This is a genomic window from Peribacillus sp. FSL K6-5616, assembly GCF_038008245.1.
Lineage (GTDB): Bacteria > Bacillota > Bacilli > Bacillales > DSM-1321 > Peribacillus > Peribacillus frigoritolerans.
Genome location: NZ_JBBOYT010000004.1, coordinates 1 through 40625, shown reverse-complemented (window position 1 = coordinate 40625; position 40625 = coordinate 1). Strand labels below are relative to the sequence as shown.

At 42.6% G+C, this 40625-nt stretch carries 40 protein-coding genes and 1 riboswitch; of the genes, 6 read left to right on the top strand and 34 right to left on the bottom strand.

Going from position 1 to position 40625, the window contains the following annotated elements; genetic code table 11:
* Positions 1-170: 170 nt before the first annotated feature.
* From MHB45_RS28105 to MHB45_RS28095, 3 genes are read right to left on the bottom strand one after another with little or no spacing between them, the layout of a single operon-like run.
* Positions 171-398 (bottom strand): group-specific protein, encoded by a 228-nt coding sequence (locus MHB45_RS28105; protein ID WP_161922017.1) that lies wholly within the window; start codon positions 396-398, stop codon positions 171-173.
* A gap of 45 nt (positions 399-443) precedes the next feature.
* Complete coding sequence (locus MHB45_RS28100; RefSeq protein ID WP_072272326.1) at positions 444-1721, bottom strand: ammonium transporter; 1278 nt, start codon at positions 1719-1721, stop codon at positions 444-446.
* Positions 1718-2122, bottom strand: a complete 405-nt coding sequence (locus MHB45_RS28095; protein WP_048680552.1) for a hypothetical protein — start codon at positions 2120-2122, stop codon at positions 1718-1720. The genes MHB45_RS28100 and MHB45_RS28095 overlap by 4 nt, the downstream gene beginning before the upstream one ends.
* Positions 2123-2395: 273 nt before the next feature.
* Between MHB45_RS28095 and MHB45_RS28090 the strand changes: the two genes are divergently transcribed.
* The 4 genes from MHB45_RS28090 (at position 2396) to MHB45_RS28075 (ending at position 5442) form a co-directional block, all read left to right on the top strand.
* Positions 2396-2599: a DUF1657 domain-containing protein gene (locus MHB45_RS28090; protein WP_048680555.1), complete on the top strand. Its 204-nt coding sequence runs from the start codon at positions 2396-2398 to the stop codon at positions 2597-2599.
* Between the two features lie 536 nt (positions 2600-3135).
* Positions 3136-4149, top strand: a complete 1014-nt coding sequence (gene spoVAD / locus MHB45_RS28085; RefSeq protein ID WP_048680558.1) for a stage V sporulation protein AD — start codon at positions 3136-3138, stop codon at positions 4147-4149.
* A 194-nt stretch (positions 4150-4343) separates the two neighbouring features.
* The gene (locus MHB45_RS28080; protein ID WP_048680561.1) at positions 4344-4550 is read left to right on the top strand and encodes a DUF1657 domain-containing protein; all 207 of its coding nucleotides are present in this window, start codon (positions 4344-4346) and stop codon (positions 4548-4550) included.
* A 31-nt stretch (positions 4551-4581) separates the two neighbouring features.
* Positions 4582-5442, top strand: coding sequence for a DUF421 domain-containing protein (locus MHB45_RS28075; protein WP_048680564.1), 861 nt, complete (start codon positions 4582-4584; stop codon positions 5440-5442).
* Positions 5443-5450: 8 nt separating this feature from the next.
* On the opposite strand, the gene MHB45_RS28070 is transcribed toward MHB45_RS28075, so the two are convergent.
* Positions 5451-5999: a YitT family protein gene (locus tag MHB45_RS28070; RefSeq protein WP_309247786.1), complete on the bottom strand. Its 549-nt coding sequence runs from the start codon at positions 5997-5999 to the stop codon at positions 5451-5453.
* Between the two features lie 448 nt (positions 6000-6447).
* Positions 6448-7818 (bottom strand): 23S rRNA (uracil(1939)-C(5))-methyltransferase RlmD, encoded by a 1371-nt coding sequence (gene rlmD, locus MHB45_RS28065; RefSeq protein WP_048680641.1) that lies wholly within the window; start codon positions 7816-7818, stop codon positions 6448-6450.
* Positions 7819-8007: 189 nt separating this feature from the next.
* Here rlmD and MHB45_RS28060 point away from each other — a divergent pair, with 189 nt between their 5' ends.
* Positions 8008-8226, top strand: a complete 219-nt coding sequence (locus MHB45_RS28060) for a hypothetical protein (protein ID WP_034306063.1) — start codon at positions 8008-8010, stop codon at positions 8224-8226.
* 44 nt (positions 8227-8270) lie between these two features.
* On the opposite strand, the gene MHB45_RS28055 is transcribed toward MHB45_RS28060, so the two are convergent.
* From MHB45_RS28055 to MHB45_RS27980, 16 genes are all read right to left on the bottom strand, one after another.
* Entirely contained in the window at positions 8271-8846 is a 576-nt protein-coding gene (locus tag MHB45_RS28055) for a GNAT family N-acetyltransferase (RefSeq protein ID WP_048680570.1), read from the bottom strand.
* A gap of 61 nt (positions 8847-8907) precedes the next feature.
* Positions 8908-9822: a diacylglycerol kinase gene (locus tag MHB45_RS28050; RefSeq protein WP_034306067.1), complete on the bottom strand. Its 915-nt coding sequence runs from the start codon at positions 9820-9822 to the stop codon at positions 8908-8910.
* A gap of 180 nt (positions 9823-10002) precedes the next feature.
* Positions 10003-10929, bottom strand: a complete 927-nt coding sequence (locus MHB45_RS28045; RefSeq protein WP_161922018.1) for a LiaF transmembrane domain-containing protein — start codon at positions 10927-10929, stop codon at positions 10003-10005.
* A complete protein-coding gene (locus MHB45_RS28040; protein WP_048680576.1) occupies positions 10926-11996 on the bottom strand; it encodes a multi-TM2 domain-containing protein in 1071 nt (356 codons plus the stop codon). The genes MHB45_RS28045 and MHB45_RS28040 overlap by 4 nt, the downstream gene beginning before the upstream one ends.
* Positions 11989-12456 carry a hypothetical protein gene (locus MHB45_RS28035; protein WP_072272323.1) on the bottom strand — a complete coding sequence of 156 codons (468 nt, stop codon included), beginning with the start codon at positions 12454-12456 and terminating at the stop codon, positions 11989-11991. The genes MHB45_RS28040 and MHB45_RS28035 overlap by 8 nt, the downstream gene beginning before the upstream one ends.
* Complete coding sequence (locus tag MHB45_RS28030) at positions 12453-12995, bottom strand: RNA polymerase sigma factor (RefSeq protein WP_237766580.1); 543 nt, start codon at positions 12993-12995, stop codon at positions 12453-12455. Before MHB45_RS28030 ends, MHB45_RS28035 begins: the two co-directional genes overlap by 4 nt.
* Positions 12996-13158: 163 nt before the next feature.
* The gene (gene gatB / locus MHB45_RS28025; protein ID WP_048680586.1) at positions 13159-14586 is read right to left on the bottom strand and encodes an Asp-tRNA(Asn)/Glu-tRNA(Gln) amidotransferase subunit GatB; all 1428 of its coding nucleotides are present in this window, start codon (positions 14584-14586) and stop codon (positions 13159-13161) included.
* A gap of 12 nt (positions 14587-14598) precedes the next feature.
* Entirely contained in the window at positions 14599-16059 is a 1461-nt protein-coding gene (gene gatA, locus MHB45_RS28020; RefSeq protein ID WP_340908208.1) for an Asp-tRNA(Asn)/Glu-tRNA(Gln) amidotransferase subunit GatA, read from the bottom strand.
* 12 nt (positions 16060-16071) lie between these two features.
* Positions 16072-16362, bottom strand: coding sequence for an Asp-tRNA(Asn)/Glu-tRNA(Gln) amidotransferase subunit GatC (gene gatC / locus MHB45_RS28015; protein WP_034306082.1), 291 nt, complete (start codon positions 16360-16362; stop codon positions 16072-16074).
* A 372-nt stretch (positions 16363-16734) separates the two neighbouring features.
* Positions 16735-17904, bottom strand: coding sequence for a CamS family sex pheromone protein (locus tag MHB45_RS28010; RefSeq protein ID WP_048680589.1), 1170 nt, complete (start codon positions 17902-17904; stop codon positions 16735-16737).
* A gap of 11 nt (positions 17905-17915) precedes the next feature.
* Positions 17916-19922, bottom strand: coding sequence for an NAD-dependent DNA ligase LigA (ligA, locus tag MHB45_RS28005; protein ID WP_048680592.1), 2007 nt, complete (start codon positions 19920-19922; stop codon positions 17916-17918).
* Between the two features lie 104 nt (positions 19923-20026).
* Positions 20027-22273 carry a DNA helicase PcrA gene (gene pcrA / locus MHB45_RS28000; protein ID WP_048680596.1) on the bottom strand — a complete coding sequence of 749 codons (2247 nt, stop codon included), beginning with the start codon at positions 22271-22273 and terminating at the stop codon, positions 20027-20029.
* A gap of 61 nt (positions 22274-22334) precedes the next feature.
* Entirely contained in the window at positions 22335-23018 is a 684-nt protein-coding gene (locus tag MHB45_RS27995; protein WP_034306092.1) for a heptaprenylglyceryl phosphate synthase, read from the bottom strand.
* 220 nt (positions 23019-23238) lie between these two features.
* Positions 23239-23553 carry a YerC/YecD family TrpR-related protein gene (locus MHB45_RS27990; protein ID WP_034306094.1) on the bottom strand — a complete coding sequence of 105 codons (315 nt, stop codon included), beginning with the start codon at positions 23551-23553 and terminating at the stop codon, positions 23239-23241.
* A gap of 26 nt (positions 23554-23579) precedes the next feature.
* Positions 23580-24617, bottom strand: coding sequence for a DUF3048 domain-containing protein (locus tag MHB45_RS27985; RefSeq protein ID WP_048680599.1), 1038 nt, complete (start codon positions 24615-24617; stop codon positions 23580-23582).
* Between the two features lie 43 nt (positions 24618-24660).
* Complete coding sequence (locus MHB45_RS27980; protein WP_048680603.1) at positions 24661-26406, bottom strand: adenine deaminase C-terminal domain-containing protein; 1746 nt, start codon at positions 26404-26406, stop codon at positions 24661-24663.
* A 144-nt stretch (positions 26407-26550) separates the two neighbouring features.
* Between MHB45_RS27980 and MHB45_RS27975 the strand changes: the two genes are divergently transcribed.
* A complete protein-coding gene (locus MHB45_RS27975; RefSeq protein ID WP_048680606.1) occupies positions 26551-26817 on the top strand; it encodes a YgaP-like transmembrane domain in 267 nt (88 codons plus the stop codon).
* Positions 26818-26862: 45 nt separating this feature from the next.
* On the opposite strand, the gene purD is transcribed toward MHB45_RS27975, so the two are convergent.
* The 13 genes from purD to MHB45_RS27910 all read right to left on the bottom strand — a co-directional run bounded on the left by purD (position 26863) and on the right by MHB45_RS27910 (position 40186).
* On the bottom strand, positions 26863-28137 hold the full coding sequence (gene purD / locus MHB45_RS27970) for a phosphoribosylamine--glycine ligase (protein WP_063595366.1): 1275 nt from the start codon (positions 28135-28137) through the stop codon (positions 26863-26865).
* Positions 28138-28156: 19 nt separating this feature from the next.
* Positions 28157-29692, bottom strand: a complete 1536-nt coding sequence (purH, locus tag MHB45_RS27965; RefSeq protein WP_072272319.1) for a bifunctional phosphoribosylaminoimidazolecarboxamide formyltransferase/IMP cyclohydrolase — start codon at positions 29690-29692, stop codon at positions 28157-28159.
* Between the two features lie 18 nt (positions 29693-29710).
* A complete protein-coding gene (gene purN, locus MHB45_RS27960; RefSeq protein ID WP_048680615.1) occupies positions 29711-30286 on the bottom strand; it encodes a phosphoribosylglycinamide formyltransferase in 576 nt (191 codons plus the stop codon).
* Positions 30286-31311 carry a phosphoribosylformylglycinamidine cyclo-ligase gene (purM, locus tag MHB45_RS27955; RefSeq protein ID WP_048680618.1) on the bottom strand — a complete coding sequence of 342 codons (1026 nt, stop codon included), beginning with the start codon at positions 31309-31311 and terminating at the stop codon, positions 30286-30288. The genes purN and purM overlap by 1 nt, the downstream gene beginning before the upstream one ends.
* A gap of 42 nt (positions 31312-31353) precedes the next feature.
* Positions 31354-32769, bottom strand: a complete 1416-nt coding sequence (gene purF, locus MHB45_RS27950) for an amidophosphoribosyltransferase (protein WP_048680621.1) — start codon at positions 32767-32769, stop codon at positions 31354-31356.
* Entirely contained in the window at positions 32754-34973 is a 2220-nt protein-coding gene (gene purL / locus MHB45_RS27945; protein WP_048680624.1) for a phosphoribosylformylglycinamidine synthase subunit PurL, read from the bottom strand. The genes purF and purL overlap by 16 nt, the downstream gene beginning before the upstream one ends.
* The gene (purQ, locus tag MHB45_RS27940; protein WP_048680628.1) at positions 34957-35643 is read right to left on the bottom strand and encodes a phosphoribosylformylglycinamidine synthase subunit PurQ; all 687 of its coding nucleotides are present in this window, start codon (positions 35641-35643) and stop codon (positions 34957-34959) included. The genes purL and purQ overlap by 17 nt, the downstream gene beginning before the upstream one ends.
* Positions 35640-35894 carry a phosphoribosylformylglycinamidine synthase subunit PurS gene (purS, locus tag MHB45_RS27935; protein ID WP_034306118.1) on the bottom strand — a complete coding sequence of 85 codons (255 nt, stop codon included), beginning with the start codon at positions 35892-35894 and terminating at the stop codon, positions 35640-35642. The genes purQ and purS overlap by 4 nt, the downstream gene beginning before the upstream one ends.
* A complete protein-coding gene (purC, locus tag MHB45_RS27930) occupies positions 35887-36606 on the bottom strand; it encodes a phosphoribosylaminoimidazolesuccinocarboxamide synthase (RefSeq protein ID WP_048680630.1) in 720 nt (239 codons plus the stop codon). Before purC ends, purS begins: the two co-directional genes overlap by 8 nt.
* 102 nt (positions 36607-36708) lie before the next feature.
* Positions 36709-38001, bottom strand: a complete 1293-nt coding sequence (purB, locus tag MHB45_RS27925; RefSeq protein WP_034306123.1) for an adenylosuccinate lyase — start codon at positions 37999-38001, stop codon at positions 36709-36711.
* Complete coding sequence (gene purK, locus MHB45_RS27920; RefSeq protein WP_072272318.1) at positions 37998-39158, bottom strand: 5-(carboxyamino)imidazole ribonucleotide synthase; 1161 nt, start codon at positions 39156-39158, stop codon at positions 37998-38000. The genes purB and purK overlap by 4 nt, the downstream gene beginning before the upstream one ends.
* Positions 39142-39630 (bottom strand): 5-(carboxyamino)imidazole ribonucleotide mutase, encoded by a 489-nt coding sequence (gene purE / locus MHB45_RS27915; protein ID WP_034306127.1) that lies wholly within the window; start codon positions 39628-39630, stop codon positions 39142-39144. The genes purK and purE overlap by 17 nt, the downstream gene beginning before the upstream one ends.
* 179 nt (positions 39631-39809) lie before the next feature.
* Positions 39810-39911, bottom strand: a riboswitch (purine riboswitch).
* A gap of 74 nt (positions 39912-39985) precedes the next feature.
* The gene (locus MHB45_RS27910; RefSeq protein ID WP_048680636.1) at positions 39986-40186 is read right to left on the bottom strand and encodes an NETI motif-containing protein; all 201 of its coding nucleotides are present in this window, start codon (positions 40184-40186) and stop codon (positions 39986-39988) included.
* Positions 40187-40625: the final 439 nt, after the last annotated feature.

The following is a 40625-nucleotide window of genomic DNA, read 5'->3' as shown; positions in this document are numbered from 1 at the left end:
CTCGGCGTAAACGCCTGTGGGGTCTCACCTGTCCCGCCGCTCCCGCAGGAGTCTCGCACTTCCGCTCCAATCAACCTTAGATCGTTTCGTTTTAAAAACAACAATCTTTACGAAAAGAGCCAAGAAAATAAAAGAGCGGGAGTCATATTTACACTCCTGCTCTTTCTAATTTATAACATGATCCGTTTCAACTTTTCGTTTCTAGATTCCTGTTCCTCCTGGGGAGACAAGTCATACTTCTTCAATAGATGAAAAAGTTCATTCAATGTTTCCTGCGAATTCCCTTTTTCAAGATATCGATCTAATGTTTGACTCAATTGTGTTGGTAAAAATGCCTTTTGGCTTTCAAATTTTAGCCTGACATCTTGTTGCGAATGATTAAGATTGCATACACCCATTTAAAAATTCACCTCTTACTTGATTTTACCATTGTATTATAGAGATTACCTTGTCAATTCTTCATCCTGCTTATAGTAATCCTCTACCTTGATGAACTCCGGCGAGGTATGTGTGGCCATGATGCCATGATAACTGATATCCAACCCAAGTTCTTCTTCTTCTTCAGTCGATCTTATAGGCAGCCAAACATTTATAACTTTAAAAACAAGCCAAGTCACTGAAAAGCCCCAGATGCATAACACCACTAATCCTAATATTTGAACTCCGAGCAAATGCCATCCCCCGCCGGCCAACAGTCCGTTTTCAGTGGAGAAAAGCCCTACCGCTATCGTACCCCACATTCCTGATGCCGCATGAACAGGAAAGGCACCGACCGGATCATCGATTTTCCGGGCTTCCAACCAATTTGTCGCAGCTAACATCAACATTCCAGAAACTGCTCCAATCAGCAACGCCGCCAGATCACTAACGAATGCACATCCAGCTGTAATCCCGACAAGACCAGCAAGTGAGCCATTGATGACGGAAGGTGCATCCGAGCGTCCATATCTAAACAGTGTATAAAGCAGGGTTACCGCTCCCCCTGATGCAGCTGAGAGCATCGTGACAATGGCAATATGTCCAATGCGGACATCTGTAGCTTGCAAGGTGCTTCCTGCATTAAATCCAAACCAGCCAAACCATAAAAGGAATGCCCCAACAGATGCCAATGGGAGATTACTCGGCAGCGAAATGGAGCTGGTCCCCCTTGAAGTGAATTTACCTGCTCTCGGCCCGATTACAATGGCAGCCGCAAGTGCTGAAAAACCGCCTAGTGCATGAATGACAGCAGACCCTGCGAAGTCCTGCATGCCCAACCTGCTTAACCAGCCGCCACCCCATACCCAGTGACCGGCAATTGGATAGATGAATGCTGTCATCATTACGACAAAAATAAGATACGCCCGAAAATTGATCCTTTCCGCAACGGCTCCCGAAACGATGGAAATGACGGCGATGACGAATGCCCCTTGAAATAACCAATATGCGTCCATGGAAATCGTAAGGTCGATGTGCGACAAATCACCTTTCAGCAGAAAGCCACTTGCCCCGATGATTCCAAATACATCCATTCCATACATTAAGCCAAAACCAACGACGAAATAGCAAAGCGTTCCGATCGTAATATCGGCAAAAACCTTCATGATGATGTTCACATTATTTTTCGTACGGACGAACCCTGCCTCCAATAAGGCAAACCCGCCCTCCATCAATAGTATCATGGCTGCTGTCAGAACCACCCAAATCGTATCCAAGCCAGCGTTTAACGTTTCTAGAGTCATCTCGGCGTTCCCTCCGATTTCTGCCAGGCCATTATTTCTTTAATGATGTCTGATGGTAAATTCATTTCCCTTTTTTCCGTTTCAGCCTCAAGTACACCGATCACCTCATTTATAAAAGCGACCCGCTGTTTTATTTTCTCGATTTGTTTATATCTATCTTTCACATTCACCAAATGTTCAACCGCCTGGTGATGACTTGGGGCACGCCCTGTAAAAAAACGTTTAAATGGTGATAGGGATTGATACCAAGCTTCCTCAGCTCTACGTTTTTGCTCATATTTATGAATTTTACCTTTGATCGATTCAATTTCCGACTCCTGTTTGCTTTTGTGGAATAGCAGTCCTTTTATCACTTCTTCAGATGAAATTTCAATAGCAACCCTACTATATAAATCGTCCATAATATAAATGTCATGTCACCTCACGTAATCACGTTATGTTTTCTACAATTATATTTAAAATTCTGAATTCGGTCAATGATTAAACAATAAAAACGATTCGTACAACGAAAAAGGAGGATTAATACAATGAATTCTGCCTGTTTCCATTCCATTAATCAAACGTTTGATTAATAAGCTAGTCACTTGATTTCACTCATAGATATATTTGGAAGGTATAGATAATCATTTTTTCCCCACTCTAATAAGGCAGTTAAAAAATTAGGGGGTTCATATATGACAGTTATAAACGATGTCAAAACAACTATAGCAGGGTTAAAAAGCGCTCAAGCGAGCTTTGAAACCTTCGCCCTTTCTACAGATAATGAGCAAGCCAAACAATTGTATCAACAAGCTGCCCAACAAACACAATCGATTGTCGACAGCATCGCTCCTCGCATCGAAGAGATTCAAAACGAGGAGCCTCAATATAAACAATGATCATTCATATAAAAAAGGTTGGTTAAAGCAACCAGCCTTTTTTATCTTTCCATAACCAAGAATGAAATTTTCATTCCTTTTTCTATATCAAAATATAATGTAGAACAGAATCTTTAAGCCAATCTCAAACTACCAAAGGGTTACATACCTGCCTTGAACTGATTCAGTACGGGCCGCGGAAGAAAAAGCTGTAATTCTTAAATCATGATCGACTGCCACTTAAAAATCATCATAGAAGCTCGTTTTGAGGATTACGATTGTCCTGGACCTCAGAAATACTTTTAATGCCGAATGAAGTGATACGAGGATGCTAAATGATAAAAAGGAAAAGCTGACTGCTTTATCACCGGATTTTGTTTGACCGAATTGGCCGCTTTGTTACTTTCAGGTTGCGGTGATACCGCAGCCATTGAACACCGGGCCAAAGGTTTCCTTTTAGGTAATGGCTGTACTATATTCAAATTGGCTGAAGGATTTTTATGTTATTCCTTTGTTTTATCTTACTGACAATACTCATACAATGGGGTGGTTTAATAATGCTTACGGGGCATCGCACATGGGTGTTTGATCAAAAGCCTGTCATCGTCTCCACAGGAACCGTTGGCGGTCCATTTGAAGCAGACGGTTTGCTTGCGGATGATTTCGATCTTCTCCATTCCGATTTATGGATCAATCAAGATACCTATGAAAAAGCACATAAAGTCTTATTGGAAGAAGCGAGTACAAAAGCAATCGAGAAGGCGGGTCTTCAAAAGGAACAGATACAATTTTTCCTTGGAGGCGACCTGATCAATCAAATAACCCCTACCAGTTTTGCCTGTCGAACACTTGGAACACCTTATCTCGGCTTATTTGGTGCCTGCTCCACCTCCATGGAGGGACTGGCTCTTGGCGCCTACCTTGTCAATACCAAAGGAGCAGAGTACTTATTGACAGGAGCATCAAGTCATAACGCCGCAGTAGAAAAGCAATTTCGCTACCCAACTGAATATGGAGGGCAAAAACCTCCAACAGCCCAATGGACCGTTACGGGTGCTGGCGTGGCTTTATTAAGCAGTGCCGGGAAAGGCCCAAGGGTCACTTCAGCTACGATAGGCCGTGTCATCGACATGGGATTGACCGATCCTTTCAATATGGGCGGTGCCATGGCTCCGGCCGCTGTAGACACGATTGAAGCACATCTTAGAGAAAGAAACCTCGACCCATCCTATTATGATTTGATAGTGACCGGGGATTTAGGAAAGATCGGACATGAAGTTTCTCTGGCATTATTTAAAAAACATGGCACGCCGATTAAAGAAGAGCAATATAAAGATTGCGGTTTAATGATATACAGGGATGGTCAGCCGGTCCTGGCCGGGGCAAGCGGCCCTGGATGTTCCGCAACCGTCGTTTATGGTCATTTATTGAATCGCATGAAAAAAGGAGAAATAAAACGATTGCTCGTCGTGGCCACCGGTGCCTTGCTATCTCCTCTATCCTTTCAACAAAGCGAGACGATCCCATGCATCGCCCATGCCGTATCGATTGAATATGACGGAGAAGCATAAAACTAAGGTTTGATGTTTGACTGCTCATTCCTTGGCTGCGGAGGTTGTTTCCGTAGCCCTAGCGGATGTGAAAAAGCATCGATTGATCGGGTTGTTGCCGCTGGCATGTTTGAAGCAACCAGTGCCTGGATAACAGCCGCTCATGGTTCCGAGTCATTATTACAGAAGACCTAAAAAGATAAGGAGGATGCTGCATGACGATAGCTTCCAATGTCAAACAATGTGTCTCTAGCTTAAAAGGAGTTGAAGCGGGCTTATCCAGCTTAGCACTCCGGACTCAAGATGATGAATCTAAACGGATTTTGCATGAAACGATGCTGGTGGTGAATGAAGTTAGGAAGGATGTACAAACGCGCGTGGGCGAGTTAGAACGGGAAGAACCACAATATAAAGGTTTTTAATAACCATGATCAAGCAGGAGGTGTTTTGGTAATGCCGGATTGGATAGAAATTCTTTTACGCTCATTTTTCTTTTTAATTGTTCTTTTTTTGATCACTAAAGTGTTAGGAAAAAAACAATTGTCCCAGCTTTCCTTTTTTGAATATGTAACGGGCATAACCATTGGTAATGTTGGGGCAGAATTAGCTACAAAAGTGGAGGGCAATATTATACATGGCGTACTGTCCATTCTCGTTTTTGCCATAGCACCCTTCATTGCAGGATTAATATCCTTGAAAAGTAAAACTTTTCGTGATCTTATTGAAGGAAAAGCATCGGTATTCATCAAAGATGGGAAAGTCATGGAAGATAATTTAAAAAAAGAGAAATATACCATCGATGAATTGCTGGGGTTGCTCCGAAAAAAGGATGTCTTCGATATTTCTGAAGTTGAGTTTGCCTTATTGGAAGCCAATGGGGATTTTTCCGTAATGTTAAAGAAGCAAAATCAACCTGTAACACCTAAGGACCTTAACCTGCCAGTGGCTGCAGTAAAGGAGCCACAAACCATCATCATGGACGGCCTAATACTTGATGAACCACTTTCCACGATAGGTCTGAACCGACATTGGCTTCATACTGAACTGGATAAGTTGGGGGTAATCCTCGAAAATGTTTTTCTTGGTCAAGCCAATTCTAACGGAGAATTAACTGTGGATCTTTTTGATGATAAACTTAAAGTTCCTTCTCCTCAGGAAAAACCTCTTATGCTCGCGACCTTGAAAAAGTGCCAAGCGGACTTGGAGTTGTTTGCACTTGGAACTGAATCAAAAGAAGCTAAAGAGATGTTTAGCAAAAATAGCGAAAAGCTGCAAAAGGCAATAGATAACGTAGCCCATATCTTAAGGAACTGATTATATATTCATTCCCTCACTTTCATAAGCGATGTGACAAGTCCAATGATGACGATCGTCACACATGAAAAAAGAAAAATTTCGATACCTAAGGTGAATGCTGCAGCTGAAATGATTAGTGTATCTATGACGATAATCGCCAAAGCGATATCCATGGAGGTGGATTTAGAGATGATTTTGGCTAGCATATCCGTTCCCCCGCTGCTTGTCTCATATCGAAGCATGAGTCCTATGCCCATTCCTATGATGACACCGCCAATCAAAGAGCTTGTCAGTATTGAAATGGAAAAAACCTTTTTCAATGGATTAAGCCAGTCCATAAAAAGGGATGTCAAAAGCAATCCGTGAACGCTGCTATAGAAAAAAGGGCGTTCATAATACCAGGCATATAAAAATATAGGAATGCTAAGGACCAACATGGATAGTCCCGTTTGAAAACCAAAGAAATAATGAAGGATGAGTGCAATCCCAATTACGCCGCCATCTATTAAATGATGAGGAACCAAAAATCCATTAATTCCAATGCCCACCAAAAAGCTACCAACAATAACAGCCACCGCTTTTTGAAAATTAATAAAATCACCTTGCCTCCCAATCCATATGTTTCTTAATATATGTCCAAGTAAGAGCGTCAAGAATAAACTTGCAAAAAAAAATCCCCCTCCCTTTTCCTCAATTTAACTACGTGAAAAAGGTCCCGGTCATTTAGACCAGGACCCAGTTTGTTGACAAAGGGGTTCGGGAACTTATCTTTCTTCAAATATTCTCCCGAAACAACCTGACCCAAAGCAACCCTGCAACTCCTTTAGGCTGGTCTCCTTTCTAACTGTTGTAACTAAGTTGATTGGAGAGACTCCTGCGGGAAAAGCGCGCCTAGTGAAACCCTTCAGGCGCATGCCGAGGGACGACCGCCCGCAGAGAGCGAGTGGTTGGATCGGAAGTCAATCCATATTGTGCAAACATAAAAAATGCGGGCCCAGTCAATTAGACCGGGCCCACATTCAATCATTTCAACTCTAATAACACTACATTTTCAACATGTGTCGTCATTGGGAACATATCGACAGGCTGGATATCAACTGCTTTATATCCGCCTTCTTCCAAGATATGAAGATCACGCGCTAGAGTACCTGGGTTGCATGATACGTATACGACTTTATTAAGCTTCATCTCGATGATCGTATTCAGAAGGGATTCTTCACAACCTTTGCGTGGCGGATCCACCACGATGACATCAGCAGTGTTGCCCTTTTGATACCATTCAGCAATAACGTTACCTGCATCGCCGACAATGAATTCTGCATTTGAGATTTCATTCAATTCAGCGTTGCGCCGTGCGTCTTCGATCGCTTCTTCGACCACTTCGACACCGATTACTTTTTTCGCTTTTTTAGCTAAAAATAAAGAGATGGTCCCAATGCCGCAATAGGCATCTATCACCGTTTCTTCACCAGTCAGCCCTGCATAGTCAAGAGCTTTATCATAAAGGACTTTCGTTTGATCTGGATTGATTTGGTAGAAGGATTTTGCCGATATCGCAAATTTCACATCACCGATCATATCATGGATCACTTCGTCGCCCCATAGCACAGTCATTTTATCGCCTAAGATAACATTCGTTTTCTTGGAATTCACGTTTTGAACGATGGATTTAACTTGTGGAAGACGTTCAACGATTTCCTTCACGATAGTTTCGATGAAAGGGATACTTTTCGTTCTAGTAACAAGAACAATCATTAATTCCCCTGTTCGCTTGCCATAACGGGCCATGATGTGCCGCAATACACCTTTATGTGCCTCTTCATTGTAAGCGGGGATACCAAGTTTACTGAAAATCTCTTTAACGACTTGAACGGCTTCATTAATCACTTCATTTTGGATAATGCTTTCTTTCGTTTCAACGATTTCATGTGTCCGCGGTTTGAAGAACCCTGCTATTAGCTTGCCATCCTTTTCACCAACAGGCACTTGCGCTTTATTGCGATAATGGGTTGGATTCTCCATCCCGATGATCGGGTGAACCTTCACATCCTCAAGTTTCCCAATGCGTGTCATCACTTCACGTACTTGCTTTTCCTTGAATTCCAACTGTCCTTCATAGCTCATATGCTGCAGCTGACAACCACCGTACTTATGGTAGTCTTCAGTCGTGACCTCAACCCGGTATGGACTGTTCTCGATAATCTCCATCAAACGTCCGAAGCCATAACCCTTATTAGCCTTCATCACTTTGATTTTTGCTTTTTCACCTGGAAGGGCGCCCTGAACAAAGATCGGGTAGCCATCGACTTTAGCGACGCCAGCTCCTTCATGTGTTAAATCTTCAAATAAAACCTCTACTATATCATTTTTAGCAACTGGTGCTGTTTTTTTCATATCATCTTCTCTTTTCTTTTTTATGCTAGCCTGTATTTTACCACAATAGAGGCCTTGCCACAAAACCACTCACCAATTTCCCCTGGTTTTCATAAAAATATAGTGGAAGGAATTACGGATTTTTCATAGTTCCATGAATAAAAGCTCAATAAAAAAAGAAAAATAAGGAAAACCAAAAGAGGTGAGGAAATGGGTTTATTTAACTCTATATCGGCCTGGAATGCTACAAGGATAGAAAAACATCGAGCGAGTATGGAGGAAAAAGGCCTCTGTCCGGATTGTTACGGACGTGGATACAGCTCCTTCGTACCTACGGAATATCATTTTTCCGATATACACGACTGTCCCGGATGTAATGGCACCGGAGCTTACGCTGATTGGGCAGCCATGAATGGGCAGCAAATGTAATCGCATACAATGCCAAACTTCAAAGAACTAAAAAGGACCCCCTGTTAAACAGGAGGTTCTTCTATTTCCTTTACCATATAGCGAAATTCATGGCCGCTAATCGAAATGGTTTTCATTTCTATATATCCTAATCTGCCATAGAGACGATTCGCCGCTTCATTTTCATTTTCAACGACTAAAGAAATTCTTGGATACCCCTTATGTTTAGCGTATTCCTCCACATATTGAATCAGTGCACTGCCAATTCCTCTTCCTTGAAAATTCGGGTCAACGGACACGGTATCCAAATAAAAGTCTCTCATTTCCGCTTCCTTATCGAGCGTAACGCTTGGGTCTTTCATTTTCATCCTTAATTGTTTCACTATCGGTTCATCCAAGCTTTCGGCATCCTTACCATGGTAAGCAATGATCAATCCAGATACTTGTCCATCATGTTCACTGACAAGCGTATTTTCATAGCTGACCCGATTCCCACTTTTCCTGAACAAATCGGCAAGAACGGAAAGTATTCTTTCTTCTTCCGTTTCACCTGTCAAAACCTCTGCAATTTCCTTAATCGCTAACCGGGTCAATATGGCTGCCTTGTCCGCATCCTCCGGTGTCGCTTTCCTGATATACATGTTGCAATTCTCCTTGCTTCATTAAACTGAAAAGGCCACCAGATTCAGTGGCCTTTTCACCCTATTTATTTGCCGGATCATCCGGCAGTAGTCCTTGCGGGATGAATACATCAAAATGGCGGTACTGATTGACGAATTCAGCTGGGGCCATCCCGCCAAATTCCCCATCCAAATTAAGCATCATATCCTTTTTGGCCTGTACTTTAATTCGATTGGCTTTTTCATAAATGACGTTTTTATCATGGATATGCTCACCGCGCATTGCCAATGTTGCGACACGGACAATATCAGCCAGGTTTGCCTTTTTTAAAATAAGCAACGTGAACATACCATCATTCAAAGAGGCGTCAGGGGCCAGTTTCTCGAAGCCGCCGACCGAATTCGTGTTAGCCACCAAGAAAAGCATGATCTCCCCTTCAAAAAGCTTTCCATCATATTCAATAGAAACTTCCGTCGGCTTAATTGAAGGAAGCATTTCAATTCCTTTAATATAGTACGCTAGCTGACCGAGCATCGTTTTCAGCTTGATCGGCACGTCGTAGGTCAATTCGGTCAATCTGCCCCCGCCAGCAATATTGATAAAATACTTATCGTTCATTTTCCCGATATCGATCGGCATCGTATGCCCGCCGGCAATAATTTCGGCTGCCCCTTCGATCGACTTCGGTAAATGCAGCGCCCGCGCGAAATCATTGGTCGTTCCCGTCGGGATGATTCCTAGTTTCGGACGTTTCTCTGCAGTGGCCAGTCCATTAACAACCTCATAAATCGTACCGTCGCCCCCTGCTGCAATAACTACCTCATAGCCGCGTTCAATCGCTATCTTTGCCGCTTTCGTCGCATCCCCAGCACCGGTCGTCGCATGTGCAGAAGCTTCATAACCAGCTTCTTCAAGCTTCGCTAGCACACCTGGCAGGCTCTTCTTAATGGCTTCCCGGCCCGAAGTCGGGTTGTAAATCAACCTTGCTCTTTTCATTTCCCATCATCCTTATACATATTGATTCCATAATTTACATCTTAATCCTTCGTTACATGAAAAGCAATATTCGAAAAAAAGAGGACCGTATTTCGGTCCATATCTTTTGCATTTTACTAGAAATCTTATCAGGGAAAATTATAATGCTTTTTACAATTTTATTCTAGTAAATGATTTCAATCAGGGATATTGAACATTCACGTTAAATGTGTCGGTAACCGTTAATGTATGTTTCCCTTTACCAGTATTGAATATCCCATTCTTTTTTACAATACCTTCTTCATTTGTTTCTTGTTTCACTTCAGTCATCTTCCAGCCATTCTCAGGACCTTCAAGTTCCTCGGCCTCTCTGGCATCTATCTTGATATCACTATTATCCTGAAGGAATACACTTAGATTTCCGCTATCTTTCACACTCCAGTCATTCAAGAGCTTTCTAGGCTTCAAGACAAGATCGGTATTTTGACCGTCTATCTCCACTGCCAACTCAGCAGGGATTATAAGGGTGGCCTTAAGATTCATTGTACCACTGTCCAAAAGTCCATTTTGAATCGGCAAATCCTTGAAACTTATATAAAGCGTATCACCATTTCTCTCTACGAGTAAATAATCTTCCGCCTTCTTCAACAATGAATCAGCATCTTCCATTACCCGCTCACCATATGTTCCAAAAACGGAAACTTCTCTGTCATTACCACTTTCAATGGTCAATGGGTATGGGCCAGGGTCCAGGACAACTCTCTGTATGCCTTTTCCTGCCTTTTGATTGAAACCAGGCAAATTGACCGTTTTCTCTTCACTATTCACGGCAGCCCTAACTTGATCCATCAATCCGCTTGATGTAAGCAGAATTAAAACTATTCCCGTCGTTCCAAGCAATCCCACGAAAAGAATGCTAAGAATATCATACTTCACAAAAGAACTTTCTTTTCTGGAAAAATAAATATAGAAGAGAATCTCTGCACCCAAGATAATGAACAGCAACGGCCACCATGATAGCAGAATCGTTGTCAAATTCATATCCGCAATTTGAGAAACCAGTAAAACCAAACCCAAACCAACCAGTGAGATTCCCATTGAAATCGTTCCGACTCTCCATGTTCTCATTTTGTCTCCTCCTTGACGCTCCCTTTTTTACTTCCCGACAGCAATTTGATTCCTCCGCCTATTAGAAGGATGCATACAAGGCCTTTTTGAAAATAATCCCTAAACCAATATTCCAAGTTGCTTCCAATCCATTCATCTAAATGGGGAGCGATGGCCGGGACGATCATATTACTAGCCAAGAAATAGATTCCAATTCCCACCAAACCCAATCCTAACCATTTTTGATGATTGACCATTCCCGAAATGATGGGCGTATCTTCTACTGGACCCTCCTCCATTTTTGATGCTTTTTGCAATCCATCAAAAAAACTATAAAACCAGATAATCGGAATAAGGAAGAAGAAGAAACCCAACCGGAGTAAATCCAGTATGTAAATGGCGAATAAAAAGCCGGCCATCAATTGTATCCCGCGTTTTTGCAGCCCCAAATATAAGTGACCTGCACCAGGGAAAATAGCGAATAAAGTCGCGACCGCTTTACTCTTCTTCCCGGATTCCCGTCTCTCCTCGAAATCTTCCAAAACGGTCCGATCGATAAGCTCCTCACCTCTTTGCTTTTTATTCAGCTGTTGAACAGAATCAAAAAAGCTGTAAATCCAGATAACAGGCAATAGTGCCATGAATATTAACAGACCTTCCATTTGTGTCATCACACTGATGAATATCACCATGATGCCAAAGCCTAAAAAGCTGATGAGAAAAATGAGCCCACGGTTCATGAGGCCTAGCTGAAAATGCCCTAACCCAGGAACGAATGAAAGGATGATTACATAAAACCTTTCCGCTTCCGGCTGATTTGCCATTCCCTCCACATCCTCTTCACTTTTAGGATTCCTCAGTGAGGTGACCACCAAATCAAATATACTGATGAAATAAAACACCATTCCAATAACGGAAAATGCCAGAAACGCATCCGATTGACTGATTAACGAAAGAAAAAGACCTCCAAGCCCCAATCCAGCTGTGGCAAGAAAATAAAATAGCCCTTTATATTGCCTTCCTAGGTAAAAATGTCCGAAACCTGGCAGAAAGGATAATAAAAAAGCTAATACCGGACTTTTATTCATTTCTAAACCCCTCCTTATTTTTCTTTTCGATTGTATCCATCCAAGTAAATGTTTTATCAATAAGGTCCTCGGTCAAGGACTGCGTTTTCTTATCACTGCTTGATTCCACAGAATCCACGTATTCTGTCAATGATTGAAATACCCCGCCTGCCATTAATAAAATCGTAAATCCGGCCGCAATCAGGTAATGTCTTGTGATTGTCCGAAGTGACTTCTCTTTTCGATGTGGCCAAGAATCATCAACAGAGCCGCCTTTCAATCGGCTAATCGAGTCCATGACCGGACCTGCAATATCAAATCCTTCAAGGTCCAGACTTGTTTCTTCTTTTTCCATCGCTTCCATATAGACGGACAAACACTTGTCACAGGAGTATAGATGATTTTCATATTCAATTTTTAAAGCCTCTGGTATTTCATCTGCCAAATATGCAACCCATTGTGCCTCTGAAACATGATTCATGAAAAATCCTCCTCTTTCCAATGTTTTCTCATCCAATTTCTTGCCCGGTATAGCTTTACTTCCACAGATTTCACTTGAATCTGCTGTTCCTCTGCAATTTGCTTGAATGTCTTTTCCATTATGTAATAGCCATATACAACGTCCCGATATCCCTCTGGAAGGTCATTCAGCTTCCGTAATACTTGCTTTCGCCTTTCATTCCGAAAAAATACTGCCTCGACATCATCCGTTAAGCCCAAATTAACTTCCGATGAATGTTCGTCCTGTAATTCTTCCTTTTGGCGTTCCCTCTTTCTCTTTAGATCGATTGCATGATTGACGGCAATTCGGGTAATCCAAGTTTTGAAGCCTTGGTTCTTATATTGAGGAAGAGAAGTGTATATTTTGATAAAGACTTCCTGGGTAACATCTTCTGCATCCTTTTGATTCCGCAAGACGGAATAGACGGTTCTATAAATCGTCTGTTTATAAGTTTCGATCAACATTCGGAATGCATGATCATTCCCAGCCCTTACCTTCTCTACTAACTCATCGGACACTTCTCTTCCCCCTTTCCTGATAAACATTCATGTAATAGACGACACAAAAAGGAGTTACCCCTACAGATAACTCAAAATTATTTTTCCGCTTATTATTTTTCTCAGTAAACTTTTTCCTTAATCAAGAGAAAACCGTACCACTTTAAAAGTGATACGGTCAATATTAACGTTTATTGATTTCTTCCACCAAAATTTTATTAACAAGTTGTGGATTGGCTTGTCCTTTTGTCGCTTTCATAATCTGCCCGACAAGGAAGCCGATTGCCTTTTGTTTACCCGCTTTAAAATCTTCAATGGATTGCGGGTTATTATTCAATGCTTCTTCAACGGCTGTACGCAATGCGCCTTCGTCGGAAATTTGGACTAGTCCCTTCTCCTTGACGATCGTTTCAGCATCCCCGCCGTTTTCAATCAATTCTTTGAAAACCTTTTTAGCGATTTTAGACGAAATCGTGCCATCTTCAATCAGCTTGATCATTCCAGCCAATGATTCAGCAGTCAATTTGACATCATGCAGCTCTTTGCCTTCTGCATTCAAGAAAGCGGAAACCTCACCCATGATCCAGTTAGATGCCAGTTTTGCATCGGCACCTGAAGCAACTGTCGCTTCAAAGAAATCCGCACTTTCTTTCGTTACCGTTAAAACGGCTGCATCATATTCAGGTAAGCCAAATTCTTCGACATAGCGTTTTTTCCGGGCATCCGGAAGTTCCGGAATTTCGGCAGCGATACGAGCTTTCCATTCTTCATCAATATGGATCGTCAATAAGTCCGGTTCCGGGAAATAACGGTAATCATCGGAGCCTTCCTTAATTCGCATTAGTACGGTTCTGCCTGTAGCTTCGTCGAACCGGCGAGTTTCCTGTTCGATTTTGCCGCCTTCATTCAAGATTTCCGCTTGTCGGATTTCTTCATGCTCCAACCCTTTGCGAACGAAGTTGAATGAATTCAAGTTTTTCAATTCGGTTTTCGTACCGAATTCCTTTTGGCCAACAGGTTTCAAGGAAATGTTAGCATCACAACGAAGTGAGCCTTCTTCCATTTTACAATCGGAAACGCCCGTGTATTGAATGATGGATTTCAGCTTTTCCAAATAAGCATACGCTTCTTCCGGGGAAGTGATATCCGGTTCGGATACGATTTCAACAAGAGGCGTACCTTGGCGGTTATAATCGCAAAGCGAATAGTTCCCTTTATGTGTCAGCTTTCCAGCATCCTCTTCCATATGAATGCGGGTAATGCCAATTTTCTTTTTCTTGCCGCCCACTTCGATTTCAATCCAACCATGCTCACCGATCGGTTGATCGAACTGTGAAATTTGGTATGCTTTAGGATTGTCCGGGTAAAAATAGTTTTTCCGGTCGAATTTCGTAACTTCCGCCACTTCGCAATTCAGGGCAATTGCAGCCTTCATTGCAAAATCAACAGCCTTTTTATTGACGACAGGCAATACACCTGGGTAGCCTAGGTCAATTACAGTCGTGTTACTATTTGGAGCGGCACCAAAATGATTTGGGCTCGCTGAGAAAATTTTAGAATCCGTTTTTAATTCTACGTGTACTTCTAGACCAATCACCGTTTCAAAGTCCATTATTTTCACCCCTTACAGCTTAGGAAATTGTTTATGAAAATCTGTTGCTTGCTCAAATGCGTGAGCCGCGCGGTAAATCGTGCTTTCATCAAAATGCTTCCCAATCATTTGCAGTCCAAGCGGAAGACCATTCGCTGCGAATCCACATGGCACGGATATACCCGGTACGCCAGCAAGATTGACTGGAATCGTCAAGATATCATTCGCATACATCGTTAATGGATCGTCTACTTTTTCACCAATTTTAAATGCAGGCGTAGGTGTAGTCGGCCCAACGATGACATCATATTTTTCAAAGACATCTTCAAAGTCTTTTTTGATTAATGTACGTACTTTTTGAGCCTTTTTATAATAAGCATCATAATAACCGGAACTTAAGGAGAACGTTCCAAGCATGATACGGCGTTTCACTTCGTCACCGAATCCTTCTGCACGGGTTTGCTTATACATTTCTATAAGAGATTCTGCATTATCTGTCCGATGTCCGTAACGAACACCGTCAAAACGTGAAAGGTTAGCCGAGGCTTCCGATGAAGATAGAAGATAATAGGCAGCTAAAGCATATTTGGAATGCGGCAAGGAAACCTCTTCCCATTGAGCTCCAAGACCCTCTAGTACTTTTAACGCTTCAAGTACGGAATTACGTGCTTCTTCACCAACGCCTTCGCCAAGATATTCTTTAGGCACGGCTATTTTCAATCCTCTAACATCGCCTGTTAATGAATTCACAAAATTCGGCACGTCAACATTAGCAGAGGTCGAATCCATTGGATCTACTCCTGAGATTGCTTCAAGCAGATAAGCGTTATCTTCAACAGTTCTTGTAACCGGTCCGATTTGGTCCAATGAAGACGCAAATGCTACAAGGCCGAATCGGGAAACCCGTCCATATGTAGGTTTTAAGCCGACAACTCCACAATATGCCGCTGGTTGGCGGATCGATCCACCCGTATCGGAACCTAAAGAGAATAGGACTTCACCGGAAGCGACAGATGCAGCCGAACCACCCGAAGAACCGCCTGGCACATATTCCGTATTCCAAGGGTTGCGTGTTGCTTGAAATGCTGAGTTCTCATTGGAAGACCCCATCGCAAACTCATCCATATTCAATTTCCCGATCGTAACCGTTTCTGCCTTCTGTAGCTTTTGAACAACGGTTGCATCATAGATTGGATCAAAGTTCTCCAAAATTTTGCTCGCGCAAGTCGTACGCAAATTTTTAGTGACAATATTATCCTTCACTCCGATTGGCATACCAAATAAAGCGCCTTCGTTCTCGCCTTTTACCAATTGATCATCCAATCGTTTTGCTTGATTGCGGGCGTTTTCTTCATCAAGTGTCAAAAATGCCTTCACCTTGTCCTCTACCTGTCCGATTCGCTTGTACGATTCGTCAACAAGATCAGTGACACTTATCTCTTTCTTATGTAAGCGTTCATGAAGCTCAGAAACCTTTTGTTCGAACAACGACATCATTGTCCCTCCTTATTCAATTATTGATGGTACACGGATATATCCTTCTTTGCTATCCGGTGCATTTTTAACTACTTCTTCTACTGGCAATCCCGGTTTTGCGACATCTTCGCGCATAACATTCTTCATATCCAAAACGTGAGAAGTCGGGTTTACTTGATCCGTATCAAGCTCATTCAACTGCTCCGCGAATGAAATCATTTGGTCAAGCTGATGCTGAAACTGTTTTGCTTCTTCCTCCGTAATGGCCAAACGGGCCAAATGGGCAACGTGTTTAACTTGTTCCATAGAAATACGTGACATTCTCTTCACCTCCGAAAAAATATCCAAATCGACTGAATTTCGTCGCTTTTCTCCATATAATCATCGTTTAAATCATATCAAACTATTGCACAGTAAAGCAACAAGAGATACAATGTCGAAATTCAATTATTTCTTAAGGAAAAAGAGATATTTTCCGGGAAATATGGGAAAGTTGCCGGAATTTCCGGGGAAATGACAATAAGACTATTAAAATTCGACAAATGTTGCCTTTTTTAAAGAACTTGTTCCCTAAGATGGAAGGGTTTACTTTCTATTATATATCTTTGTTCATTGTTAAAGGTTATTTTGACATTCACAAGAAATAGATTCCAGTCGAAAAAAAGGATGAAGCCGCTAAGCTTCATCCTTTTTTCATTCGTATATATGAACGGTTGGTTCGTCCTGATTCGCTTCACGGACTATGAGCGCTTCAGGTCCATTTACAGACGTAATGGATACCTGTACGGCAATATAGTTCGGGAAACGTTCCATTATGAGCCCAGCAACATATTGGGTAAAGCCTATCGCTTCCGAGTTCCCATAAAATTGAATGGGGATATCGATGTTCAGGCTTTGCAATTGATCATCCATATAGAACGCCCTGCCGATGACTCCATTAAAGTTAGGGAAGTATTCTTCGACATCTTCTTTAAAGTTCGTGAAAGTATTGACGTCATCACGGTATTTCTTTTCAGCAGCAGCAGAAGGAAATAGGAAATACTCTTCGTCCAAGTTCGTCCATTTTCCAATATTGTTCGAGTTTTTATCAATATTTGTATAGGAAATGAAATTCCCAGGGACTACTGAAGATTTTTCATTTTGCTCGAATAAGGCAATCGTAATCGGAACATTTTTCAGCTTGTCCATTTTACGCAGCCTTTTTAAAACTTCCGCAGCAATTTTTTCCCCTTCTTGCTTTAGCTTTTTACTATCGATTTTATTTTCATAGGTGGCACCGAATGCCTCTTTTTGATAGTAATGCACTGAATTCAACGCAAGACCGATTACAACTCCGCCAAGGCTCACTGAATTATCTTTTGTTTTTACCAAGTAATTATGTTCTAAAATATGGGCAAGATAGATCGGATTTTCTTCATTCCGCTTATCAATGTCACCTTTGCCTGGATCAACCGGATTCAAGCCAAGGTTCTGTGAGGCCTTCATCTTCTTTTCTTTCAACTGACTATCGGTATATTTTCTGTTCAGCCAGGAAGAGATGGTGGAGCTATCCAGCATTTGCCCCTCTTGAAACAGGTAATCTTCCGGGTCGAATTGGGTTTGGGCCAACCGCATCAATCCATTTTCGAATTCTTCAATGTCATATCTGGTATTTAGATTGGATACGACCAAACCGCGTGCCTTTGAAGGTTCAAACGGTAGGATTGTTTGATAATATTCTTCCGAAATTTTATACTTCGGAATAATTGCCGTTTCTTTTTTGTCTTTGGAGTCTTGAACTACCTCTTGCTTATCCTCGAAACTAGGCGCACATCCAGCAAGAAGCAGTATAAGAATCATCCCCAAAATGGAGTGTTTCCTCATAGCTACACCTCTTATTTATTTAGTTCCTCAATCAGTCTCTCTTCATCCCATACCATGACGCCTAGGCTTTCGGCTTTTTCCAGTTTGGAACCGGCATCTTCACCAGCTACGACCAAATCGGTTTTCTTGCTTACACTTCCAGCAACGTTAGCTCCTAGCGCCTCTAATTTCTCTTTAGCTTCGTTACGTGTTAACTGATGCAGTTTCCCCGTTAAAACGACTGTTTTACCGGCAAAAATGGAGTCGATATCTTCTATAGCAACAGCTCTTTGCCCTTTGAAAGTAAGATTCACACCGGCTGCATCCAACTCATTCAATAAAGCATGGACTTCTTCCAATTCAAAATAAGCTACGATGGAATCAGCCATCTTATCGCCTATTTCATTGATGGCCGTTAGTTCTTCACGGCTCGCCTTGCTTAAGGCTTCCATCGTCCCGAATTCCCTCGCAAGCGTCTTGGCAGCTTTTGAACCAACATGGCGAATGCCCAGCCCGAATAGTAATTTTTCCAACGAGTTGGCTTTCGAAGCTTCAATCGCTTGAAGAAGTTTAGTGACGGATTTATCCCCCATCCTTTCCAAAGCAATCAGTTGATCGTATGTAAGCTTATAAATATCAGCCACATCTTGTATGAGTTCTTCTTTAAATAACAAGCTAATCACTTTTTCACCAAGACTGTCTATATTCATAGCTGTACGGGAAACAAAGTGAATCAGGCCTTCCCGTATTTGTGCAGGACACTTCGGGTTGATGCAGCGTAAAGCCACCTCCCCGTCCAGCCGGACAAGTTCACTGCTGCACTCGGGGCACTCAGTCGGCATCTGAAACTCGACTTCTTCCCCTGTACGGCGCTCTGCCAGTACATTGACTACCTCAGGAATGATATCACCCGCTTTTTTCACAACCACTTGATCTCCGATTCTGATGTCCTTTTCACGGATTAAGTCTTCATTGTGAAGTGAAGCTCGCTGCACAGTCGTACCTGCTACCCGGACGGGATCCAAAACGGCAGTCGGGGTCAATACACCCGTACGGCCCACATTCAGCTCGATATCCCTTAGGGTTGTAATGACTTCTTCAGCTGGGAATTTATAAGCAATGGCCCATCGCGGACTTTTTGCAGTAAAACCTAATTCATCCTGCTGTTCAAGGGAATCCACCTTTACGACAATTCCATCAATATCATAGGCTAAGTTTGGACGTTGTTCCGTCCATTCTACTATATAGGCCAGTACTTCCTCTATATTCGAGCATGTTTTTCTTTCCCGATTCGTCTTAAACCCGAGTCGATCCAATAAATCCAGACCCTCGCTATGGGAACGGACCCCCGTTTCCCCCAAATCGGCAATCGCATAAAGGAAAATATCCAAGTTCCGTTTCGCAGCAAGTTTCGGATCAAGCTGCCTTAACGAGCCGGCAGCGGCATTTCGCGGGTTTGCAAATGGTTCCTCATCGCGTTCTTCCTTAGCCTTGTTTAATGATTCGAATGATTTTTTTGGCATGAAGGCCTCACCGCGCACTTCTATGGCGACCGGCTCCCGTAACTTCAATGGGATCGACTTGATCGTTTTCAAATTAGCGGTAATATCTTCACCGATCGTTCCGTCTCCACGGGTTGCCCCTCTTACGAAATATCCATTCTCATATTGAAGTGTGACGGCAAGTCCGTCAATTTTCAATTCACATACATAGGAAAAATTGTCACCTACAGATTGTCTGACCTTTCTGTCGAAATCCCGCAAGTCACTTTCGTTGAAGGCATTGCCTAAACTAAGCATCGGAGTGGTATGCTCCACCTTTTCAAACATATCCAAAATGGCGCCACCGACCCGTTGTGTCGGTGAGTCCTCCGTTTGCAGTTCCGGAAATTTCTCCTCATACCCAATAAGTTCACGTAGCAGCCGATCATATTCAGCATCAGGTACTGATGGCTGGTCCATCACATAATATTCATAGCTGTATTGGTTCAATAACGTTTGCAGTTCCAGAACTTTCTTCTCTGCAGCTTGTAAGTCCATACGTTCAATCCTTTCTAAAGAAGACTCCACCGCACTTCTGTATAGAAGAGCGGTGTCTAAAGTAAGATATCCCTATTCTTTACCAGCAGGAGCATATTAATAGCTTATGCTTTTTCAACTGGTGCAAATTTCGCCAATAGGCGTTTGATGCCGATTGGACTTGGAAAGGCAATATCCAATTCCTTTCCTTCGCCTTCCCCTTTTACGCTTACCACGGTTCCTATACCCCATTTTTTATGGGAGGCACGGTCACCGACAGCCCAGCCGATTTCTTCACCGCCCGTTGCGGATGGTGCAGAAACAGCTTTTCCAAAGGCAGGCACTTTTCTTGTTGAAGCCGTTGAAGGAGACCCGGTTCTCGAAGAGCTGAAAGGCGTTTGCCTAGCTCTAGGAGCAGGTTTCGGTTTTAGGTCTTCTAGAAGTTCCTCTGGTATTTCACTGATGAAACGTGAAACGGGATTCATGCTCGTCCGTCCATACAATGTCCGCATTTGGGCATTGCTTATGAATAGTTCATTTTCGGCCCTTGTAATTCCCACATAAGCCAGACGGCGTTCTTCTTCCATCTCCTCTTCATCCATAAGCGAGCGGCTGTGAGGGAAAACCCCTTCTTCAAGGCCCAATAGAAAGACTACCGGATATTCAAGTCCCTTCGCTGAATGCAATGTCATCAACGTTACCGTATTTGTATTTTCTTCGGTATTCTCGTCAAGTTGGTCTATATCGGCAACCAACGCCAGGTCAGTCAAAAAGCCCACCAATGATTTGTCCTCGCTGTTATCTTCGAATGCTTTCGTAACAGATAAAAACTCATCTATATTTTCAAGCCGGCTTTGTGATTCAATCGTTTTTTCTGCCTGCAGCATCTCACGGTAACCAGTTTTCTCGATGACTTCCTCCACAAGTTCCGTCACGGATAAGTACTCCTGCTGATTTGTATAATTAGTGATCAGCGTATGGAATTCCCTTGCCGCTTTGGTGGCCTTCCCGCTTATCCCTGCCATTTCCACAGACTCCAGTGCTTTATATATGGAAACATCATATTGATCTGCATAATCTGCCACTTTGTCCATCGAAGTTGCACCAATTCCGCGTTTTGGCACATTGATTACACGGCGAAGGCTGATGTCATCATCAGGGTTCGCAATAAGTCGAAGATAGGCAAGTAAATCCTTAATCTCTTTACGGTCATAGAACTTAGTGCCCCCGACTATTGCATAATTAATATTGGATTTAAGCAGAACTTCCTCCATGACACGTGATTGTGCATTCGTTCTGTAAAGTATTGCTATATCTGAATACTTCCTGCTGCCGTCCTGAACTAACTCATTTATCTTTCCGGCTACGAATTGCGCTTCCCCTTGTTCATTGTCCGCACGGTAATAGAATATCTTATTGCCATCTGCATTCTCGGTCCAAAGATTTTTCGGCTTACGGTTTTGATTGTTATCGATGACCTTATTCGCTGCTGCAAGGATTTTTTTCGTCGAGCGGTAATTCTGTTCAAGGAAAATCATGTTGGCATTCGGATAATCTTTTTCAAATGAAAGGATATTCGCAATATCCGCACCGCGCCAACGATAAATCGACTGATCGGAATCCCCAACAACACAGAGATTACGGAAGCGTGAAGCCAATAATTTAACAAGCATATATTGAGCCCTGTTCGTATCTTGGTACTCATCAACATGAATGTATTGAAATTTACGCTGATAATATTCAAGCACCTCAGGTACGAGCTGGAATAATTGAATCGTCATCATGATCAAATCATCGAAATCGAGCGCTGAATTTTTGCGCAGCCGTTTTTGATATTCCGTATAAACATCGGCCGTTACTTTAGTGAAGTAATCAGACGCCGTCTTCAGGTACTCTTCCGGCCCGACCAATTCATTTTTCGCTGAACTGATGCTGCCCAAAATGGCACGATAATCATATTTCTTTGTATCCATATTACGGTCTTTCATGATTTGTTTTATGACCGATTGCTGATCCGTCGTATCCAATATCGAGAAGTTCCTATTAAATCCGATACGGTCGATATCTCTTCGTAGAATGCGGACACACATCGAGTGGAAAGTCGAAATCCAGATATCTTCGGATGCACCGCCAAGTATGGCACGGATCCTCTCCTTCATCTCACGTGCCGCTTTGTTGGTGAACGTGATTGCAAGGATGTTCCAAGGCGCTATTTCCTTCTCGACCATCAAATAAGCTATTCGGTGAGTCAGCACACGCGTCTTTCCACTTCCTGCCCCAGCCATGATTAAAAGTGGACCATCTGTTGCTTTCACTGCTTTTTGTTGCTGTTCATTCAAACCAATTAATAATTTTTCCGCTAAATATTGCATTATCACACCACCTATACGAACATTCGTTTCTGTTTTAGTATACTATATTTCTTACATGTTTTCATTTAACTGCCGTAACTGTTGCCAGGGCCACTTTCAAATCTTCATAAATCACATTGCCGACAACGATGACATCCGCAATCTTGGACATCTCTTTGGCTTGTTCAACCGATTTTATCCCACCGCCATAGAATAGTATGGTATCTTCCAAACTCTCTTTGGCCGCTTCCACCATCTGGACATCGCCATAATCACCGCTGTATTCCAAATAAAAGATCGGCAGGTTGAACATCTTTTCCGCCATCATCGCGTATGCACCCACATCATCCATATCCAAATCAGTATTGGCTTTCGTCAATTGGGCCGCCTTGCACTCAGGGTTCAGGATACAGTACCCTTCAACGAAAATTTCATCCCAATTCAAAAGGTATCCGTATTCCTTGACTGCTTGCTGATGCAATTTCATCATCCAATCCGGGTTGGTGCTATTCAGGACACTCGGAATGAAATATAAATCAAACCCTGGCGTCACCGTTTCAACTGAAGAAATTTCCATCACACACGGGACCGTATATCGCCTGACACGTGCCATTAAATGAAGCACATTCTCAAGCGTGATACCATCCGTTCCCCCGACCATGATAGCATCAGTACCGGATTCACAGACTTTCTCAAGGGCCTCATCACTTATTTCTTTATTTGGATCGAGTTTGAAAACATGTTTCCACTCGCGAAAATCGTACATTATAATCCTCCATTCACACTTCCCATTACACCATTATAGCATTAAGATTTTTCATTAAAAAAGAGAAGTATCGATAAAATGTTATTACCAAATGGAACCTTTTAATCTAAAATCCAATATAACATGGATACGGCTGAAAGACAGCCGGCAATGAGCGTGCTGGACACAAAATAAAAAGCCGGGAAATGAATTCCCCAGCTTTTTATTATAATCGAAAGAATTATGATTCAGTTGTTTCCTCTACGTTATCCTTAATACGGTTCAGAGCCATGGAATAAGCATCATTTCCGTAGTTCAAGCAACGTTTGACCCTGGAAATCGTAGCCGTGCTTGCACCTGTTTCCGTTTCGATTTTATGATAGGTTTTTCCTTCTTCAAGCATGCGGGCTACTTCAAGACGCTGTGCCAATGATGAAATTTCATTAACTGTGCATAGATCATCAAAAAATCGATAGCATTCGTCCAAATCACGCAAGGAAAGGATCGACTTGAACAGCTGATCCGTTTCTTTTCCTCTTAACTTATCAATTTGCATGTTACTCCCCCTCAATTTCATGGGTATCAAAATGAGACGTCTCCTACTAAACCAGGTTCATCCGGAATAATATTGATCCAAGTTTTCCCTGGAATCAACCCTACCTCTTTATCGTTTTTCACTGGTGTAATACGACCATCCTTATTCACCCATTCTACTTCATTCGCTTTTCCTTTTTGAAGTAAATAACCATTTCCGCCACTTTTCAAGTCGATTTTTCGACGCCCTTTGTCGTCGATCACTTGATGAGCAGCCTCAATGATCAATATATTATCCAGTAAAATAGGTTTATTCGATTTATGCTCGACTGTTTGCTCTCCATTCGAAAAACGTTTATATTTCTCTTCCGTGGCCTCGTATTCATACTGTACATCATACTCGTCTGATCCGTAGGAAACCTCGGTTTTCAATGCCGGTTCCCCTTGAAGTCCAGCTGCCTCTTCCTTTGTAAGGAAAGCATAAGGCTCCGGTGCACCATTCAACTCATAACCCTTTTCCTTTGCACCTTTTTCGATATCCTCAAAGGAGGTGTAGGAATTATGCGGTGCTTTTCGATCTGCCGAACGTTGAAACAAAGTACCATCATAATATAATCCGTTCAAGTTATCAATATACCCTCTGTCCAGCATGGTCTTTGCCTCGGGGCTATACCCATGACAGACATAGATGCAATCAAGGCCTTTAGCCAATTCGATATAATAGTCCCTTGCACTCCGAATCGGACCGATTTGACTAGGCATTTCACTTTGGAAGATAGCTAAAAATCTGGTTATGTCACCTTCTGCGAGCATTTCGTAAACCATATCGGCTTCTGAGAGACCCGATTGCGGGCGTGCTTCCGGATGATTATTAATCATCACTGCTGCAGCCCTTCGCTCACTGCCTGCTTCGGTGGCCATACCTGTAAGTGGAAACTCATTGGAAGGTTCATTTTTCACATCTGTATTTTTGATGACAGCTTGGTCTTTCGGCTTACTGTCATCCGATGCAGGATCCTCTTTCGTCGAACAGCCTGCCAGCAGTAAAATAGCAATAACGATGAAAAGAACTCTCTTAAAATTCATCTTTCCACTCCTCTGATTTATTAGCCATTTCTTCTCTTATATTTTAACGCATTATAGTGGGAAAGAGTATAGTTTTATTCATTACATCATATACTCCTCGCTGGGTGAGCCTTATATATGGCAGATGGGTTGTCGAAAAGAATGAAAGGGTATACACAGGATCGGCGAAGCGATAACCTCTCTCCCGCAGCAAATGTTTCAATTCATTTTCTTCTTTTATCAATTCAGGAACCTCCTTGGTCGACATGACTCCCTTTAATTTCAGAGGAAGTTCATGAATCACCTTGCCTTGTTCCGTCAAAATGATTCCACCGCCAATTTCCTTCAGCCGGTTAAATGCCAAATGCATATCCTTTTTCCTTTTACCGATCAATATGATATCACCTGTATTTGTATAAGAGCCAGCAAAGCCACACAATTTGTCCGCAAACCCTTTTAATATCGTATTGATGCGCCATTTCCCTTCCCGGTCGATTAGCATGAAAAAGCATTCATCATCCTCAAAGTTCAGTTCTTCATGCCCAACATCATTGGCAAGGGAGTACGGTTTCGTAATTACATTATTAACCAATTCTATCCCGAACGGCATGGAAAATTCAAAATCTTCCTTTAAACTGAGATCCCAATCAAGATCGAGCGGTTTAAAATCGAAATCACTCCATTCGATTTCCTGTTTATCCGGAATGATCTCACCATCCCTTTTCACCCATTTCCCTTTCGCCATTACCGAAACCGGTGCGGGTTCCTTTACATCGGTCAGGAAGTTGATGTTCGCCACCCTCCCTGTGGCAATATTGCCATGAAGGTATTCAATGTTATAATATCGTGCGATGTTGATGGTCGCCATATTGTAGGCATCGATGACCGGAACGCCATGCTCTATCGCTATTTTGATCAAGCAGTCTATGAAACCACCTTCATAAAAGGACGGCGGTGATCCATCTGTCGTATAAAAGAATTTGTCATAATGATCAATGCCCAGTTCATGGATTTCCTGTATCAGCTTTGGTAAATCCGGACGGATCGAAGAATGTCTTAACGATACATAATAGCCCTGCAGCAAGCGTGACATGACTTCATCACCTGTCATTGCCTCATGATCACAATCGGCGCCGAACAAGGTCATTTTTGCTAAAGTCTTCTCTGAAGCACCTGGAAAGTGTCCTTCTATTTTCTTCCTCATTCGCTTGGCTTCCTGAATCCAGTGCAACATCATGTCATCCCCATCGAGAAGCTTCGGCCATCCAGTTAGTTCCCCGCCCTGTAATACGGCATCATGCTCCAGCCATGATTTGACGGCCCCATGGGAAAAGACCATATCTTCATCGATCAATTCCGTTTGTCCGTCAAAACGGCTCCACCAATACATTGTTACAGGAATGTTACGTAATTCTTTCAAAAGAGAAAACGCTTTCTTTTTATCTAACTGCAATAGAAACGGCAAGTTATCATTGATCAATGTCGTTGTGCCAAAATGAGATGCATAACGTGAAAAAGAAAGGGGATTATATAATTGAGAAGGGTGTGAATGCGGCTCAATATAACCCGGGACCAAGTACTGGTTTGTACAGTCGACCATTTCACAGCGGTCTATATTATCAGGAAGCTTATCGCCAACATATATGATGCGATCTTCATATATCCATATATTCGCTTTTACCCATTTTCGTAAAGCCTGATTTAAATAAGTCGTATTTTTTAGCAGAATGTGTGGTGCCCTATTGCCATCCAGCACATCTATATGTTCTCTTAGATGTTTATTTTTCCATCTATAGCGCTGTTCAAGCATAAACATTCCCCCATAAGTTATTAGAAACAGTGTATGAAAAAACCATTTTCAATCCAATTTTATTTCATAGTAACATACTTGCCCCATTAGAACAGTAATGTTATCCAGATTATTGTTAAATTTTTGTGAAGGGATGGATTTTATATGAAGTTTAAACAAAATATCAGTATAATAAATGCTTTAATGCGAATTACTTGTGGTTTTACATTTCTAACATGGGCTACGGCTAAAATGGTGAAAAAACCATGGAAAAACCAATCTTATATAATCGTGGCCATGCTTTCCGCCATGAAAATAGGCGAAGGAATCCTCCGTTATTGTCCTGTCGTAGATGCGATGGAAAACGGGCAAAACTTGATGACAAAAGGACCAAAACAGGAAAATGAATCAAATCAATCTGATTCATATTAAGTCTTATAGAAGAAGCTGACTCCGCTTAGAGTCAGCTTCTTTATATTATGATGAAAAATTGTATTTTATTGCTCGGTAGCCAATATCCGTTCGCCAAAATAAACCGTCTTTCTCAATATGCCCTAACTCTTTATATACTTCAGCTTGCGCAGAGGCCAAATCTTTCCCTTTTGCAGCAACCAGAAGTACACGTCCGCCATTCGAGATGAAGTTCCCTTCATTATTGAGAGCCGTTCCAGCATGATAAACATGGGCTTTCGGATCAATCTTTTCCAAGCCTTTAATGATAGATCCCTTTTTATATTCCCCTGGATATCCATCAGCTGCGACGACCACTCCGAGCACGGCTTCTTCATGCCATTCAAGTTGTAAATCCTCTCCAGAAAGAACCGCTTCAAGCGTATCTACGAAGTCTGTCTTTAGACGAGGTAAAACGACTTGCGTTTCCGGATCGCCAAAACGGGCATTGAACTCAATGACTTTTGTGCCTTTTTCAGTGGCGATCAACCCGGCATATAATATTCCTGTAAAACTCCGATTCTCAGAAATCATCGCATTTACCGTGGGTTTAAGAATCGTTTCGACTGCAGTCTGGATCATTTCATCGGATATTTGCGGCACCGGTGAATATGCACCCATTCCACCTGTGTTCGGACCCTGATCTCCATCAAAAACCCGCTTATGATCTTGAGCAATGACCATCGGATACACTTTTTCCCCATTAACGAATGCCATCAATGAAAATTCCTCGCCATCAAGGAATTCCTCAATAACGACTTTGGCAGATGCTTCCCCGAACTTTGCTCCGACTAGCATATCATGGATGGCGTCTAACGCCTCTTCCATCGTCATAGCAACTACGACACCTTTTCCTGCTGCCAAACCATCCGCTTTTATGACAATGGGGGCACCCATTTTTTCGATATATGCTTTTGCTGAATCATAATCAGAAAATGTTTCATATTCCGCTGTGGGAATGCTGTAGTTCTTCATTAAATCTTTAGCAAAGGATTTACTTCCCTCGATGACTGCAGCACGGCCATTAGGGCCAAATACCTGTAATCCCGCTTCCGTAAAATCATCTGCAAGTCCATTCAACAATGGGGTTTCGGGCCCGATCACCGTTAATGAAACAGCATTCTTCTTTGCAAAGGCAACCAAATCCCCATGATTGTTTTCATCAATTGGTACAAGAGTCGCTACATCGGTCATCCCTGGATTTCCCGGTGCTGCAAAAACGGTCCCAACTCGTTTACTTTCAAATAGTTTGCGGGCTATGGCATGCTCCCTGCCGCCCCGGCCAATTACTAGTACATTCATTATCGCACCTCATTTTTGATTAATGTTTAAAGTGACGAATTCCTGTAAACACCATCGTAATCCCATATTCATCAGCTTTCTTGATCGAATCTTCGTCTTTAACAGATCCACCAGGCTGAATGATTGCCGTGACGCCCGCTTTCGCTGCCGCTTCTACAGTATCATCCATCGGGAAGAAAGCATCTGATGCCAATGCACTTCCTGTTGCTCTTTCCCCAGCTTGTTCCAAAGCAATTTTTGCAGCTCCCACGCGGTTCATTTGTCCTGCGCCAACACCTAATGTCATTTGATCGTTACAAACCACAATTGCATTCGACTTGACATGTTTCACGATTTTCCAGCCAAGTTCCATGGCTTTCCACTCTTCAGGGGTAGGCTCACGTTTCGTTGCCACTTTTACCTCTGCATCCTTTAAGCTATGTGCATCCTGATCTTGAATAAGCAATCCGCCTTCAATGGATGTCAATTTACGTTCAGGCTTTTTAACCGCGTCGAAATCGATCGTTAATAAACGAAGGTTTTTCTTGCTTGTCAATACTTCCACTGCCTCTTGTGTAAACCCAGGTGCAATGATGATTTCAAGGAAGATTTCATGAAGCTTTTCCGCAGTTGCCTTATCAACTTCACGGTTCAAAGCGATGATCCCACCGAAAATGGAAGTGGCATCTGCCTCATATGCTTTTTCATATGCTTCCAAAATGGTCGCACCGACACCGACGCCGCAAGGATTCATATGTTTGACTGCAACTGCAGCCGGCTCATTGAATTCTTTAACGATTTGAAGTGCTGCATCAGCATCATTAATGTTGTTGTAGGAAAGTTCTTTTCCATGTAATTGATTCGCTTCTGCAATTGAGAAAACGGAACCAAGCGGTTTTTTATAGAATGCGGCTTTTTGATGTGGATTTTCCCCATAACGAAGCGACTGTTTCAATTCATAGGTAACAGTCAATGATTCAGGATTTTCTTCATCGGCAAGCTCTGTCATATACTCTGAAATAACGGCATCATATGCTGCTGTATGACGGAAAACTTTTGCTGCCAGGCGGCGATTCGTGGTTTTTGATACCCCGCCGTTTTGTTCCAGCTCAGCCAATACGGTAGGATAATCATTGGAATCAACGATAACAGTCACATATTCGTGGTTTTTAGCAGAAGAACGAAGCATTGTCGGTCCACCGATATCGATGTTTTCAATAGCATCTTCCACAGTGACTTCCGGTTTGGAAATAGTCGCCTGGAATGGATATAGGTTCACACAGACAAGTTGAATGGGTTCAATATTATGTTCCGCAAGCTGTGCTGCGTGATTTTTGTCATCATGTTTTGCCAACACTGCTCCATGGACATTCGGGTGAAGCGTTTTAACACGTCCATCCAATATTTCAGGGAAACCGGTGACGTCACTGATTCCAATTACCTCAATACCATTATCCTGCAGCGTTTTTTTGGTACCGCCTGTAGAAATGATTTCAAAACCTGCTTCAATTAATCCTTGAGCAAATTCTACGATACCTGTTTTATCCGATACACTAATTAATGCACGTTTCTTCATGTTATGTTGGTCCCTCCATTAAGTAAGTTTCTTGTGGCATAGCTCCTGCAAAACTGACGGATACAGATCATGCTCCATTTCCTGAATCCTTTTCTGAAGGATGTCTTTCGTATCCCCTTCAAGAATCGGCACTGTTTTTTGGGCAATGACCGGTCCTGTGTCCATTCCATCATCCACATAATGAACGGTTACCCCCGTTTCCTTCACTCCGGCATCAAAAGCCTGGCCAATTGCATCCTTGCCTGGAAAACTTGGCAGAAGTGAAGGGTGGATGTTCACGATCCTCTGTGAATACTTTTGTAATAATGTCGGACCTATCAAACGCATATAACCAGCAAGAATGATGAACTCTATCTCATACTGGCGAAGTTTTTCCAGGATTTCCGATTCATATTCAGTCTTGTTGGAGTAATTCTTTGCTGAAAAGGAGAAAGAATCAATATTCTCAAGCTTTGCTCTCTCAAGCACATATGCGTCTTCACGATCGCATACGACAAGACAGATTTCCGCCTTCAACTTTCCACTTTTTATTGCTTCAGCAATTGATTGAAAATTACTACCGTTACCTGATGCAAAGACAGCAAGGCGTTTCATTATTTGAACGACACTCCATTTCCATCCACAACCGTCCCAATAACTGAGGCTTCTTCACCGCAAGACCGTAGGTGGGCTAGCACATCGGATGCCACTTCTTTTTTCACGATAGCCGTCATTCCAACTCCCATATTGAAGATATTGAACATTTCCTCTTTTACAAGGTTCCCTTTTTCTTCAAGGAATGAGAATATAGTTGGAATTTCCCAGCTTCCAAGCTCGATTTCAACACCGCATCCTTCAGGAAGAATACGCGGAATATTCTCGATGAATCCTCCACCGGTGATATGGGCAAGACCATTAACCTCAAATTTTTCCAACGTCGATAAAACGGACTTCACATAGATTTTTGTCGGCTTTAATAATTCCTCTCCCAACTTGCAATCCAGTTCCGGTACGAAGTCATGAAGCCCCATGCCTGAGTCCTCAAGAAGGATTTTACGAACAAGGGAATACCCATTACTGTGGATGCCGCTTGAAGCGAGTCCAATAACGACGTCACCAGCCGAGATGGCTTCACCAGTAATCAAACGTGATTTTTCAACGGCACCTACAGTAAAGCCTGCCACATCGTATTCTTCCGTCTCGTACATGCCTGGCATTTCAGCCGTTTCTCCGCCGATTAAAGCACAGCCCGCCTGCTCACAGCCATCTGCAATTCCTTTGACGATCATTTCAATTCGTTCAGGATCTGCTTTACCACAGGCAATATAATCTAAAAAGTATAAAGGTGCAGCACCTTGAACGACAACATCATTGACGCACATAGCTACACAATCCACTCCAATTGTATCGTGTTTATCCATCATGAACGCTAACAAAAGTTTTGTACCCACTCCATCCGTACCAGAAATGAGCACAGGTTCTTTAAGGTTCAAGGAAGATAAATCAAACATGCCGCCGAAACCGCCCAGACCATTCATTACTTCTGGACGAAATGTGCGCTTTACATGTTTTTTCATTCGATTTACCGCTTCATAACCAGCCTCAATATCCACACCAGCCTGTTTATATGCATTAGCCATTTGAAATCCTCCTCCGAAAATCAATCATCATTGCCGACTTGATTAACATTTTGTTTTTTCTCGTTCGTATTCAAAAATTTCAGTCGGATAATTTCCGGTGAAACAAGCTAGGCATGAACCGCGCGTTTCTCCAGGAAACGGTCGTCCAATTGCTTCGACCATACCTTCGACACTTAAAAAAGTTAAGGAATCAGCTTCAATGATTTCCCTTATTTCCTCCACCGATTTTGAGCTTGCAATCAGTTCTTCCTTTTTAGACGTGTCTATGCCATAAAAACATGGATTCTTGATCGGTGGTGAGCTGATTACTACATGCACTTCTTTCGCTCCGGCATCTTTTAACATGCGGACAATCCTTCTGCTCGTTGTCCCACGGACGATTGAATCATCAACCATTATGACCCGCTTGCCTTCCACTACCCCTCTTACAGGTGATAGTTTCATCTTTACGCCTTGTTCACGCAGACTTTGTGATGGCTGAATGAAAGTCCGTCCAACATAACGATTCTTTATTAAGCCCATTTCATAAGGAATGCCTGCAGCTTCAGCATAGCCAATCGCTGCCGAGATGCTGGAATCAGGTACACCTGTAACTACGTCTGCTTCAATTTTGGTTTCGAGTGCCATTTGCTTACCAAGGTTTTTCCGTGCCGTATGAACATTGATACCATCAATGTTGCTATCCGGACGGGAAAAATACACGTACTCCATCGTGCACATTGCCTGTTGGCTGGAAAGCGAAAAGTATTCGGATGTGATTCCCTCATCATTAATGACAACGAGTTCACCCGGCTCAATATCCCGGATGAATTCTGCACCTACAATATCAAGTGCACATGTTTCAGATGCAGCGAAATATGCATCGCCTATTTTCCCCAAGGAAAGTGGACGGAAGCCATGCGGATCTCTTGCCATGATCATTTGGGTTTCTGTCATGATGACAAAGGCATAGGCTCCCTTTAGCATACTTAAACTGTTCTTCACGGAATCTCTTACATCCGAGTAGCCGGAGCGTTTAATCAGATGTGCCAGAACTTCCGTATCAGAGGTCGTTTGAAAAATGCTTCCTTGTCCTTCAAGCTGTGCTTTTAATTGATGGGCATTGACGATATTCCCATTATGGGCAAGGGCCAGCCCTCCTGTATGAGAATTGAACAGGAAAGGCTGAACATTTTGATACCCGCCGCCGCCTGCCGTTGTATAACGGACATGGCCGATTGCCGCTTTACCGCTACCGGAAAGTGCCTGCATTTTTTCCGCAGTGAATATCTCTGTGACAAGTCCTTCGCCCTTAGAGATGGACATCTGCTCACCATCCGTCACGACGATGCCCGCTCCCTCTTGACCACGATGTTGCAAGCTATGCAAACCGTAGTAAGCAAGCTGGGCTGCATCGGGATGTCCCCAGACTCCAACAACACCACACTCTTCGTTTAGGCTTCTTATTTCAGCAAGCATGGTATGGCTCCCTTCCAAGCTGTTTGTAAATCTTCAATGTCCGCTTCCAATACTTTGCTATCACTTGTTGCCACGATTAATTTATTATCAGCCGTTACTGAGCCTATGCAAATCGCATCTTCAACAAGAGCTTCAAATGACGCTTGATTTTCAGGATTGATGGACAGTAGGAATCGTGATTGCGTTTCACTGAATAATTCAGATACAGGTTCCCCGGATATACTCACTTTTGCCCCTAGTTTGCTTGCCCCGAATAAAGATTCAGCTAAAGCCACTGCCAAACCGCCTTCCGAAAGGTCATGGGCTGATGCAACAAGTCCTTTTTGGATTGCTGTCAGAATTTGCTGCTGACGTTTTAGTTCAAGGTCCAAATCAAGTTCTGGAGCGCGTCCAAAGATTTTACCCTCTAGCATTTTCTGTAATTCACTGCCTCCGAATTCCACTTTCGCTTCACCGACCACGTAAATCAAATCGGATTCATTTTTAAATGTTTGTGTTGTGATGTGCTTAAGGTCATTGACTAGACCAACCATTCCAACCACAGGCGTCGGATAAATCGCTTCACCATTCGTTTCATTATAAAGGGAAACATTTCCTCCGATTACAGGAGTACTTAAGCTTCTGCAAGCTTCACTCATACCGTCTGCCGCTTTTTCCAGTTGCCAGAATATTTCTGGTTTTTCTGGATTCCCAAAATTCAAGCAATCCGTGATCGCTAAAGGTTCCGCACCCGAGCAAATGATGTTACGGGCTGCTTCAGCCACAGCGATTTTGCCGCCTGTTTCAGGATCTAAATAAATAAAGCGGGAGTTGCAATCCGTCGTCATGGCAAGGGCTTTATTCGTACCACGTACACGCACTACCGCTGCATCCGATCCAGGTGAGACGACTGTATTCGTGCGGACCATGTAATCATACTGGTCGTAGACCCATTCCTTACTCGAAATTGTCGGTTGCTTCAATAGTGATACCAATGTTTCTTTATAATCTTCAATGACTGGCACTTCTGCCGTCATGCTTTGGAAGTCACGGAAATATTGCGGCTCTGCAGATGGCTTGTGATAAATAGGAGCTTCTTCAGCCAATGCATCAACCGGAACCTCAGCAACGATTTCACCTTGATGGGAAAGGGTTAGGTTTTTATCATCCGTTACTTCACCAACAGCAACCGCTTCTAGGTCATATTTCGTAAACAAGTCGACGATTTCCTGTTCGCGTCCTTTAGTGACAACGATCAGCATCCGCTCTTGTGATTCAGAAAGCATCATTTCATATGCTGTCATTCCCGTTTCACGCTGCGGTACCAAATCCAGGTTCATTTTTATTCCTGAGCCAGCTTTACTCGCCATCTCGGCAGATGAGCTTGTAAGACCTGCTGCTCCCATATCCTGAATGCCAACAAGGGCATCATTTTGAATCAATTCAAGGCATGCTTCCAAAAGCAGTTTCTCCATGAATGGATCGCCTACTTGTACGGCAGGCCGTTTCTCTTCCGAAGACTCTGATAGCTCTTCAGATGCAAATGTTGCTCCATGAATGCCATCACGTCCAGTTTTGGCACCCACATACATCACTGTGTTGCCCACTCCATGCGCTTGGCCCTTTTTAATGTCCTTATGATCGATCAAACCGACACACATTGCATTGACAAGAGGATTTCCTTCATACGATGGATCAAATTGAATTTCTCCTCCGACAGTTGGAATTCCGATACAATTCCCGTATCCTGCAATCCCTGCAACCACTTCTTTAAATAAATATTTCACGCGATCATTGTCTAGCTCACCGAAGCGAAGTGAGTTCAACATCGCAATCGGACGGGCTCCCATGGAGAAAACATCACGGATAATTCCGCCGACACCGGTAGCAGCACCTTGATAAGGCTCTATTGCCGAAGGGTGGTTATGACTTTCAATTTTAAAAACGACAGCCTGATCGTCACCGATATCAACGATACCTGCTCCTTCACCAGGACCCTGTAGCACTTTCTCCCCTGTAATCGGGAATTTCCTTAAGATGGGTTTTGAATTTTTGTAGGAACAATGCTCTGACCACATAACCGAAAACAAACCAGTTTCCGTATAATTCGGCAGTCTGCCTAAGATTTTCTCCACCATTGCAAATTCATCATCGGATAGTCCCATTGTTGCGTACAATCGATCCGATTTAATTTTTTCCGGACTTGGTTCAAGCTGTAATAACATGTGATTCCCTCCAGTTTTTTACGATGGATTGAAAAATCTTTAAGCCGTCTTTACTGCCAAGCAGCGAATCAACAGCACGTTCGGGATGAGGCATCATTCCGAGGACATTTCCTTGTTCATTTGTAATTCCCGCTATTTGCTCCAAGCTTCCGTTTGGATTTTCACCATCATACGTGAACAAGATGCGGTTATTTTGTTTTAATTCAGCCAATGTTTCATCATCGCAGTAGTAATTCCCTTCACCATGTGCCACAGGGATCGTAATCGTTTCATTTAATTCATATCCTGTCGTGAACATCGATTGGTTATTTTCAACCTTCAGTCCTACATTGCGGCAAATGAATTTCAAGCCTTCATTACGGCGCATCGCTCCAGGTAAAAGTCCTGCTTCAAGTAAAATCTGAAAACCATTGCAGACACCCAAGACAGGCTTTCCTGCTTGTGCCGCTTTTACGACTTCAGCCATTACATTCGAAAAGCGTGCAATTGCTCCAGAGCGTAAATAGTCTCCATAAGAGAAACCTCCAGGAAGGAGAATCCCATCATACTGATCTAGATTGTCTGTAGAGTGCCAAACATACTCCACTTCTTCCCCCAGTGCATCCTTTATCGCATGGTACATATCGACATCACAATTGGAGCCAGGGAAAACTATGACAGCAAATTTCATTGGGTGATAACCTCCTCAACATCATAACGGTAAGCTTCAATTACCGTATTGGCCAATAGTTTTTCACACATTTCCTTCACAAGTTGATCTAAATCACGATCCGTATCCTTAATTGTAAGTTCAATGTATTTCCCCACTCGAACATCACTAACTTCGTTATATGTCAAGCTATGAAGTGATTGTTGCACTGCTGCTCCCTGTGGATCTAATACACTTTCGCGTAGTGTGATATATACCTTAACCTTATACATGTTGAGTGCCCTCCAACTTTGCTAGTATTTTTTCATAAGCATCTGTTAAACTTCCTAAATCACGGCGGAATACATCTTTGTCTAATTTTTCGTTCGTATTAATATCCCATAATCGGCAGGTATCAGGTGAAATTTCATCTGCCAGCAGAATGTCTCCATTCGGGGTTTTGCCGAACTCTAATTTAAAATCAATCAATTTAATGTCCAACTCTTTAAAGAAAGACGTTAAGACGATACTGATTTCTTGTGCCTTTTCTTTTAAAATCGCTACATCTTCCTTGCTTGCAAGTTCCAATTCTTCAATATGGTCTTCCGTTAACAGAGGATCGCCGAGCTCGTCGTCTTTATAGTAAAACTCAATCAGCGTTTTCTTGAGCGGCTGGCCTTCTTCAATGCCAGTCCTTTTAGAAAAACTGCCGGCAGCCGTATTTCTGACAACGACTTCTAGCGGAATGATGGACACCCTTTTGACTAACTGCTCCCGTTCGGAAAGCATTTCAATAAAATGGGACGGGATATTCTCTTGGGCAAGCTTTGAAAATAGTAAGCTAGTAATTTGATTATTCAACTTACCTTTTCCGGCAATCTCTGACTTCTTCTCACCATTGAATGCTGTTGCCGAATCCTTGTATTCCACCCATACTATTTCACTGTTGTCCGTTGCAAAAATCTGTTTCGCTTTTCCTTCATACAACAATTCTCGTTTTTCCATCTGTCCAGACCCCCACATTGTGAATATTATGAATCTTCCTGCCATTGATCAGGCTTGGCAAACATATCACCATTAAAGGTGCCATGTTTGCCGCCTTCACTTTTATAAACCTAAACGATCAAAGATTACATCAACATTTTTCAGGTGATGTGTAGGATCGAAACAATCATCAAGTTCTTCTTTCGTAAGCAAGCTTGTGATTTTATCATCCTTTTCGATCAGGCTTCTGAATGGAACCTGAAGCTCCCATGCTTCCATCGCTTTCGGCTGAACCGTATCATAAGCTTCTTCACGGACAAGTCCTTTATCGATAAGGGATAGCAGCACACGTTGTGAGAAAATCAATCCCAGCGTACGGTCCATATTGCGTTTCATATTTTCTGGATAAACGGTCAAGTTCTTCACTATGTTGCTGAAACGGTTCAGCATATAGTTTAATGCGATCGTTGCATCCGGCAAGATGATGCGCTCAGCAGAAGAATGCGAAATGTCACGTTCATGCCATAATGGCACATTCTCATATGCTGTCATCATGTAACCGCGGATTACACGAGCCATACCCGTCATATTTTCAGAACCGATTGGATTCCGTTTATGAGGCATTGCCGAAGATCCTTTTTGTCCTTTTGCAAAGAATTCTTCCACTTCGCGTGTTTCACTTTTTTGCAAGCCGCGAATTTCCACTGCAAACTTTTCAATAGATGTCGCAATTAAAGCCAATGTACTCATATAATGTGCATGGCGATCGCGTTGTAATGTTTGTGTTGAGATTGGCGCTGCTTCAAGGCCAAGCTTTTCACAAACGAATTTTTCAACGAACGGGTCGATGTTTGCGTAAGTTCCGACAGCCCCAGAGATTTTCCCAACCTCTATGTTCTTTCTTGCTTCTTCAAAACGTTCGACATTGCGTTTCATTTCTTGATACCAAAGTGCCAGTTTCAACCCAAAAGTGGTCGGTTCCGCATGAACTCCATGTGTACGTCCCATTTGAACCGTGTATTTATGTTCTTTCGCTTTATTTTTCAGGATCTCCACGAAGTTATTTAAATCCTTGGCAAGGATCTCATTCGCCTGCTTTATCACATATGAAAGAGCTGTATCCACCACATCAGTGGAAGTCAGTCCGTAATGGACCCATTTCCGTTCTTCACCCAACGTTTCGGAAACCGCACGTGTAAAAGCAACAACATCATGGCGTGTATCTTTTTCGATTTCATTGATACGGTCGACATCGAATGTAGCATTTTCACGAAGAAGCTTCACATCTTCTTTTGGAATGACACCTAGCTCCGACCATGCTTCACAAGCTAAGATTTCAACTTCCAACCACGCATTAAAGCGGTTCTTTTCTGTCCAAATGTTTCCCATCTCTGGGCGGGTATAACGTTCAATCATTTTACTTCCTCCGTTTCAACCTGTTGATTCCATATTTTGCTTCGATCACTTTCCGAAAGAGCTTCCTCAATCGTTGGACGTAAAATATTCACATGACCCATTTTCCGCTTAAGCTTGGCTTCTTTCTTACCGTAAAGGTGAACCTTCCAATCTGAAAGCGTCGGAATTTCATCCATCAAGGGTCCGATATGCTCACCAAGGATGTTTATCATTACCACAGGCTTCAATAACGCCGTATTTCCGAGAGGCCAATTGCAGACAGCCCTTATATGCTGTTCAAACTGTGAAGTCTCACATGCCTCCATTGTATAATGGCCTGAGTTATGAGGTCTTGGCGCTAATTCATTAATGATGATATCATCCTGAGCGGTTAAAAACATCTCGACTGCCAATGTCCCCACCAAATCAAGTTTCTCTGCAAGCTGCAAAGCTTCATCAATAGCTTTCCGTTCAGCTTGGATACTGATACGGGCCGGAACAATGCTTTTATGAAGAATGTTTTCAATATGAATGTTTTCCGCAATCGGAAAATGACTTTTCTCGCCATCAGCCTTACGCGTCACGATGATGGATATTTCTTTTACGAAAGGAATCCAGGCTTCCAGCACACATATACCTGTTTTGAGCAGGGGTTCAGCCTTTTTGATATCGGCTTCTTCCTTAATGACCAACTGCCCTTTTCCATCATAACCGCCCCGCGTCGTTTTTAACACACTAGGGTACCCTAATTTCTCTATATGAAGGTAAATTTCTGAAATATCCTGTATTTCCTGATATGGAGCAACGGAAGCTCCTGCATCGGATATGGCTTTTTTTTCAGTCAATCTATCCTGTGTCAGCTTTAATAATTCTGAGCCCTGTGGAAGAAATGCATGTTGCTTTAACCAATCCAAGGCTTCTGAACTGATATTTTCAAACTCGTATGTTATGACATCACTGACGTCAGCTAACCTTTTCAATGCTTCGATATCATCATAAGCACCAATGATTTCAATATCCGCCACTTGAGCACATGGGCCTTCTGCAGTCGGCTCTAGGACCGCTATCTTAAAGCCCGATGCCTTAGCTGACAAGGCCATCATCCTGCCCAATTGCCCACCGCCGATAATTCCAATGGTCTGTCCAGGTAATATGATTGTATTATTTAAGTTGTTCACTGCTCTGTAACACCTTTTCTCTGGTTTCGTCTCGTAAAGCCTCTAGCCTATCAGCAATGTCAGAATCAAAAGCCGCTAACATTTGAGCCGCTAACAAACCGGCATTGACTGCGCCGGCTTTTCCGATCGCAACCGTTGCAACCGGTACGCCACCAGGCATTTGAACAATCGATAATAACGAATCCATCCCATTTAATGCCTTCGACTGTATTGGCACGCCAATCACAGGGACAATCGTTTTAGCGGCGGTCATACCTGGAAGATGTGCAGCCCCGCCTGCTCCGGCAATAATCACTTTAATATCTCTATCTTTTGCACTCTCTGCATATTCAAATAGTAAATCCGGCGTCCGGTGGGCGGAAACGACTCTTTTTTCATAGGGGATCTCAAGCTGTTCCAATGATTCACAAGCGTACTTCATCGTTTCCCAATCCGAGACACTTCCCATAATAACCCCAACTTGCGGTTTCATATCATCTTTCCCTCCAACACTCATATTATGGCGTCCCGAGTATGCAGACAGACGCTTATCATTTATCTATAACATGTAAATTAAAAAACCGGACAGGTTGCTTCCTCATCGAGAAAGCAACCTGTCCGGAACAGAAAGCCCTTTTGGAAAATACAAAAAGACTTGGCTAGGTTTCCGAAATAGTCAGATGCTTTTCTCATAGTCCGATGATTTACGGTCATCAGGTAGAAACTTTTGGGCCATATCCCCATGATTATATGAGACGTATTAATGTAACTTCATCTTACCTTCCGGCCATTTTAATGTCAAGTTAAAATCGAATATTTTTACATGATATTAATTAAACGTTCGTGTTTTACTCGATTAACTTTGCTTCGAATACAATTTTTCGATCAACCGGCTCATAATGGACTTTGCCATTCTCGATTCTCTCCGCAAAGATAGGTTCTTCCGTTCGCCTTACAGGAAAGTAACCTGCCGCTTTAATTCGATCTAAACATGCATCGATCGTCTCGCCCTCGATAACTTCAAACTTTTCCTTACTCTTTTTACTCACAATACCGATCCCTTCATGGTTCTATTTTGTCTGCCTTCTTCCTTACCCATCCAACTTGCATATTATCAATAATAAATTCTTCCTAGTATAATGAAAAGAATAAGTAAAGACAAGAATGCATGTAAATAAATACTTTATAATGGAAATTCCAAAATGACTCAGAATATGATCCCCCTTGCCTTCCTAAAAGCATCTACTCTCATATACTCTACATCCCCTTCAATATCCCGCCCTTCTCCTCCCTCTGAATTAAAATAGCTTGATTCATGAAATTACCTCTGCTCCATGATCGTTACATATTCGTATCTTGCTCCCATGAATTATTTCAATTCAAGTTTAGTCCGAATAAATAAGTCAGCTGATGAAATTAATTAGCCTGCAGGTCGATTTAGCTGTTAATTTACGTCACTCCTCCTGAAAGCTGAAAAATATCGCAATA

Coding starts and splice junctions, on each gene's coding strand:
- purF (WP_048680621.1), bottom strand. CDS start 32,769: ATGCTTGCTGAAATAAGAAGCCTAAACGAAGAGTGTGGTGTTGTTGGA.
- rlmD (WP_048680641.1), bottom strand. CDS start 7,818: ATGAAAAAAACAGCACCAGTTGCTAAAAATGATATAGTAGAGGTTTTA.
- MHB45_RS28075 (WP_048680564.1), top strand. CDS start 4,582: ATGCCGGATTGGATAGAAATTCTTTTACGCTCATTTTTCTTTTTAATT.
- purQ (WP_048680628.1), bottom strand. CDS start 35,643: ATGAAATTTGCTGTCATAGTTTTCCCTGGCTCCAATTGTGATGTCGAT.
- purM (WP_048680618.1), bottom strand. CDS start 31,311: ATGGCTAATGCATATAAACAGGCTGGTGTGGATATTGAGGCTGGTTAT.
- purE (WP_034306127.1), bottom strand. CDS start 39,630: ATGAAACCGCAAGTTGGGGTTATTATGGGAAGTGTCTCGGATTGGGAA.
- MHB45_RS27980 (WP_048680603.1), bottom strand. CDS start 26,406: ATGCTTGAACAGCGCTATAGATGGAAAAATAAACATCTAAGAGAACAT.
- MHB45_RS28100 (WP_072272326.1), bottom strand. CDS start 1,721: ATGACTCTAGAAACGTTAAACGCTGGCTTGGATACGATTTGGGTGGTT.
- MHB45_RS28090 (WP_048680555.1), top strand. CDS start 2,396: ATGACAGTTATAAACGATGTCAAAACAACTATAGCAGGGTTAAAAAGC.
- MHB45_RS27995 (WP_034306092.1), bottom strand. CDS start 23,018: ATGTACGATTTTCGCGAGTGGAAACATGTTTTCAAACTCGATCCAAAT.
- MHB45_RS28080 (WP_048680561.1), top strand. CDS start 4,344: ATGACGATAGCTTCCAATGTCAAACAATGTGTCTCTAGCTTAAAAGGA.
- MHB45_RS28050 (WP_034306067.1), bottom strand. CDS start 9,822: ATGAAAAGAGCAAGGTTGATTTACAACCCGACTTCGGGCCGGGAAGCC.
- purB (WP_034306123.1), bottom strand. CDS start 38,001: ATGATTGAACGTTATACCCGCCCAGAGATGGGAAACATTTGGACAGAA.
- MHB45_RS28010 (WP_048680589.1), bottom strand. CDS start 17,904: ATGAGGAAACACTCCATTTTGGGGATGATTCTTATACTGCTTCTTGCT.
- MHB45_RS28055 (WP_048680570.1), bottom strand. CDS start 8,846: ATGTATATCAGGAAAGCGACACCGGAGGATGCGGACAAGGCAGCCATA.
- purL (WP_048680624.1), bottom strand. CDS start 34,973: ATGTTATTACAGCTTGAACCAAGTCCGGAAAAAATTAAATCGGATCGA.
- purD (WP_063595366.1), bottom strand. CDS start 28,137: ATGAATGTACTAGTAATTGGCCGGGGCGGCAGGGAGCATGCCATAGCC.
- purN (WP_048680615.1), bottom strand. CDS start 30,286: ATGAAACGCCTTGCTGTCTTTGCATCAGGTAACGGTAGTAATTTTCAA.
- pcrA (WP_048680596.1), bottom strand. CDS start 22,273: ATGCAATATTTAGCGGAAAAATTATTAATTGGTTTGAATGAACAGCAA.
- MHB45_RS28040 (WP_048680576.1), bottom strand. CDS start 11,996: ATGAATAAAAGTCCGGTATTAGCTTTTTTATTATCCTTTCTGCCAGGT.
- spoVAD (WP_048680558.1), top strand. CDS start 3,136: ATGCTTACGGGGCATCGCACATGGGTGTTTGATCAAAAGCCTGTCATC.
- gatB (WP_048680586.1), bottom strand. CDS start 14,586: ATGGACTTTGAAACGGTGATTGGTCTAGAAGTACACGTAGAATTAAAA.
- ligA (WP_048680592.1), bottom strand. CDS start 19,922: ATGGACTTACAAGCTGCAGAGAAGAAAGTTCTGGAACTGCAAACGTTA.
- MHB45_RS27985 (WP_048680599.1), bottom strand. CDS start 24,617: ATGAATTTTAAGAGAGTTCTTTTCATCGTTATTGCTATTTTACTGCTG.
- gatC (WP_034306082.1), bottom strand. CDS start 16,362: ATGTCACGTATTTCTATGGAACAAGTTAAACACGTTGCCCATTTGGCC.
- MHB45_RS28045 (WP_161922018.1), bottom strand. CDS start 10,929: ATGAGAACATGGAGAGTCGGAACGATTTCAATGGGAATCTCACTGGTT.
- MHB45_RS27990 (WP_034306094.1), bottom strand. CDS start 23,553: ATGCAAATTGATAAGTTAAGAGGAAAAGAAACGGATCAGCTGTTCAAG.
- MHB45_RS28095 (WP_048680552.1), bottom strand. CDS start 2,122: ATGGACGATTTATATAGTAGGGTTGCTATTGAAATTTCATCTGAAGAA.
- MHB45_RS27975 (WP_048680606.1), top strand. CDS start 26,551: ATGAAGTTTAAACAAAATATCAGTATAATAAATGCTTTAATGCGAATT.
- MHB45_RS28060 (WP_034306063.1), top strand. CDS start 8,008: ATGGGTTTATTTAACTCTATATCGGCCTGGAATGCTACAAGGATAGAA.
- MHB45_RS28035 (WP_072272323.1), bottom strand. CDS start 12,456: ATGAATCATGTTTCAGAGGCACAATGGGTTGCATATTTGGCAGATGAA.
- MHB45_RS28105 (WP_161922017.1), bottom strand. CDS start 398: ATGGGTGTATGCAATCTTAATCATTCGCAACAAGATGTCAGGCTAAAA.
- purH (WP_072272319.1), bottom strand. CDS start 29,692: ATGAAGAAACGTGCATTAATTAGTGTATCGGATAAAACAGGTATCGTA.
- gatA (WP_340908208.1), bottom strand. CDS start 16,059: ATGTCGTTGTTCGAACAAAAGGTTTCTGAGCTTCATGAACGCTTACAT.
- purS (WP_034306118.1), bottom strand. CDS start 35,894: ATGTATAAGGTTAAGGTATATATCACACTACGCGAAAGTGTATTAGAT.
- purC (WP_048680630.1), bottom strand. CDS start 36,606: ATGGAAAAACGAGAATTGTTGTATGAAGGAAAAGCGAAACAGATTTTT.